This window comes from Streptomyces umbrinus, from assembly GCF_030817415.1.
Lineage (GTDB): Bacteria > Actinomycetota > Actinomycetes > Streptomycetales > Streptomycetaceae > Streptomyces > Streptomyces umbrinus_A.
This window is the reverse complement of record NZ_JAUSZI010000002.1, coordinates 7,096,345-7,154,015: the sequence shown is the minus strand read 5'-3', so window position 1 is coordinate 7,154,015 and position 57,671 is coordinate 7,096,345. Positions and strand designations below refer to the sequence as shown.

Below are 57,671 nucleotides of genomic sequence, written 5' to 3'. Positions count from 1 at the left end.
TCGGCGGCTATGCCGATGCCGATGCGGGCCCAGGTCGGGAGGCCGGACGGGGTGACGAAGCCTTCGATGGCACCCGAGACGAACAGGACCAGGGCCAGGCCTATCGCCATGCCCAGGGCGGCTCGGCCCTCCTCGGCGAGGGCGGAGCGGCGGCTTCGGGGGCCAGGGTCGATGACGGTCCACCCGAGGCGTAGTCCCGTACCGGCCGCCACGAAGACGGCGGTCAGTTCCAGGAGGCCGTGCGGGAGGATCAGGCCCAGGAAGGTGTCGAGGCGGCCCGCCGAGGACATCAGGCCGATGCCCACGCCCACGTTGAGCATGTTCTGGAAGAGGATCCAGACGACCGGCAGGCAGAGGAAGGCGCCGAGTACCAGGCACATCGCGGCGGCCTGGGCGTTGTTCGTCCACACCTGGGCGGCGAAGGACGTCGCCGGATGGCTCGAGTAGTAGGTCTCGTACTCGCCGCCGGGGCGGGTGAGCTCCCGCAGGTCGCTCGGGGCCGCGATCGAGGACTGGACCTCCGGGTGGGTGCCGATCCACCACCCCAGGAGGACGGCGACCGCCGTGGAGAGCAGCGCGGTGGGGACCCACCAGTGGCGTGAGCGGTAGACCGCGGCGGGAAAACCGTGCGTGAGGAAGCGGGTCACATCGCGCCAGGAGGCACGGCGGGTGCCTGTCACGGCACTACGCGCGCGTGCCACGAGTTGACTGAGGCGGCCGGTCAGCTGGGGGTCCGGGGCGCTCGACTGGATCAGGGAGAGGTGTGTCGCCGTGCGCTGGTAGAGGGCGACGAGTTCGTCGGCCTCCGCGCCGGTGAGGCGCCTTTGGCGTCCGAGGAGTGCGTCGAGCCGGTCCCATTCGGCTCGGTGGGCGGACACGAAGACGTCGAGGTCCATCGGGTTGGCTGCTCCTCGGCTGCTCGTCGTGTGGTCAGCTTGTCGCACTGCGGCGCGATGTGCCCTCAGCTTGGCAGACTGGCTGTCCTCGGGGCAGTTCGGGGAAGGACGGCGGGCGTGAGTGAGCTTGTGACGGGCGAGGCGGTGGCGCTGGAGCTTCGCCCCGCGAAGCTGCCGAGCCGGGTGCTGGCCGTGGTGCTCGACCTGGCGGTGGCGGTGGCCGCCTATGTCGCGGTGACCATTGCCCTGGTGGCGTCCACGGCCGCGCTCGACGAGGCGGCGCAGATGGCGGTCTCGATCGCCGCGTTCATTCTTCTGCTGGTGGGCGGGCCGATCGCCGTGGAGACGCTCAGTCATGGGCGGTCGCTGGGGAAGCTGGCGTGCGGGCTGCGGGTGGTGCGGGACGACGGCGGGCCGATCCGGTTCCGGCACGCGCTGGTGCGTGGGGCCGTCGGTGTGATCGAGATCCTGATGACGTTCGGGGTCGTGGCGTGCATCGCCTCGCTGGTGTCCGCGCGGGGACGGCGGCTCGGTGATGTGTTCGCGGGGACTCTGGTCGTACGGGAACGGATTCCCGCCGGGCGTACGGCCTTCGTGCCTCCGCCGCCGCCTTGGCTTGCGGGGCGGTTCTCCGGCCTTGATCTGTCCGGGGTTCCGGATGCGCTGTGGCTGGCTGTGCGGCAGTACCTGACGCGGATGCAGCAGTTGGATCCGCAGGTCGGCTGGGCGATGGCGGAACGGCTCGCCGCCGATGTCGCGGAGCGCACCGGGGCTCCGGCGCCGCAGGGAGTGCCGCCGGCGGCGTATCTGGCGGCCGTGGTGCAGGAGCGGCAGGCCCGGGAGGCCCGGCGGGCGTTCAGTGGCGGGGCTGCTGGTCCTGCCGCGGGTGGGCAGATGGCCGGGGCGCCAGGCACACCGAGTACGCCAGGTACGAGCAGGCCCGTGACGCCGTACGGGACGGTGCCTTCGCCGGAATCGGCGTACTCGGCTTACCCGTCCTACCCGGCCCCACCGGCTTCGCCGTCCTCCGCCCACTCGGCTCCGGCACCGGCCCCCGCCCCGGCACCGACCCCGCAGGACGCCGGCGCCGAGCGTCCCGCCACCGGGTTCGCCCCACCCGCGTAGCTCCCCGGCTTCCCCAGCACCTTCGTCAGGCAAACACCGAGGGCGGGGATTCCAGGTCCTCCAGCTCGATGCCGGGCGCGGAGAGGATCACGTCGCCGGAGAGGTGCACGGCGTGCTGCTCACCGGTGTCCAGGGCTGTGACCTGGTATTCCTCCACGGTCAGGGGACCGTTGTCAGTGGCGTGTGTTTCTCTCGTGATCAGGGCCCAGGACTGGTCCAGGGTGCGCGGGGCGAGGACCGGGTCCGTGAAGGCGACGAGGCGTACACGCGTGGCGGAGGCATCGGGGGTGAGGCGCAGCAGACGTGCGGTGGCGATGAGGAACGCGGGGGATGTGCCGGTGAAGGCGTGGGCGCGGACATTGCCTTCGGTGGCGTGGGCTCCCGTGGGGTCGGTGCGGACCCAGGTGACGCCATCCAGGGCGGCACCGCGGACCTGCCAGCCCGAGGCGTGGAGTTCGAGGCGGATGGGGCGGCCGAGGTCGTCGAGTGCGAGGTCGACGGAACCGGCAGGGTCGCCGGAGGGGGCGGTCAGTTGGGAGACGTAGCGCCAGCCGGAGGGGCCGGGCGCGCAGTGGAAGTGTTCTTCGGCGAGGGGGGTGTGGTCGTGCGGGTCATGGAGCGAATATCGGCCGCGGGGCATGGTGGCTCGGGTCCTCGTAGGGGGCAGGCCCCCGCCGGTGACGACGGGGGCCTGCTGACAACCGTTGGGTGAGCGCGCCGGGTTCGGCTGCTCAGTAGCGGTAGTGGTCCGACTTGTACGGGCCCTCGACCTCTACGCCGATGTAGCTCGCCTGCTCCGGGCGGAGCGTCGTGAGCTTCACGCCGAGCGCGTCGAGGTGGAGGCGGGCGACCTTCTCGTCGAGGTGCTTGGGCAGCACGTAGACGTCGGTCGGGTACTCCTCGGGCTTGGTGAACAGCTCGATCTGGGCCAGGGTCTGGTCCGCGAACGAGTTGGACATCACGAACGACGGGTGGCCGGTCGCGTTGCCCAGGTTCAACAGGCGGCCCTCGGAGAGGACGATGAGCACCTTGCCGTCGGGGAACTTCCAGGTGTGGACCTGCGGCTTGACCTCGTCCTTGACGATGCCCGGGATCTGCGCGAGGCCGGCCATGTCGATCTCGTTGTCGAAGTGGCCGATGTTGCCCACGATCGCCTGGTGCTTCATCTTGGCCATGTCCGAGGCCATGATGATGTCCTTGTTGCCGGTCGTGGTGATGAAGATGTCGGCCTTGTCGACGACCTCGTCGAGCGTCGTGACCTGGTAGCCGTCCATCGCCGCCTGCAGTGCGCAGATCGGGTCGATCTCGGTGACGATCACGCGGGCGCCCTGGCCGCGCAGGGACTCCGCGCAGCCCTTGCCCACGTCTCCGTAGCCGAGGACGACCGCGGTCTTGCCGCCGATGAGGACGTCGGTGGCGCGGTTGATGCCGTCGATCAGCGAGTGGCGGCAGCCGTACTTGTTGTCGAACTTCGACTTGGTGACGGCGTCGTTCACGTTGATCGCCGGGAACAGGAGGGTGCCGTCACGGTGCATCTCGTACAGGCGGTGGACGCCGGTGGTGGTCTCCTCGGTCACGCCGCGGATCTCCGAGGCGACCTGGGTCCACTTCTGCGAGCCGTTCGAGATCGTCCGGGTCAGGAGCCCCAGGACGACGCGGTGCTCGTCGGACTCGGCGGTGTCGAGGGACGGGACCTTGCCGGCCTTCTCGTACTCGACGCCCTTGTGGACGAGCATGGTGGCGTCACCGCCGTCGTCCAGGATCATGTTCGGGCCGCCGGTGGGGGTGTTCGGCCAGGTCAGCGCCTGCTCCGTGCACCACCAGTACTCCTCCAGCGTCTCGCCCTTCCAGGCGAAGACCGGGATGCCCTGAGGGTTGTCGGGCGTGCCGTTCGGGCCGACGGCGATGGCGGCTGCCGCGTGGTCCTGGGTGGAGAAGATGTTGCAGGACACCCAGCGGACCTCGGCGCCCAGGGCGACCAGGGTCTCGATCAGGACGGCGGTCTGCACGGTCATGTGCAGCGAGCCCATGATGCGGGCGCCGGCCAGCGGCTGGGAGGCGGCGAACTCCTTGCGGATCGACATCAGGCCGGGCATCTCGTGCTCGGCGAGGGTGATCTCCTTGCGACCGAAGTCGGCCAGGGAAAGGTCGGCGACCTTGAAGTCCTGTCGGTTGTCGACAGTGGTCATGCGAGCTGCTCCTCGGGTTGGGCGAGGTCGGTTGGGCTGGTCTGCGCGGCGGCGGGCAGGACGTGCGTCCACGGGGCACACGAATGCCCGGTGCCTTGCGCAGCGCAGTCCGTCGGAGGCCCTCTCTCCCTCGGTCGGCCCGTACGGGGCCGCCCGACCGCCATCAGCAGCGACGTCTGGCTCGGTTACGAATCTACACCGATCGGCTCAGCGAACCCCAGTCCGCCTCCGGACAGAAAGAAGCGGACTCCGAGCCTCCGCCGGGCCGGGATCAGGGGCCAACAAGCCTGGACAATCCGGGACTTTTGAACTTTTGGTCCTGTGCAGGGGTCTGTTGCAGGATGCCGGGGATCGGGACCATGTGCACCAGCTCGCGGATCGCGATCCCCCACAACAAAGGCGTTAGGAGATCGACGTGACCAGTCCGGCCGGCCTTCCCCCCACGGGCGGCGGCAGCAGCGGCGAGCGGCAGCGGTTGAAGCTGCTCGCGGTGACCGCCTGCCCGACCGGCATTGCCCACACCTACATGGCGGCCGAGAAGCTCTCGCAGGCGGCGGAGCAGCTCGGCGTCGACATCAAGGTGGAGACCCAGGGCTCGATCGGGGCCGAAAACGTACTCGCTGACAACGATGTCAGAACCGCGGACGGCGTGATCATCGCCGCCGACAAGGATGTGGACCTGAGCCGGTTCGCCGGGAAGCGGGTGGTGACGGTCGGCGTCGCCGAGGGAATCCACCACCCCGAGCGGCTGATCGAGCAGGTACGGACCGCGCCCGTGCACAGCGGGGTTGGAGGCGGGACCAGTACGTCCTCGTCCGCCGGCAGTGGCGGAGGCGGAGGCGGCAAGGAGCGGAGCGTCGGGTACAAGGCGCTGATGAACGGCGTCAGCTACATGATCCCGTTCGTCGTGGTCGGCGGGCTGCTGATCGCGATCTCGCTGTCGCTCGGCGGGCACACCGATCCGTCCGGTGGCCTGGTCATCCCGAAGGGCTCCTTCTGGATGGACGTCAACAACATCGGCGTCATCGGGTTCCAGCTGATGGTGCCGATCCTGTCCGGTTATATCGCGTACGCGATCGGGGACCGGCCCGCGCTGGTACCGGGCATGGTCGGCGGGTGGATCGCCAACACCGGTTCGCTGTACGACTCCGAGGCGGGCGCGGGCTTCATCGGGGCGATCGTGACCGGGTTCCTCGCCGGCTATCTGGTGCTGTGGATCAAGAAGGTCGAGGTCCCGAAGTTCGTCCGGCCGATCATGCCGATCATCGTGATCCCGATCGTGGCGACGACGGCGCTCGGGCTGTTCTTCATCTACGTGATCGGCAAGCCCATCTCCTGGGTCTTCGAGCATCTGACGGACTGGCTCGGCGGGATGACCGGGACCAGCGCGGTGCTGCTCGGCGCGATCCTGGGGCTGATGATCGCGTTCGACATGGGCGGGCCGGTCAACAAGACGGCGTTCCTGTTCGGTGCGGGGCTCATCGCGACCGGCAACCAGGAGGTCATGGGCATGTGCGCGGCCGCGATCCCGGTGATGCCGCTCGGGCAGGGGCTCGCCACGCTGATCCGGAAGCGGCTCTACACCGAGCAGGAGCGCGAGACGGGTCTCGCCTCGCTGTTCATGGGGCTGTTCGGGATATCCGAGGGCGCCATTCCGTTCGCCGCCGCACGGCCGGCGCAGGTCATCCCCGCCAACATGCTGGGCGGCGCGGTGGCCGGTGCGCTCGCGGGTCTGGCCGGGGTCGAGGACGCGGTGCCGCACGGCGGGCCGATCGTGGCGGTGCTGGGCGCCGTCAGCGGCGTACCCATGTTCTTCGTGGCCGTGGTGATCGGGACCGTGGTGACGGCCCTGACGACGGTCGCGCTCATCGATGTCAGTGAGCGCAGGCGGCGGGGCCGGTCGATGGTCGACGGGCTCGCGCCGCAGCCCGAACTCGCCCTCGCGGGCGCGGGCGTGGGCGTGGGCACCGGCGGCGGGACGGCCACCGCGCACGCTCCCGCCCAGCGGACGTCATCGGCTCCGGCATCCACCGGCTCCGCGGCCGACGCCTCCCGCGACACGTCCGCAGACCGATCCGCCGACGCGTCCGAGGATGCGTCCGCCGGTGCCTCGGAGGACGAAGTCCTCTCCGGGTATCTCACCGCCCAGACCGTCAAGGTCCGGCTCGATTCCGGTGACAAGGAGTCCGCGATCCGGGAGATGGCCGGACTGCTGGCCGCCACCGGGAAGGTCACGGACGTCGAGGAGTTGGTGGCGGCGGCTCTGCGACGCGAGGAGCAGGGCACGACCGGGCTCGGCGAGGAGATCGCCATCCCGCATGCCAAGACCGATGCCGTGACGGCGCCCGTCGTCGGGTTCGCGCGGTCCGCGGAGGGCGTCGAGTGGGGTTCGCTCGACGGTACGAAGGCGAAGCTGGTCTTCATGATCTCCGTGCCCGAGGCCGCCGCCGGGGACGAGCATCTGCGGATCCTGGCGCTGCTGTCCCGGAAGTTGATGGACACCGGGTTCCGGGAGCGGCTGACGACGGCTCCCGACGAGGCTGCGGTTCTCGACGTGCTGCGCGAGATCCGCTAGCCGCGCAAGGGACGCGGACCGGCGCTCACGGCCTGGGTGTTGGGGCCGTTGGGGCAACTTGTACGTCGAAGGGCCCGCCGAGCGATCCGGCGGGCCCTTCGACGTGCGAGGAAGGCTCCGTACGGGGAAGGGGACGCGCCCTTCCCCGTACGGGAAGTCAGTGTTCGGCGGTGGGTACCGGGCCGCCGGGGGCGGCCTCGGGGTCCGCGCCCTTCGCGGCCTCGGTCTCGCTGTAGATGTCGGGTTCGAGGTAGATGACGCGGGCGATCGGGACGGCCTCGCGGATGCGGGACTCGGCGGCGTCGATCGCGGCGGCGACCTCGGTGGCCGTCTCGTCGTGCCGGACGGCGATCTTGGCCGCGACCAGCAGTTCCTCGGGGCCGAGGTGGAGCGTACGCATGTGGATGATGGCGGGGACCGTGTCGCCGTCGACGAGCGCGGCCTCGATCTTCCTGACGTCCTCGACGCCGGCGGCCTCGCCCAGGAGCAGCGACTTGGTCTCGGCGGCCAGGACGATCGCGATGGCGATCAACAGGATGCCGATGCAGAGGGTGCCGATGCCGTCCCAGACGCCGTCGCCCGTGCCCAGGGCCAGGCCCACGCCGATGAGCGCGAGGACCAGACCGACGAGCGCGCCGAGGTCCTCAAGGAGCACGACCGGCAGCTCGGGGGCCTTGGCGTGGCGCACGAACTCCTTCCAGGACTGCTTACCGCGGATCGTGTTGGACTCCTTGATGGCGGTCCGGAAGGAGAAGGTCTCGGCGATGATGGCGAAGACGAGGACGCCCACCGGCCAGTACCAGTGGGTGATCTCGTGCGGGTGCTTGATCTTCTCGTAGCCCTCGTAGATCGCGAACATGCCGCCGACCGAGAAGAGGACGATCGAGACGAGGAAGGCGTAGATGTACCGCTCGCGGCCGTAGCCGAAGGGGTGTTGCGGGGTCGCCTCGCGCTGGGCCTTCTTGCCGCCGAGGAGCAGCAGGCCCTGGTTGCCCGAGTCGGCGAGCGAGTGCACGGATTCGGCGAGCATCGACGACGAACCGCTGAAGAGGAACGCCACGAACTTCGCTACCGCGATCGCGAGGTTCGCGGCGAGTGCCGCCACGATCGCTTTGGTGCCGCCTGACGCGCTCATGTGTTCCCGATGTCCCTTCGTCTGCCATCTCGGCCGGCCGTCTGCCCGCTCGGCTGCCGTCCCGGGCTTTGCCCGCCCTTTGCGGTGGGCCATTGTTGCAGCCCGGGCCGACATCGGTGCGCCGGGTCACCACAGTGACCGTTTCAGGCCACTGGGACGGTCGCCAGGACTCGGGCCGCGTCGCCGGGGCTCAGGCGATGACGGTGGCCCGGAAGACCGTGCCGTCGCCGGACACTTCCGCCTTTTCGCCGGCCGGTACGAAGACGGACCGGCCGGGGCCGAGCGCGTGCTCGCCCGCCTGTACGGAACCCGCGGTGCACAGCAGGATCTGCGGGGTGCCGAGGGTGAGGTCGTGGACCGGGGCGCCCGCCACGAGGGCGTAACGGGAGAGGCGGAACTCGTCGATGGGGGTCTCGTAGACCTCCTCGCCGTCGGGGGACGCCTCGGGGCGCAGTACGCCCGGGTCGCTCGCCTCGAAGCGGACGATCCGCAGGAGTTCGGGGACGTCGACGTGCTTGGGGGTGAGGCCGCAGCGCAGGACGTTGTCGGAGTTGGCCATGATCTCGACGCCGAGGCCGTTCAGATACGCGTGCGGCACGCCGGCGCCGAGGAACAGGGCCTCGCCGGGCTGCAGTCGGACGTGGTTGAGCAGCATCGCGGCGATGACACCGGGGTCGCCCGGGTAGTGGTGCGCCAGATCGGCGTACGGGGCGTGGGCGCCGCCGAGCCGGGCGCAGGCCGCGGCCGCCTCGGTGACCGTGGCGGCCATCTGCTCGCGGTCCGCGGACAGCACGGCCGTCAACACCTCGCGCAGCGCGGCCTCTTCGGGGTGGGCGTGCAGCAGGTCGACGTACGGCTTGAGGGAGTCGACCTCCAGGGCCGCGAGCAGGTCGGCGGCCTCGGACGGCGTCCGGAATCCGCACAGGCCGTCGAACTCCGTGAGCGCGCAGATCAGTTCGGGCTTGTGGTTGGCGTCCTTGTAGTTGCGGTGCGGGGCGTCGATCGGGACGCCTCGGCGCTCCTCGTCCTCGTACCCCTCCTTGGCCTGGGCGAGGTCGGGGTGCACCTGGAGGGAGAGGGGGGCGCCCGCGGCGAGAAGCTTGAGGAGGAACGGCAGGCGTGGGCCGAACTTGGCGACGGCCGCCGCGCCGAGCTCCTTCTCCGGAGCCTCGTCGATCACTTCGGTGAGCGGGCCGCGGAGGGTGCGCGAGGGCGCGCCGGGGTGGGCGCCCATCCACATCTCGGCCTGCGGCTCGCCGGTCGGCTCGACGCCCAGGAGGTGCGGGATGGCCGTGGTGGAGCCCCAGGCGTAGGGGCGGATCGTGTTGTCGAGGCGGTCCATGCTCTGTTTTCTTCTCCGTACGTACGCTGCTCAGCGGGCGCTGGTCACCAGGCGTGGCTCAAGGTCAGGCTCCCGAGGCGAGCGCCAGGTAAACGGCGGCGAAATCCGTGATGGCGATCAGCTCGGCGAGGGTCTCCAGATCGCCGCCGTCCTCCGGTTCGAGTTCGCTGATCGGTGTGTCGTGGCTGAGGGCCAGTTCACGGGCCGCGGGGGCGGCGCTGAGGCCGCCGGTCGGGCGGTCGCGGAGGAGGACCACGCGCGCGTGCATGACCTGGGCCTCCTCGACGCGGTCGCGGAAGAAGTCGTCCGGGTCCGCTCCGGCGGCCAGCGCGCCCGAGAGCAGCACGCTGTGAGCGTCGAGCGCCTCGGGCAGCTCAGCGGCGAGCGCGGGGCGGCCCGCCAGCTCGGCCAGCGCGCCGACGAAACGGCGGCCGGCCGGACCGGCGGACGTGCCCTCGGTCCAGATCACCGGGAGCGCCTCGGCCAGCTCGGCCGCGAGGGTCTTGGCGGGGTTGCTGTACGTCGCGATGGCTGGGCCGCAGCGCTCCGCGATCTGGTCGAGCCGGTCGGCGACCTTGTGCAGGGCTTCGGGCGGCGCGGTGACCAGACCGGTGCGGTCCAGGAGCGCGAGCAGCGGTGTGAGCAGGGCCCAGAGCACTCCGGGGGCGGACGCGGCGGAGGGCGCCCCCGGCTCGTACGGGGCGGTCGCCATCTGTACGAAGAGGCCGTGGGCTCCGTCCACCGCCTCGGTCAGCGGGGAGCGGGCGGGGGCCACGGCGGCGACCGTGCAGCCGCGGCGGTAGGCCTGCTCGACCAGGAGCGAGAGGCCGGGCTCGCTGCCGTCCGGGGTGGCGATCAGGAGCAGGTCGACGGGGCCCGCCCAGCCGGGCAGCTCCCAGCGGAGTGCGCCCGCGGCCGGGGCCACGCCGGTGGGGGCCAGGCGGATGACGGGGCAGCCCGCCCCGGCCAGGGTGCCGAGCAGATCCGCGGCGCTGATCGCGGCGGCGCCGGGGCCCGCGATCAGGACGGCTCGCGGGCGGCCGTCCGGCTTGAGATCTGGGATGCCCGCCTCGGCCGCGTGCCGGGCCGCCGTGCGGACTCGGGCGCCCGCTTCGGCGGCGCCGCGGAGCAGACCGCGGCGGTCCGCCTCCGCGAGGGCCTCGGGGGCGTCGAGCAGCGATTCGTCGAGCATGGGCGGCAGCCTCCGGTCGCCGGTTCTTCCTTGGGGCTCGGCCTTGCGGGTCGCCTGGGCGGCGGGCCCTGTGCGGGTCGCCTTGGCGGCGGCCTCATGCGGGGCGGCGGGCCTCGTCCACGAGGAGGACCGGGATGTCGTCCCGGACGGGGTAGGCCAGGCCGCAGTCCTGGCCGGTGCAGATCAGCTCGGTTTCCTGCTCCTTGAGGGGGGCGTGGCACGCCGGGCAGGCGAGGATCTCCAGGAGGCCGGCTTCGAGCGGCATGTCGGGTCCCTTCGGGGGCGGGGTTGTGCGGGTGATGTGGCCTGGTCAGGGTACCGCTGCGGGTGGCTGGGCGTCGGGAGAGTTCGCCCCCGCCGCCCTTACCCTTCCCATCCCGGGGGCTGCCGCCCCCGGACCCCCGCTCATCGGCCTGAACGGCCTCGTCCTCAAACGCCGGACGGGCTGAAAGTGTCGGCCCGGGCTGCGATGCCTCAGCCTCTGATGATCGCCAATGCCTCGTCCCGTACCTTCGCCATCACCGTCTCGTCCCGTGCCTCCGCGTTCAGGCGGAGGAGGGGTTCCGTGTTGGACGGGCGGACGTTGAACCACCAGTCGGCGGCGGAGACGGTGAGGCCGTCGAGTTCGTCGAGGGTGATGCCCTCGCGGCCCCCGTAGGCGGCCTTGATGGCGGCGAGGCGGCCGGCCTGGTCGTCGACCGTGGAGTTGATCTCGCCGGAGCCGGCATAGCGGTCGTACTGGTCGACGAGGGCGGAGAGCGTGCCTTTCTGGCCTCCGAGGGCGGCGAGGACGTGGAGGGCGGCGAGCATGCCCGTGTCCGCGTTCCAGAAGTCCTTGAAGTAGTAGTGCGCGGAGTGCTCGCCGCCGAAGATCGCGCCGGAGGTGGCCATCTCGGCCTTGATGAAGGAGTGGCCCACGCGCGTGCGTACCGGCGTGCCGCCGTTCTCCCGGACGACCTCCGGGACCGACCAGGACGTGATCAGGTTGTGGATGACCGTGCCCTTGCCGCCGTGCCTGGCCAGCTCGCGGGCGGCGACCAGGGCCGTGATCGCGGACGGGGAGACCGGCTCGCCCCGCTCGTCGACGACGAAGCAGCGGTCGGCGTCGCCGTCGAAGGCGATGCCGAGGTCGGCGTCCTCCTCGCGGACGCGCTTCTGGAGGTCGACGATGTTCGCCGGGTCCAGCGGGTTCGCCTCATGGTTCGGGAACGTGCCGTCCAGCTCGAAGTACATCGGGACGAGGGTCAGGGGCAGCCCGGCGAAGACGGTCGGGACCGTGTGCCCGCCCATGCCGTTGCCCGCGTCGACCACGACCTTCAGGGGGCGGATGGAGGTCAGGTCGACGAGGCCGCGCAGGTGCGCCGAGTAGTCCTCCAGCGTGTCCCGCCGGGTGATCGTGCCCGGTGTCGCGTCCGACGTGGGGGCGCCGGAGTCCATCCAGGACTCGACCAGTTCGCGGATCTCCGAGAGGCCGGTGTCCTGGCCGACCGGGGCGGCGCCCGGGCGGCACATCTTGATGCCGTTGTACTGCGCCGGGTTGTGCGAGGCGGTGAACATCGCGCCCGCGAGGCCGAACGCCCCCGACGCGTAGTACAGCTGGTCCGTCGAGCACAGCCCGATCTCGGTCACGTCGACGCCGCGCGCCGCCGCCCCGCGTGCGAAGGCCCTCGACAGACCGGGGGACGAGGGGCGCATGTCGTGCCCGGTCACGATCGCGTCGGCGCCCGTGACCTGCACGAAGGCCGCGCCGAACAGCTCGGCCAGCGTCTCGTCCCACTGGTCCGGGACCACCCCGCGTACGTCGTACGCCTTAACGAGCTGCGACAGATCAGCGGTCACGGCCAGCCTTCCTTGAGTCCTCAACGGTGGCCCCAAACTACCCGTACGCACTGACACTCGGCCGTGCGGGACCCGGGAGGGCACACACGGACATCACGCACGGACCTCGCACGGGCTTACGGAAGCATCCATTCCAGGACGGGCGAGCTCTGTCCGACGACTATCAGGCACATGACCAGCAGAAGTCCGAGGCTCCATGGGAGCACCTTGCGCAGCAGGTCTCCCTCGCGGCCGGCGAGGCCGACCGCCGCGCAGGCGATGGTGAGGTTCTGCGGCGAGATCATCTTGCCGAGGACGCCTCCGGAGCTGTTGGCGGCCGCGAGGAGCTCCGGGGAGAGCCCCGACTCGCGGGCCGCGGTCACCTGAAGGGCGCCGAAGAGCGCGTTGGCGGAGGTGTCCGATCCGGAGACCGCCACGCCGAACCAGCCCAGGACCGGTGACAGGAAGGCGAGTCCCGCGCCGGCCGCCGCCACGAAGTGGCCGATCGTGGCCGCCTGTCCGGAGAGGTTCATGACGTAGGCGAGCGCCAGGACGGACGTCACGGTGAGGATCGCGAACCTCAACTCGTGGACGGTGGCGGCCCATTCCCTGACCGCCACGCGCGCGTGCACCCCGAGTACGACGGCCGTGCACATCCCGGCGAGCAGTACGAGCGTGCCGCCGGTGGACACGATGGGCCAGGTGAAGACGTTGCCTCCGACGGGGTCGCCGTCCGCGTTCGCGACGTTCAGGAACGGCCAGTCGAAGGTGCGGGTCGCCTTCGCCAACTGGTCCTTCACCACCGGGATCTGGGCGATGGAGAAGATCACGACGATCAGCGCGTACGGCGCGTACGCCCGCAGCACCTCGGGGCGCGGGTCCTCCTCGTCCAGGTCCTCACTGCGTACGCCCGTCAGGACCGCGGCCCGTACGGGCTCGGCGGCGGGCTTGCGCGCCTGCGGCACCGCCATCAGGGCGCCCGCGCCGGCCAGGGCGGCCCCGATGTCGGCGAGTTGGGCGGAGACGTAGTTGGAGGCGGCGAACTGGGCGACGGCGAAGGCGAATCCGCACGCCACGGCCGGGATCCAGGTCTCGCGCAGACCGCGTCGCCCGTCCACCAGGAAGACGAGCACCAGGGGCACCACCAGGGCGAGCAGCGGAGTCTGACGGCCCACTACGGAGGCGACGGAATCCAGTGGCAGGCCCGTGACTTGAGCCAGTGTCACGACCGGTGTGCCCATCGCGCCGAAGGCGACGGGCGCGGTGTTGGCGACCAGCGCGACCACCGCGGCGCGCACCGGGTCGAAGCCGAGCGCGACCAGCATGACCGAGCAGATCGCGACGGGCGCGCCGAAGCCCGCGAGGGCCTCCAGGAGCGCGCCGAAGCAGAACGCGACGACGAGCGCCTGGATGCGCGGGTCGTCGGAGAGTCGCCCGAACGAGCGGCGCAGGATGTCGAAGTGCCGGGTGCGGACGGTCATCCGGTACACCCAGAGGGCGTTGACGACGATCCACAGGATGGGGAAGAGGCCGAACACGGCTCCCTGGGCGGCGCTGGAGAGCGTCTGGCCGACGGGCATGCCGTACGCGAGCCAGGCGACCAGGGCGGCGGCCGCGAGGCCGCTGAGACCCGCCAGGTGCGCCTTCATCCGGACGCCGCCGAGCAGGACGAGGACGATGACGAGGGGCAGAGTCGCGACGAGTGCGGACAGGCCGAGCGAGTCGGCCACGGGCTCGAGTTCCTGGACGTACACGAAGCCTCCCCGGATTCCGCGATGCGGAAAACGATTTCTCACGGGTGGGGGAATGGTCGTGTCCGCGACAAGCGCGCGTCAATGGTCGTGCGTCATTGAGTGAAACGTGCACCGAATGTGCACGGGGTGAAGTCCCGTTCGCGGGACGGGGGTTCGGGAAGGTGGTTCAGGAGTCCGGCGAGCGCAGCACCCGGAGGTGGCCGCGGCGGGCGACCTCCATCGGGTCCGCATCGCGGGCGTTGCCGACGCCCCCCTGCGCGGCGCGCTGCTGCGGACGGGCCGCCTCGCGCACGGCGTTGGCGAGCGCCTCCAGGTCGTCACCGCTGGGGCGGGAGGGAGCGGAGGCGTCGGCGAGCCGGACGACCTCCCAGCCGCGCGGGGCGGTGAGGCGCTCGGAGTGCTCGGCGCACAGGTCGTAACAGTGGGGTTCGGCGTAGGTGGCGAGCGGGCCGAGGACCGCGGTCGAGTCGGCGTAGACGTACGTCAGCGTCGCGACGGCGGGACGGCCGCAAGCGGTGCGCGAACAGCGACGTACAGGGCTCACGATGTTGGACGGTACCGCACTCTTGAGCGGGCCGCGACGACTCACCCCCGGGTCACTCCACCGCGTCGTGGTGTGACCCCTGACACAAGTGGTTCCTGGCGCGCCTTGTTGACCTGCGGGTACGGGTGTTGGCGAAATTTCGGACGGGTCCAGGAGTGATCCCGAGTTGGTGCGAAAGCTGTCAATTGCCGTTATTTCTGTGGTCCTAGAGGCATATGGAAACGAGCCCAACCTTGGCTGGAATGGTCATCAAGTGGCATACGCGGTTGGTGAGTCGCTGCCGGTTGTGGGCGCTGGTCGCGCGGTGCGGCGGGAGCCGTGGGACGCCCCGGCGCCGCTCCCCCGAGGGGGTGACCGTCGGTGGACACGTGCAGGCGGGAGAAGGGTCTGGGGACTACTCTTCGTCAGTGATGGACAACCCCGTACCGCCCCGTGCCGCCGAGCCCAGGCCCCGTCGTCGTGATCGACACGGGCGGGGGATGCGTGGCCCAGTGGCGCCGCCGCAGGTACCCCTCTCGGCGCCTCGGGCCGAGGTGTTCGCGGATCTGGTGCAGGACTCCGTGGAGCGGCTGGAGCGGCGCTGGCCGCAGCTCGCCGACATCGAGTTCCTGGTGCTGGAGGTGCCCCGGCTCGACCCGGCGCGTGACGAGGGCTGGGCCGACGAGACGGTTCCCCTGGGCGGCACGATCCCGGCGCACGAGGGCCGGCCCGGCCGAGTCGTCGTCTACCGCCGCCCGGTCGAGATCCGCACCAAGGGGCGCGACGAGCGGGCCGCGCTCGTGCACGAGGTCGTGGTGGAGCAGGTCGCCGAGCTGCTGGGCCTGACTCCGGAGACGGTGGATCCCCGGTACGGGGAGGACTGACCGCGCCCCCGGAGGCGTGCGGCGTCCTACTTCTGCAGCACCGAGAGGTCCTGTGCCGCGTCCGGTACCTCCACCGTTCCCCGGTCGTCCGGCAGCGTCTGCGTCGTGAACATCGGTACGCCGCCACTGGCCGCTTCGAGCATCCGCGCCGCGTAGACGGGACCGCCGGACTGCGGCTCGACAGTGAGGGCGTACGTGCCCTTGAGGCCGCTGGGGACGGGCAGCTCGACGTTCTGGGTGGTGCCGCCCTTGATCGTGTACGTCTTCGACGCGGCCGTGCCGCCGCCGCTTCCCGCAGAGGCCGTGACCTTGACCTTCGCGGCACGGCCGGGGGCCACCAGGGAGAGCGTGGAGCCCTTGGAGCGGTTGTCGGCGGCCGTCGCGCGCGTCTCCACCGGGCCGGTCGCCGGGATGAACGCCGTCTCCTGCTTGTCGCCCTTGCCGCGTGTGACCTTGAGGGCGGCGACGACCGGGGTGGGCCGTCCGGTCGGCGTCAGCATCAGGGATCCCGCCTCGCCGCGCGTGACGTCACCGAGGTCGATGGCGGCGGTCATGCCTGCCTTGACGTGCAGCGTCTCGTTTCCGGCGGGGGTGATCGGCCCGTTCGGAGAGGCGAGCCGCACCTTCAGGTCCGCGTCGGCGTCACCGGGCGCGAAGGCGACCAGCCGTACGGATGTGGCGTCCTTCGGGATGCCCGGCAGGACGAGGCTGCCCGCGGGGTCGGTGGAGGGGCCCAGCCAGTCGCCGCCGAGCTTGTCGTCGATGGCCTGGACGGCGGCGGCGACCCGGCCGCTGCGGACCGTGACGTGCACGGTGAGGTTGGTCTGCGGCTCGTCGATGAGCGTGGACAGCAGCACCGCCTCGCTGGAGTGCGGCGGGATCTGGATGCCCTCCCCCACCGTCGACTTGAGGGCGCCGTCCTTGCCGTACAGCTCGATGTCGGCGACGGCGGCCGAGTCGTCCGGGTTGGTCAGGTGCGCGTAGTCCGTGCGCTCCTTGGCGGTGCTGGCGCCCGGGAACCAGAACTCCGTGTCCGGAGCGGTGCAGTTGGTACCGAGCAGGCCGCGGCCGCTGCCCGCCGGGATCTCCGTCGTCTGCTGGACGGTCCAGCCGGGCGCGAACCTGCCCTCGGCGGTGCCGACGAGCGCGGGCGACTCGGCGCCGGAGGCCTCGCCGGTGACCGGCTTGCCCGGCTCCTTCGGCCTCAGGACGGCCTTCTCCTCGCCGCCCTTGCCGTCGTCCTTCTTGTCGCCCTTGTCCGCGTCGGTCTTGCCGTCGGCCGACTCCTCGCCCGCCGCCGTGAGTTCGGCCGCGCCGTCGTCACCGGTGACCTCCGCGACGGGGGTGAAGGACGTGTACGCGGTCTCCGCGAGGTCCGAGGTGCTGGGAGCCGGGCAGAGCAGGCTGGTGCGCTCCACGGGCAGCTGGGCGGCCGCCTTCGCCGTGTCCGAGCCGGTGGTGTCCGGCTCGGACATCGAGGCGAATCCGGTGACGGCGGCGAGCGCGGTCACGCCGGCGATCAGGGACACGGTGGTGCGGTTCACTGCTGGCTCCCGTCGGGGCGCTCACTGTCGGTGCCGTGCGGCGGCTGCTGGTGCTGGTCCGGGTCGTACGCCGGGTCGTAGCCCTGGGAGTACGTCTGCGACGGGTCGTACGCCGCGTTCCCCGTGCCGTAGGACGCGTACGGGTCGTACTGGCCCGTCTGGTACGGGTCCGCCGGATACTGCTGCTGGTCGTAGGTGCCCGCCGGGTACTGCGGGGCGCCCTGGTACTGCTGCTCGCCGCCGTAGGTGCCGTACTCGGCGCCCGCGTACGTCGTCGTGTCCCAATCGCCGTAGGTCTGCTGCTGCGGGACCTGGGCGGGGACGGGGGCCTCCTCCGAAGGAGGAGGTGGGGCGGACGGGGCGTCCGGGGTGAACTGGTCGGGCTGGTCCGCCTGTTCGGCCTCCGCCTGGGCGCGCAGCCTGCGGGCCCTGCGGCCCTCGCCGGAGACGGCCTGGGCGGGGACGACGGGCTCCTCGGGGAGGTCGTCGTCGACGTCACGGCGGCGGCCGGGCAGGGCGAGCACCACGAGGACGACGGCGAGCGCGCCCTGCGCCCACAGCCAGCCGGTGTGGCTCATCGGGGCCTCGAAGGTGACGTCCAGCCGGCCAGCGGTGGCGGGCAGTTCGAAACCCTGCGCCCAGCCGTCGACCGTGGTCCTGGTGAGCGGCTTGCCGTCGAGGGTGGCCGTCCAGCCCTCGTCGGCGGTGTCGGCGAGGCGCAGGACGCGGCCGTCAGCACCGGCGGGGATCTCGGTGTGCAGTTCGACGGGCCCTGCGGCGATGGGCTGCGGGTCGCCGGAGTCGGGGACGATGGCCGCGCGCGCGACCTGCCGGTCGACGCGCCACAGGGCGCTGCCGTCCTGCTGGCTCAGCCGGCTCAGGCCGGGGGTCGCGTCCAGGACGCGGCTGACCTCGCGGGGCGCGCCGCCGCGCACGAGGACGTACCGCACGGCGAAGCCGCCGAGCTGGTCGGCCTGGTCGGCGCCGGAGCCCGCCACGAGGTTCGCGACGACCTTGTCGAGCGGCTTGTTCTCGCCGTCCGCCGCGGCCAGTTCGGCGTCGCCGAGGCGGGCGCCGGAGCCCCGGACGAGCATGTAGCCGACCTCGGCCGGCGAGGCGCTGTTCAGGACGAGGGTGCGGGCCTGGTCGCGGGTGCCGCTCTCCTCGGCGACGAACGCGGGCACCTGGACGGGATCGCGGCGCTCCAGGGGTCCGTCCGCGCCGCGGATCATCCACCCGGCGGCGACGAGCAGGGGTCCCGCGGCCGCGGCGAACGCGATGAGCACGGCAAGCGGCTGACGCCAGCCGAAGCTCTGCTCGGCCACGCGCGAGCGGGCGCCGTCGGCACCGAGCGCGGCGGCGGCGAGGAAGGCGAGGCCGTAGACGAGGGTGGCGGGTCCGGCCCAGGTGGAGCTGTTGGACAGGACGGCGAAAACGAGCGCCACCAGGCCGGCCGCCCAGGCGGTCCAGATTCCCAACTGACGCTCCGTACGCACCAGCGCGGCCACTGCGGCGCACACGATGCCGATCAGCATCAGCCCGCTGACGGTCCCGGGGCCGCCCGGGCTGCCGCCCAGCAGGTCGAGCGCGGAGGCCGCCCCCGGCCCGTACTCCATGCCGGCCTGCTGGAAGAAGCCGAACGGCAGCAGCGTCAGCGACCAGGGGGCGAGGACGAGCAGCGGGGTGCCGAGCTGCGCCAGGAAGCGCGGCCCATAGGCGGTGATCTCGCCGCGGCGCACGACCAGCAGGGCGAGGCCCAGCACGAGCGCGATGGGCCACACGATCGGCGTGAAGGCGGTGGCGAGGGTCAGCAGCAGCGCGAACGCCCAGGTGGCGCGCCAGCTGCCACGGGCGGTCTCCGAGGCGAGGCCGCTGGCCGCGACGCCCGCGCGCGCGATGAGGGGCAGCAGCACGGCGAGTACGGCCGTGCCGATGCGGCCGCCCGCGAGCGCGCCGGTGGCGGCGGGCAGGAAGGCGTACGCCACGGACGCCCAGGCGCGCAGCAGGCGCGACTGGACGAGCGGGCGGGAGGCGAAGTAGGCGGTGAAGCCGGCCAGCGGCACCGAACCGACCAGCAGCACGGTGACGGCGAGCCCGGTGGAGCCGAACAGCAGGCTCGCGAGCATCGCGACGAGCGCGAGATACGGCGGCGCTGACTGGGTGCCGCCGGCGCCGACCGGATGCCAGGCGTCCAGATAGCGCGACCACAGCTCGGAGGAGTCGGCCGGGGCGGGCAGCAGCGCCCCGCCCGAGAGCGCACCGCCGCCGAGGAGCTCACGGCAGGCGACGAGCGAGACGAGGAGAAGGGCCACGAAGAGCATCGGTCCCGGCTTGCGGGCGACGCGCTTGAGGCGGGCGAACTGCTCGACCTCCAGGAAGTCGGCGTCGTCGCCGCCGGGTCCGGACTCGACGGCGCTGCCGTGTCGTCCTGCCGCGTTCAGCTCCGGGTCGGAGCTGCCCGCGAGGTTGCCCGCGGCCTGTTCGATGGTGGCCCGCACGGTCGCGCCGGGTGGCGGGAACAGCGGGCGCAGTTCGCCCTTGTCGACCTGGGGGCGGCCGCGCCTGCGTCGGCCCGCGAGGATGCGCTCCGGGCGCAGCAGTGTCCCCAGGAGGCCGCGGATCTCGTCGACCGCCTGTCCGGGGACCTTGCCCACGAGGTACGCGACCGTGCGCAGCAGCGTGCCGACGACGAGCCGTACGAGGATCCAGGGGAGCGCCGCGCTGCGGCTGTTGACGAGGAGGGTGTAGACGGCGCCGGCCTTGTCGACCTTGTGCGGGGAGGCGGAGGTGCGGCCCACGCAGTCGACGGTGCGCCGCTCGCGGGAGGACGCCTCGGCGTGCCGCACGACCGCTTCCGGGGCGACGAGGACACGGTGGCCCGCGGCCTGGGCGCGCCAGCACAGGTCGATGTCGTCGCGCATCAGGGGCAGCCGGCGGTCGAAACCGCCGAGCTCTTCGAAGACGTCGCGGCGGATCAGCATGCCGGCGGTGGACACGGCGAGCACGGGCCTGACGTGGTCGTGCTGGCCCTGGTCCTGCTCACGCCGGTCGAGGCCGGTCCAGCGGCGGCCGCTGTGCGCGATGGTGACGCCGACTTCCAGGAGCTGTCTGCGGTCGTACCAGCCGCGGAGCTTGGGGCCGACGATCGCGACGTCCTTGCCGAGCTCCCGTTCGTTCTCCACGACCCGCAGCAGCTGGGCCAGGGCGTCGGCTTCGGGGGCGCAGTCGTCGTGCAGGAGCCACAGCCACTGCTCGGGCTCGCCGTGGGGCAGTTCCGGCATGTCGTACGCGTCGTCGCGCCAGGTGCGGGTGACCGGGTCCCAGCCGCTGGGGCGCTTGAGGTACGGCAGGTCGTCCGGGGTCAGCACGCCGGCCGTGCGGGCGGCCTCCTCGACGGCCTGGCCGAAGCCGGTGCGCCGGGCGAGGTGCAGCACCCGGTCGGCGCCGAGGGCGTCGGTGACCAGCCGGGCGGAGTCGTCCGCGCTGCCGGTGTCGGCCGCCACGGCGTTCTGTACGGGGCGTTCCTGGCCGAGCAGCCCGGCGAGGGCGTCGGGGAGCCAGCGGGCACCGTCGTGCGAGACGATCACGGCGGTGACCACGTGCCGTGGGAACTCGGGCGTGGCAGCGTCGTACTGACCTGCCGAATGGCTGTGCGCGGACATCGAGGTACGGGCCCCGGTTCGATGGACTGCGGTGGACGCCTGTGCCCCCAGAGGACAGCGGGGCGTCTCGGACGGAGGCCCACACTAACGGCTGGGCACGAGAGCGGCCCGCCGCCTGTGGATAACCCACCAGCGACGGGCCGTTCGTTACGTATCGGAACGTAGGGGTGTGCGCCGTTCGGTCGGGCGGCGCACAGCCGGCGATCAGGGCGCGATCAAGCCACGATCAGACGGCGGCCTTCTTCAGGCGGCGCCGTTCACGCTCGGACAGGCCGCCCCAGATGCCGAATCGTTCGTCGTTGGCGAGCGCGTATTCGAGGCACTCGGAGCGGACCTCACAGGCGAGGCAGACCTTCTTGGCCTCGCGGGTGGAGCCGCCCTTCTCGGGGAAAAAGGACTCGGGGTCGGTCTGCGCGCAGAGCGCCCGCTCCTGCCAGCCGAGCTCCTCTTCGGCCTCGTCGACCAGCAGTTCCTGAAACAGCTCGGTCATGTGCGCCCCTCGTCCGTCTCGCGTCCCCGTGATGCTGCCGTTACCGATTTCGGCTGAACGACACGAGTGAAATTACAAGTGTGCCGATCCGGGCCAGTCAAGCCGAGATCTGCTATTGGGCCCCTTATTCACTCTGCGGAACCAAGGCTTTGCGGAAAGTGTTCAAATCGGCATAAACCCTGACAGCCGAATAGGGACCCGGCCGGCTCCGTCTCCGCGCAGGACCTGTACGAAGAAGGACGCTCAGAAGTTCGATCTCGTTCCTGTACGGACGGCGAAGCGAACCGGATCACATGTGGATCACACGAATGCCCCATGGATCACGGGATCGCGACGAGGTTCGTGCGCCCGATTGTGCGCCATGTGTCCTCGCAAGCTCCTGCACAAACCTTTCGCCACAGAGATGAACCGGATGAGGTGAAACATCGCCCACATACCGGACATCAAGTTGACAGTCCGAGTGTGAACCGGTGTCCTAGTGGGCATGCTCGCGAACTTGGCACTCACCTCGACCCGCACCGCCGGGTCCCTCGGTGCTGCCCACGCTCGCTGTAGCTGTTTCTGTTGCTGTCACAGCTGTTGAGCCAACCGCGCTCCGGCTGCCGCCGAGTTCCCTGACCAGGGCCCGGCCGCTGGTCCCCTCGCCCGCACCAGGGCACACCTCATGCCCGCGACCCGGGCGGACGGTACGTGACACCCAGTCCTCCAGCACTCTCTTCCGCCGAGGAACCCACCGCACCCATGAACAGCGACAGCGACCTCCAGATCGCCGGCGACATCCTCGAAGTACCGCACCTCCTCCAGGCGCCGCGCGAGCACCCGGCCACCGTGGCCGACTTCGTCGGCCTCGCCCGCTCCATCGCGGCCGACCGCTCCCAGTGGGAGCACCTCGTCGAGTACGACGCGACGTCCCGCTGGTACCACCGGCTGCGCACCGGGCCCGGCTACGAGGTGTGGCTGCTCTCCTGGGTGCCCGGGCAGGGCAGCGGGCTGCACGACCACGGCCGCTCCTCCGGCGTGCTCACCGTCCTGGAGGGCGCGCTGACCGAGCGCACCGAGCGGGGCACGCGCGCGTTGGGCGCGGGCGCTCAACGTGTGTTCGCGCCCGGGTACGTGCACGAGGTCGTCAACGACTCGCTCGATCCGGCCATAAGCCTGCACGTGTACTACCCCGGGTTGACGGAGATGCCGATGCACGCCGTCCGGTGCGCGGCGGAGTCGGGGACGGTGGCCAAGGTCTCGTAACCGGCTGACGCGTTGTCGTAGCCGCCTGCAAGACTGAATGCATGCGCATTGTGGTTCTGGCAGGCGGCATCGGTGGTGCACGGTTCCTGCGTGGTCTCAAGCAGGCCGCGCCGGACGCGGACGTCACGGTCATCGGCAACACCGGGGACGACATCCACCTCTTCGGGCTGAAGGTCTGCCCGGACCTCGACACGGTGATGTACACGCTCGGTGGCGGTATCAACGAGGAGCAGGGCTGGGGGCGGACCGACGAGACCTTCCATCTCAAGGAGGAGCTCGCGGCGTACGGGGTCGGACCCGAGTGGTTCGGGCTCGGCGACCGGGACTTCGCGACACACATCGTGCGGACACAGATGCTGAGCGCCGGGTATCCCCTCAGCGCCGTCACCGAGGCGCTCTGCGACCGGTGGAAGCCGGGCGTCCGGCTGATCCCCATGTCCGACGACCGCATCGAGACCCATGTGGCCGTCGAGATCGACGGCGAGCGCAAGGCCATCCACTTCCAGGAGTACTGGGTGCGGCTGCGGGCCTCCGTGGACGCGTACGCGGTGGTGCCCGTCGGCGCCGACCAGGCCAAGCCGGCGCCCGGAGTGCTGGAGGCGATCTCCTCGGCCGACGTGATTCTCTTCCCGCCGTCCAACCCGGTCGTCTCCGTCGGCACCATCCTCGCCGTGCCCGGCATCCGCGAGGCCATCGCCGAGGCGGGCGTCCCGGTGGTCGGCCTCTCCCCCATCGTCGGTGACGCGCCCGTGCGCGGCATGGCCGACAAGGTCCTCGCGGCCGTCGGCGTCGAGTCCACGGCCGCCGCGGTCGCCGAGCACTACGGCTCGGGGCTTCTCGACGGCTGGCTCGTCGACACCGTGGACGCCGGGACGGTGGAGCGGGTCGCCGCCGCCGGCATCCAGTGCCGGGCCGTGCCCCTGATGATGACCGACCTGGACGCGACGGCCGAGATGGCCCGTCAGGCGCTGGCGCTGGCGGAGGAGGTGCGGGGCGCTTGAGCGACGACGACTTCGGCAGTGACGGGTTCGGGGGTACGGGGCACATGAGCGACGAGGTTTCGGCGAGTCCGGCTCCGGCAGGTGACGAAGGGCTGCCGTCGGGTGTGCCCGGCTTCCGGGTCTGGGCGCTGCCCGGACTGCCCGAAGTACGGCCGGGGGACGATCTCGCCAAGCTGATCGCGAGTACCGAGCCGGGTCTTGCCGACGGGGACGTGCTGCTGGTCACCTCGAAGATCGTGTCCAAGGCCGAGGGGCGGATCGTCGAGGCGGCGGACCGGGAGGCCGCCATCGACGCCGAGACCGTGCGGGTCGTCGCGCGGCGCGGGCCGCTGCGGATCGTGGAGAACCGGCAGGGGCTCATCATGGCCGCCGCCGGCGTCGACGCCTCCAACACGCCCTCCGGGACCGTGCTGTTGCTGCCCGAGGACTCCGACGCCTCCGCGCGCGCGATCCGCGACGGGCTGCGGGACGCGCTCGGGGTCGAAGTCGGGGTCGTCGTCACGGACACGTTCGGGCGGCCCTGGCGGACCGGGCTCACCGATGTCGCCATCGGCGCCGCCGGGGTGCGCGTCCTCGACGATCTGCGGGGCGGCACGGACGCGCACGGGAATCCCCTCAGCGCCACCGTGGTCGCCACCGCCGACGAGCTCGCCTCCGCCGGTGACCTCGTCAAGGGCAAGGCCGCCGGGCTGCCCGTCGCCGTCGTGCGCGGACTGCCCCATGTGGTGGGCACGAGCGGCGAGGAAGGCAAGGACGAAGGGACACGAGGCATGGTCCGGGGCGCGCGCGACGACATGTTCCGGCTCGGCACCTCCGAGGCCGTCCGGGGGGCCGTCACCCAGCGGCGTACCGTACGGGCCTTCACCGACGAGCCCGTCGACCCCGATGCCGTACGGCGTGCGGTGGCCGCCGCCGTGACCGCGCCCGCGCCGCATCACACGACGCCCTGGAGATTCGTACTCCTTGAGTCGGCCGAGTCGCGGACGCGGCTGCTCGACGCCATGCGGGACGCCTGGATCGCCGATCTTGAGCGGGACGGGAAGAGCGCGGAGTCCATCGCCAAGCGCGTGCGGCGCGGGGACGTGCTGCGGGGCGCGCCGTATCTCGTCGTGCCGTGCCTCGTCATGGACGGGTCCCACACGTACGGCGACGACCGGCGGGACGGGGCCGAGCGCGAGATGTTCGTGGTCGCCGCGGGTGCCGGGGTGCAGAACTTCCTCGTCGCGCTCGCCGGGGAGCGGCTCGGGTCCGCGTGGGTGTCGTCGACGATGTTCTGCCGGGAGGTCGTGCGGGACGTGCTCGGGCTGCCGGAGGGATGGGATCCCATGGGTGCCGTCGCGGTCGGGCATGCGGCGGAGGAGCCGAAGGCGCGGCCGGAGCGGGATGCGGGGGCGTTCATCGAGGTGCGCTGAGCGCCGACGTTCACATCGCCCCTGGTTCGTACGGCATTCTCGTACGGCACGACCGAGCGCCCCAAGCCCTAGGACCCCATCGTGGCCGGACGTTTTGATCCTCGGCCGACGCGTACGACCGTGCGCGGCGGGCATGTCGTCGTGCCCGGGCAGGCGCGGGCGGACCGGTCGGGCGGACTCGGCGGGCGTACGCGGAGGTGGGTGCCGCCGTGGCCGCTGGATCTCGGGCTGGTGCTCGGGCCGTTGCGGCGGGGGCCCGCCGATCCGACCTTCCGTACGACGCCGGACGGGGCCGTGTGGCGGGCCAGTCTCACGCCGGTCGGGCCCGGCACCCTGCGGGTGTCCGTGCGCGCGGGTGTGGTCGAGGGGGAGGCGTGGGGGCCCGGGGCCGAGTGGTTGCTGGAGCAGTTGCCGCGGATGCTCGGGGAGTCGGACGATCCCGATGCCTTCGAGCCGCGGCATCGGCTGGTGGCGGTGGCCCGGCACCGGCGGCCCGGGTTGCGGCTGACGCGTACCGGGCTCGTGCTGGAGTCGTTGATTCCGTCGGTTCTCGAACAGAAGGTCACGACGGACGAAGCGTATCGGGCGTGGCGGTTGCTCGTGCGGAAGTACGGGGTGCCGGCGCCCGGGCCCGGGCCTCTGGTGGGGCGGGGTGGGGGGATGTTCGTGATGCCCGAGCCTCGGGTGTGGGCGTTGATTCCCTCGTGGGAGTGGCATCGGGCCGGGGTCGACAACAAGCGGGCGTCGACGATTCTGCGGGTCGTCCGGGTGGCTCGGCGGATGGAGGAGGCGGTGGGGTTCGAGGCGGGGCGGGCCCAGGAGCGGCTTGAGGTGGTGGCGGGGGTGGGGCCTTGGACCTCGGCGGAGGTTGTGCAGCGGAGTCATGGGGCGGCGGATGCGGTGACGGTCGGGGACCTTCACCTTCCCGGGATCGTGGGGTATGCGCTGGCCGGGGACCGGGATGCGGATGATGCCGTGATGTTGTCGTTGCTGGAGCCTTATGCGGGGCAGCGGCATCGGGCTGCTCGGCTCATTCTGTTGAGTGGGCGTACGCCGGCGCGGCGGCAGCCGCGGATGCCTCGCGGGGATATTGGGCGGCTGTGAGTCGGGGCTTTTTTCGCCCCCGCCGCCCCTACCCAATCCCGTCACTTACTCAGGGGCTCCGCCCCCGAACCCCCGTATCGCGCTCCGCGCTCGTCCTCAAACGCCGGACGGGCTGGGTGAGTGGGTGGGAGATCGGCCTAACGGCCTCGTCCTCAAACGCCGGACGGGCTGGGTGGTGTGAGCCTGCGCCAGTTTGTGCGCGCAGGCTCTGCTCCCCCCTTGGTGAAGCCCTTGGTTTAGTCGGTGTTACTGGTCCGATGAGAAGCGGAGTGCTGCTGGTGGGATTTGGGCGTCGCACCAGATGCGTACGCCCTCGCGGAGTTCGTTGTCCGGGCCTACCGAGGCGCCGTCGCCCACCACCACTCCTGTGAGGATCGAGCGGGCGCCTACGTGGGCGCGGGCGCCGATCAGGGAGTCGGTGATGACCGCGCCCGGGGCGATGACCGCGCCGTCGAGGATGGTGCTGCCGGAGATGCGGGCGCCCTCGCCGACCGTGGCGCCGTGGCCGACGACGGTGCCGCCGGTCAACTTGGCGTCGGAGGCGACCGTGGCCGACGGGAGGACCAGGCGGTCCCCGCAGCGGCCCGGGACGGCCGGGGACGGAGCGCGGCCGAGGACCAGGTCGGCCGAGCCGCGCACGAAGGCCCCCGGGGTGCCCAGGTCCAGCCAGTAGGTCGAGTCGACCATTCCCTGGAGGTGGGCGCCGGAGGCAAGGAGCTCCGGGAACGTTTCCCGTTCGACCGAGACCGGGCGGCCCACCGGGATCGCGTCGATCACCGAGCGGCGGAAGACGTACGCTCCCGCGTTGATCTGGTCGGTGACGATCTCCTCGGGCGTCTGGGGTTTCTCCAGGAACGCCTGGACCCGGCCCGACGAGTCCGTGGGGACCAGGCCGTACGCCCTCGGGTCCGTCACCCTCGTGAGGTGCAGGGAGACGTCCGCGCCCGAAGACCGGTGCGTACTGATCAGAGCCGGGATGTCCAGGCCCGTCAGGATGTCCCCGTTGAAGATCAGGACCGGGTCGTCGGGGGCCGATCTCAGACGGGAGGCCACGTTCCGGATGGCGCCGCCGGTGCCGAGGGGCTCCTCCTCGGTGACGTACTCGATGTGGAGCCCCAGTGACGAGCCGTCGCCGAAGTGGGGCTCGAAGACCTCGGCCAGATAGGACGTGGCGAGCACGATGTGCTCGACCCCCGCCGCTCTCGCCCGTGCCAGCTGGTGCGTGAGGAACGGTACCCCGGCCGCCGGAACCATCGGCTTCGGCGTGTGCACCGTGAGGGGGCGCAGCCGTGTGCCCTTGCCGCCGACCAGGAGGATCGCTTCTGTCACCTGTCGTCTCTGCTTCCTGATGGGGCCGGTCGAACTGTCTTTCGACCGGCCGGTGTATGCAGACCGTTTCGATGGCTGTGGGGCGCCTCTGGGGGAGGTATGGCTGTGGGGAGCCGCCGGGGCTGGGGCCCCGGCTTGCCGGGCTCACCATTCCCGCCGACCGGACCTCATCGTCCCTGGTAGCGGGCCGAAGTCGCACGGGCCGTGCCGAGCTTCGCGTAGAGTCGGCCGCCCGGGCATTCGGTGGCGAAACCATCCCGGTGACCGGAGATTACATTGAGTCGTACGTTCTTTCCCTTTCGGTAGAGATTTCCGCCCCCGGACTTGAGGTAGGTCTTGCCCTTCGGGTTCGCTCCGAAGAGGCCGAGCTTCCACGCCGTGAGCTTCGCGATCGCCTTCACCGCGGCGGCGGGCGGGTTCGAGGCACCGAAGCTCCCGAGGACCGCGATCCCCATGCTGTTGGTGTTGAAACCGAGAGTGTGTGCGCCCATGACGGGCTTGGCCACGCCTCCGGCCCGCCCCTCGTAGATGTTTCCGCACTTGTCGATGAGGAAGTTGTAGCCGATGTCCCGCCAGCCGCTGCTCTTCACGTGATAGCGGTAGATACTGCGGATGACTGAAGGGGCCTGCGCGCAGCGGTAGTTGTTGCCGGACGCGGTGTGGTGGACGAAGGCGGCCTTCACGGTCTTCGTGTAGCTGAAGTTCCGCTCGCGGAGCGTCTCGTCGGCACCCCAGCCCCGGCGGGTGACGATGCGCGGACGTGCGCCGATGTACGGCTTCACGCGCTGGCCCTCCCCCGCGCTCGCCGCGTCGGCGTTGCCGATCGTGCCGGTCTTGCCTGTCGTACCCGGCTTCTCCTTCACGACCGGCTTGTCCTTGGGCGCCGGCTTGTCCGTCCCGCTCGCCACGCCCGCCGAGTCGCCGCGGGTCGCGACCAGGTCGGCCTCCGTCTGCTTCTGGCTGAGGGCGGGGATCGAGGTCGCGCCGAGGGGGGCGAGGTCGGCGTTGACGGCCGAGGAGGCCGCGGCCTCGGGGGACAGGACGTCGCCCCGCGGGGTGTCCACTCCGGAAGTCTGGGGCGGGGGCTCGGCGGCCGGGTCGACGCCCGGGTCGATCAGTTCGATGTGCAGGCCCCTGGGGAGAGAGTCGCCTGCGACGGCCCGGCCGTGCGCTTCCGGCCTGCCGTCCGTCTCCGCCTGGACGCGGACCTCCACACCGTCCGAGTCGCCGACCCACAGGGGGGCCGTGGATCCCCGTACGCGCCCCGAGGTGCGCTCTGCCGTGTCCGGGTCAGCCGCGTGCTCGTGGTTGTGCGTGTCCACGTCCTGCCAGACGGACCACTTCGCGGTGCCGCTCGCGCGGGTACGGACCTGGACCCGGCCCTGGAGTTCCGTGTCCGGGTTGTCCCAGACGACGCCCACGAGGGAGAAGTGGCGTACGTCGCGCCTCGGGAGGCCTTGGACGGAGGCGGGGGTGGAGGCCGGGGCGGACGTGGGGGGCAGGGTGCGGTCGCTGGGGGGTGGGCTGAGGGGCGCGAGGGGGAGGGACTGGGTGCTGCCGGGGATCGAGGGGATGGATCGGCCGGTCGCGGAGTCGGCGGGGACGACGGGGGCGACGGGGGCGGCTTCCGCGGCCGTCTCGGCCGATGTCTTCGAGGTGCTCGGCGTTTCCGGTCGGGCCCTGGCCGTTCGTTCGGATGCCGGCCTGTCCGGTGTCGCCGGCTCGGTGGTCGGGCTCTCGGCCGCCGGAGGTGCGGCCGCGGCGTCGGTGGACACGGCCAGGGGGAAGGCCAGGGCGGCCGCACACGTGACGGCGATCGAGGAAGCAAGATATTCGCGCATGCCCCTGATCCTGGACATAGTCATACTTATCTGTCCATCTGGGATTTGACGGACCGTCGGCCGCACTCCGCCGAACCGGTGGCCCTCGCTCCCCCGCCCGGGCGGGTGTCCGCGTACCCTTGCGTCCCGTGAACGCCACCGACCGCACCCCTGCCGACCTGCTGCGATCCGCGCTCGCCACGGATCCCGCGCGCCCCCTGGTGACCTTCTACGACGACGCCACGGGTGAACGTGTCGAACTGTCCGTGGCCACCTTCGCCAATTGGGTGGCCAAGACCGCCAACCTGCTCCAGGGCGAGCTGGCCGCCGAGCCCGGGGAGCGGGTCGCTCTGCTGCTGCCCGCGCACTGGCAGACGGCGGTGTGGCTGCTCGCCTGTTCCTCCGTGGGGGTCGTGGCGGATGTCGGGGGCGACCCGGGTGCCGCCGACCATGTGGTGGCCGGGCCCGGGCAGTTCGAGGCCGGGCTCGCGTGTTCCGGGGAGCGGGTGGCGTTGTCGCTCGCGCCGCTCGGGCGGCGGTTCGCCCAGGTGCCCGCCGGATACGCCGACTACGCCGTCGAGGTGCCCGGTCAGGGGGACGTCTTCCAGGCGTACGGGCCTGTGGATCCGGAGGCGCCCTCGGTGGTTGTCGCCGGGGCCGAGCTGACGGGGGCGAAGGTTGTCGAGCGAGCTCGTGCGGATGCGCCCGCGCTGGGGCTGACCGGGCCTGGGGCTCGGTTGTTGTCCGCTCTTTCCTACGACACGTGGGAGGGGCTGAGCGCCGGGCTCTTCGCTCCGCTGGCTGTCGGGGGGTCCGTGGTGTTGTGCCGGAACCTTGAGCGGGTCGGTGAGGATGCGGTGGCGAAGCGGATCGAGAGTGAGCGGGTTTCGGCTACGGCTCGCTGACCGGTCCCTCTGGGGTGGCTGGGCTGAGTTTTTCGCCCCCGCCGCCCCTACCCTCCCCCACTCTCGGCTTCGCTCGAGCGGGGGGACCCCCACCATCACTAACTCAGGGGCTTCGCCCCCGAACCCCCAAAAGATTGCGCAGTTCCCCGCGCCCCTTTTAGGGGCGCGGGGAACTGCGCCATCAGCCACAGCCGGGCACGCACCCGACAAACCCCGTCCCCCGTTCGGCCCACCCCCCGAAGCCCCCCGCCCCCGTCCGGGCCATGGTCGTAGGAGTAGGTCCGTACGCCATGAGGGGTGGACTCAGACGTGAGCGACACCGGAGGGACGCGCGGGGCGGCCCCGGGCCCGGCCCCGGTCGGACCCGGGGTCGGTGCGTCTCCCACCGGGGCCGGGGTCAGGCGGCGTCGGCGGCGGTGGCTGCGGTACACCGCGCTCGGCGTCGTCGTGGTCGTGGTGGGCGCCGCGGGAGCCGGCTGGGTGCTGTACGAGAAGCTGAACGGCAACATCACGTCGGACGACGACACGGCCGCCGAACTCGCGCGGTTCGAGAAGGAGCGCCCGACCTCGCTGGTGCGCGACGCGCAGAACATCCTGCTGATCGGGTCGGACTCACGCTCGGGGAACGGGAACCAGAAGTACGGACGGGACTCCGGCACCGAGCGGTCCGACACCACGATCCTGCTCCACCTCACGGCGAACCGCCGCAGCGCGACCGCGGTCTCCCTCCCCCGCGATCTGATGGTGGACGTACCGAGCTGCCGCCGGCCCGACGGCAGCCGCACCGCACCGGTGTTCGCGATGTTCAACCACGCCTTCCAGAGCGGCGGTTCGGCCTGCACGATCCGCACGGTCGAGAAGCTGACCGACATCCGGATCGACCACCACATGGTCGTGGACTTCCACGGTTTCAAGGACATGGTCGACGCCGTCGACGGGGTCGTGGTGTGCCTGAAGGAGCCGATCGACGATCCCGCCGCCAAGCTCCGGCTGCCCGCGGGCAAGGTGAAGCTCAACGGCGAGCAGGCCCTCGGGTACGTACGCGCCCGCAAGACCATCGGCGACGGCAGCGACACCGACCGGATGGACCGCCAGCAGCGCTTCCTGGGCGCCCTCGTCAACAAGGTGCGCAGCAATGACGTACTGCTGAATCCGGTGAAGCTCTATCCGGTGCTGGACGCGGCGACCTCGTCGCTCACCACCGACCCGGGTCTCGCGAGCCTGCGGGGCCTTTACGACCTGGTCCGCGGCATGCGCAACATCCCCACCGAACGTGTGCAATTCCTTACGGTGCCGCGGGAGTCGTACGCGTACAACGCCAATCGCGACCAGCTCGTGGAACCCGAGGCGGAGAAACTCTTCGAACGGCTGCGTATGGACGCCCCGTTGGAGGTCTCGAAGGAACTTCCGGAGGATTCCGGCACAAAGAGGAGCGGCACGGAGCCGGTCGGCGACGGGGACGCGTACGGCGATTCGCACAACTACGAGTCGCATGACGGGAGTTATGACGGGAGCATCGAGGACCGCGAGGAGGGCCTCGACCAGGGATTCGGCCAGGAAGACGGCAAATCGGGCACAAAGCGGCCCGAGGACCCCTCGCTGACACCGAGCCCCGCTCCCACTTTCCGCGGAAACACAGCCGCCGAGGACACCTGCGGTTAACGCCCGAACAGGCCTCTGAGTAAAGAGCACACCAAGACGGGGAACGGACGTTCAAAGAATTGGGTGGATTGCCCGGTTGTAGGGACGTGCAATTTCTCACCGTCGTCGCTGTACGCCGAACTGGGCGGATAGTGTGAGCGATCCGGTGCACCCGGTCCTGAGGTCTGTCCTGAGGTCGCGCACTGGTTGGACCGACTGACCGAGCGTCTTTTGAGGGGGAAAGACGCCGCGTGGCCCCGACGGAGGACTCAAGCAACCGTGGACGCGCAAGGCCGTGGGCGGGCGGACGATATCGATCCCGCAGACCAGTGGGTACTCAACCCCAATACCGGTGACTACGAACTGCGACTGCAGAGTTCCGCAGAGCAGCGAGCAGTGCCGGGACCTCGTGCCCGGAGAACCGCGGGCACCACCGCCGCACCCCCGCGCGGGCGTACCGCACCGGGCCGGGAGCGCCGGGGCACGCCGGAGGAGGCACCGGAGCCAGGCATCCCGGAACCGCGCAGACGACGCGCGCCGCAGGCCCCTCCGCCCGGCCGGCGCAAGGGCCGGCCGAAGAAGTCGAAGGCCAAGAAGATCCTGGTCTGGACGGGCGGCACGATGGCCTTCCTGCTGGTCGGGGCGAGCGTCGGCGGCTACCTCTACTACCAGCACCTCAACAACAACATCACGTCCGTCTCCGACGACGGCGCGGGCACCGGCGGCTTCAGCAAGGACCGCGCGATCAACATCCTGCTGGTCGGCACGGACAAGCGCACCGGTAGCGGGAACAGCGGCTACGGCGACTCGGGCAGCGCAGGGCACGCCGACACCACCGTCGTACTGCATGTCTCCAAGGACCGTACGAACGCGACCGCGTTGAGCATTCCGCGTGACCTGATCACGGACATCCCGGACTGTCCGACCACTCAGAAGGACGGCACAACCGACGTCATCCCGGGCCGGACGAACACCCGCTTCAACAACAGCCTCGGCCAGGAAGGCCGGACGCCGAGCTGCACGATGCGGACCGTCACCGCGATGACCGGCATCAAGCTGGACCACTTCATGATCGCCGACTTCAACGCGGTCAAGACACTGACCTCGGCGGTCGAGGGTGTCGAGGTCTGTCTGTCCAAGGACATCAACGACCCGGATTCCAAGCTCAACCTGCCCAAGGGCAAGCACACCATCGAAGGCGAGGAGGCACTCTCCTTCGTCCGTACCCGCCACTCCGTGGGCTTCGGCGGCGACCTGAGCCGGATCGAGATCCAGCAGCAGTTCCTCAGCTCGCTGATGCGCAAGCTCAAGTCGAAGGGCACCCTCACCAGCCCGACGAAGCTCGTGAAGCTGGCCGAGGCGGGCACCAAGGCGCTGACCGTCGACTCGAAGATCGGCAGCATCACCAAGCTCCGCGATCTGGGCCTGGAGCTGGGCAAGTTCGACATGAAGAACCTGTCCTTCACGACGGTGCCGGTGGTCGACAACCCGGCCGAGAAGATCAAGGCGACGGTCGTCCTCAAGGAGCCCAGCGCCAAGGACCTGTTCGCCCTGATCAAGGACGACGTTTCGCTCACCGCGGTCAAGCAGAAGGAGAAGAAGGAGAAGGCCGCCGTGGCCGCCCGGCTCAAGGGCACCAAGGCCGACCCTTCGGAAGTACGCGTCAGGGTCCTCAACGGCGGCGCCCCCGGCGGGTCCGCGCAGGAGACCCTCAACTGGCTGCAGGTCGAAGAGGGCGTGACCAAGTCCGAGAACGCGGGCAACGCCGGGACGACGCTGAAGAAGACTACTCTTGAGTACGCTCCTGACCAGGCCGATCAAGCACGCAGGCTCGCCGACCTCATGGGTCTGCCCGGGTCGGCGATGAAGCCGGGCAAGAGCGTGATCAACTCCCAGGGCCTGCCTGCGATCTCGCTGACCCTGGGAGAGGACTTCAAGGGGGCCGGGGTTTCACTGACCACTCCGTCGGCGGGTTCGACGGACGTCGAGAAATCGACGGCAGACAAGGTTGAGTGCGCCGGGTAACCCAACGGGTCCGTCGTGCGTCTAACAGACGTACGACGGATTCTTTGTGTCGGGCGCAGGGGTGGGGAGGCAGGGAGATGGTGCAGAGCAGTGTGCGTGGGGAGGGGACCCGACCACATGACCAGTCGGCCACGCGGGAGGGCGGCTCGCACAGTGGTGGGGCAAAGGAGGAGGGGGGTGACGCCGGCGGTGGCCGGCACGGCAGATCGACGCGCCGCCGCGGCAAACACGGCATACTCCGGTGGTCCGCCGCGACTCTCGCGGTGCTCATACTCGGGACGGCCGGCGCCGGTTATCTCTACTACCAGCATCTGAACAGCAACATCCGCAAGGGCGAGCGCGCCAGCGGAGACTCCAAAGCGGAGAAGGCGAAGCCGAACGCGGCCGGCCAGACACCGCTGAACATTCTGCTGATCGGCTCCGACAGCCGTAACTCCACGGAGAACGTCAAGCTCGGCGGCAGCCGGGACCAGGTCGGCAGCAAACCGCTGGGCGACGTCCAGATGCTCATCCATCTGTCCGCGGACCGCAAGAGCGCCGCCGTCGTGAGCATTCCGCGCGACACCCGGGTCGACATCCCGAAGTGCACGGATCCCGAGACCGACGAGCAGTACCCCGCGACCAACAACATCATCAACGCGTCGTTGGGCCGCGGCGGAGCCGGCTGCACCCTGGCCACCTGGCAGAACCTCACCGGCGTCTATATCGACCACTGGATGACCATCGACTTCGCGGGTGTGGTGAAGATGGCGGACGCCATCGGCGGTGTCGAGGTCTGTGTGGAGCACAAGATGTGGGACCGCCCGCTGCCCGGCGTGCCCGGCGGCTCCAATCTGAGGCTGGATGCCGGCAAGCAGAAGATCACGGGCAAGAAGGCACTGCAGTGGCTGCGCACCAGGCACGCCTTCTACAGCGACCTGGGCCGGGCCAAGGCCCAGCACATGTACATGAACTCGATGATCCGCACGCTGAAGGACCAGAACGTCTTCACCGACGGCGGGCGGTTGATGGGCCTGGCCGAGGCAGCCACGAAGTCCCTGAAGGTCTCCGAGGAACTCGGCTCGGTCAAGGACCTGTACGACCTGGGCATGCAGCTCAAGACGGTGCCGACCAAACGCATCACCATGACGACCATCCCGACCGTCGTCGACCCGCTCGACCCCAACCACCTGGTCCCGGCGGGCGCCGACGCCGAGAAGCTGTGGACGATGGTCCGCGACGACATCGCGTTCGACAAGGGCGGGGACCCGACGAAGAAGAAGGCCGAGGAGCAGGTCTCCAAAGACCCCGCGGCCGCCGACGACGAGATCGGCGTGACGGTGCGGAACGGCACGCAGTCGGCCACGCTCGGCCCGGTCGGCGGCAGGGCGAGCACGATCGCCGGGCTGCTCACCCAGAAGGGCTTCACCAGGGCGACGGCCGACAGGTCGGCCGCGGTGGCCGAGGACAAGACGGTCGTCCGCTTCCCGAGCGCCGAGTTGGAGGGCGACGCCCAGGCGGTCGCCAAGTCCCTGGGGATCCCGCTGAGTTCGGTGAAGAAGTCGACCGACGTCTCCGGGGTCACCCTCGTCGTGGGCGCCGACTGGCGTACCGGCACGGCCTATCCGAAGCAGTCCGCGCCGAAGGCCGGGGAACTCCCCAAGGATGCCGACGTCGTGAGCGGTTCCGACAGCGGCGCGTGCATGCCGGTGTACAAGCCCTACCGCTTGTGACGGTCTGCCGGTCCGTGTGACGCGTCAGAGGACGGGCCCCTCCCCCGCCGGGGAGGGGCCCGCACCAGGTCCCACAGGCTCTACAGGGTCGGCGTCGGCTCAGCGGAAGCGGAAGGACGCGTTCTCGTTGTAGGTGTTCACCAGCTGCCCCTTGGAGTTCGGGGCACCGACGTCGTACGCACCGCCGTAGTTGGAGTTGAAGTACGAAACTCCGGACTTGTTCGCGGTGTTGGCCCAGGACGCGGCGTTGTTCTTCACGCTCTGTCCGACCCCGGCCGTGCCGAGGCCCCAGTCCGCGAAGTTCATCGGAAGCCCGGTGCCGTTGTAGTTGCCCCAGTTGGGGACGTTCTCCCGGGCTCCGGTGGCGCCGCCCTTCTGGCCGGAGTTGTAGTAGAGGCAGTACATCCCTTCGAGTACCCCGCCACAGATGCTGGATCTGGACGCGGCCTGGGCCGAAGTCGCCGTGGTGAAGACGCCCATGGTGCCGGCGGCGAGTACGCCACCGGCGACGAGCAGAGATCGAATACGCATGGTCACTCCTGTCTCGGGAATTTCCCTGGCCTGTTCGCTGCCCTGCTCAGCGCCAGCGGAAGGACGCGTTGTTGTTGTAGGTGTTGGAGAGATTGCCCTTGTCGCGCGGCGGGGCGACATCGGAGGCACCGGCGTAGTTCGAGTTGAAGTACGAGACACCGGTCTTGCTGTCGTGGCTGTTCGCGTAGGACGCGGCGTTGTTCTTCACGGGGGTGTTCACACCGTTGGTGCCCTGGCCGCCGTCCGAGAAGTTCCAGTTGGCCCAGTTCGGAATATTCTCGTAGGTGGCGGTCCAGCCGCCCTTCTGGTTGGAGTTGTACCAAAGGCAGTAGTCGACATCGATGACACCGCCGCACAGGCCGTCCGGGATGTCGTCAGCCTGTGCGGGCGCCGCGGTGACCAGCATGCCGAGAGCGCCGGCAGCCGCCAGGGCGGCGGTGAGGGCGGAGTTACGGATACGCATGGGAGGGTGTCCCTTCTGTCCTGCGGATGGGGGTGGTAGGGCAGCGGCGGTTCACCGGGATTCGCCCATCTCGGCAGCGGCCCGCTTGAGCTGGTCCGTCTTGTGCCGCTTGATCCGGGCGAGTTCCTCGGCCTTTTTCTCGATCTCCGTCCGCTGCCATTCGGACTCGACGTCGAACCAGGCGCGTACGAGTCCGGTCTTCTCCTTGCATTCGACGTCCGCTCGGGCCGTCGAAATCTCGGCGGGGCTGGTCTTCTCGGCCCCGAATTGAGGGTCGTCGATGGCCTCCATGGGCGAGGCATAGCGGTACCCCTTGGCCGCCATGCACGAGGACCAGGTGCGGAACACGGAGAGGACGCGTGGGTCCTTCTTGCTGCGGACGTAACTCTCCATATTGAGTTCGCGGGCCACCTTGTCCGGGCCGAACTCGGCCTCCTTGCCCGCCAGTCGTCGCTTGGCCTCGCCGATGCATCCGCCGTCGGGGTCGAACGAACCGTCCGCGAGAGGCTTGCCCGCGAGCGCGACGCGGCCCGCCTCGCCCAGCGTCCTGGTGGCCGACTCACCGGCCTTGGGGGTGGGGAAGTGATAGCCGTACCCCTCCGCCGTGCGCGAGTTGGCTATGCCGTAGCGACGGTCCATGACACCGATGTCGGGGGACTGCGTCTCGTCCGGGCGGTAGTCGAAGCCGGACCGCTTCATACAGCGCTTGGCCAGGCTGCTCATCGCGTTGGTCATCAGGCCGAGTTCGGACTCGGAGAAGATGTAGCCCTCTATGGGCAGGACCAGATCCGCTGTGAGGCTCGACGACTTGGGCGCGATGGAGCTGTCCGGCTGCTCCGGTACAGCCGCCTTGTCGCCGTCGCCGGAGCCGGAGCAGCCCGCGAGAAGCAGAGCTGTGGCAAGCAGGGCAGTCGCTGTCGTCTTTCGCACGTCTCTTCCTTGGGAGCCATGGAGGGGCTGGGACCTGAACGAACGGCAAGCGGTGTGCCTCAGCGGCGCAACGCCTCCGCGGGTTGGATGCGGCTGGCGCGCCATGCGGGGTAGAGCCCCGCGAGAACCCCGGTGACCAGGCCGATCGCCGGGGCGGCGACGACGGTCGCCGGATGGATGACCGGTGTCCAGTCACGGACGACCGCCATGACGACCACGGTCACCGTGCCGAGGCTCGTGCCGGCCAGCCCGCCGAGCGCTCCCAGGGCGCCCGACTCCGCCAGGAACTGCACGGTGATGTGGCGGCCGCGGGCGCCGAGCGCCCTGCGCAGGCCGATCTCCCCCGTGCGTTCGAGAACGGCCACGAGCGTGGTGTTGGCGATGCCGACCGCCCCGATCACCAGGCAGATCCCGGCCATCAGCATGAAGAGCTGGTTCAGGTCGGAGGTGACGTCACCGCGCAGGGACCTCGGATCCGGCGGCGGTACGACCTTGAAGTGGTCGGGGTGCGCGGGGTCGAGGGCCAGCGCCGCCTCGGAGGCGATCTGCCGGGCGGCCCCCAGGTCGGTGGAGATGAGCATCTTGGCCCGCTGCCCTGCCTCAGGACCGCCCCATATCTCCTCGGCCGTGGTCCGCGGCACCACCACCGAGAGCAGCAGGTCCGCCTTGCGCCGCACGTCGTCGACAATGCCGATCACCGTGAAGGCGCGGTCTTCCACGAAGATGGCCGGGGCCGCCTCCAGCGTGGTGATGCCCAGGCGGGAGGCGAGTCCGGCGCCGATCACGGCGACGTTCTCACCACGCCGGTCGTGGTACTCGTCGAAGATCCGCCCCTGCGCCAGGTGTGGGCCGGCCGCCGCGAGGACGCCGGGAGACGCGGCGACCACTTGCGTCTGCTCCCCCGTCCCCTCCGTACCGACGGGCGCGGCGCTCACGACGGTGCCGGGTCCGAGGCGCACGGGCCAGTACACACCGGCCTCCCGGACCCCGCCCAGCGCGCCGATACGGCGGTCCGCGTCGGCGGGGAAGGCGTTGGAGAGGAACTCGGGCTGTTCGCCCCCGGTGTCCTCGACGGTCACCTCGGTGGCGGTCAGCTCATTGAAGCGGGAATCGATCTGTGAGGACGTGGTCGCCGTCAGACCGAGCACCGCGACGAACGTGCCGACGCCCAGCACGGTACCCAGGGCGGTCAGGACGGAGCGCGCCGGACGCTGGAGGATTCCGGCGACGGACTCGGACAGCAGGTCGCGCGGACTGAACCGCGACCGGTCGGCCGCCGCTCCCCCGGTCCCCCGTCGCCGCACCCACTTCAGCTTGCGGCCCGGCATCAGACGGCCACCTGCTCGCTGAGCACGCCGTCCCGGATGGCGATCGTGCGGCGGCCACGAGCCGCGACGTCCGGGTCGTGGGTGATCACGAGCAGGGTGATGCCGTCCCGGTGGAGCTCGTCGAGGAGCCCGAGGACCGACTCGGCCGTGTGCGTGTCGAGGTTGCCGGTCGGTTCGTCGCACAGCAGGAGCGACGGCCGGGCGACCAGGGCCCGGGCGATGGCGACGCGCTGGCGCTCGCCTCCGGAGAGCCGGGTGGGCAGCGCGTCGGTCCGGTGTTCGAGACCGACTCGGTGCAGTGCCTCGCGGGCCCGCTCCCGGCGGCCGCGGCGCACCCCGCCGTTGTAGACCATCGCCAGCTCGACGTTCTCCAGCGCGGAGCGGTGCGGCAGCAGGTGGAAGCTCTGGAACACGAATCCGATGCGCCGGCCGCGCAGTCCGGTGCGGTCGGCGTCGGCCAGCGGGCCGGTGTCGATGCCGTCGAGGAGGTAGTGCCCCTCGGTGGGTGCGTCCAGCAGCCCGGCGATGTTGAGGAACGTCGACTTGCCGGAACCGGAGGGGCCGACGATGGTGACGTACTCTCCCTGCCGGATCGCCAGGTCACAGGGTCTGAGGGCCTGTACGGGCGGCGGCCCGGGATACGTGAGACCTGTGCCGCGGAACTCGATGACCGGCGGCACCGCGGGTGTGGTCACTTGGCGGCCTCGTCACCCTCCGCGGGCCTGACACCCACGACGACCTTGTCGCCCTCGGCGAGCGGGGTCCCGCCCACCGGGGTCACCTCGGTGTAGCCGTCACCGGAGGTGCCGGGCCGCACCTCGACGCGGCGCCGGTCGCCGGAGCGCTCCAGCACGGTGACCCTGGTGCGCGAGTCGGCCCCGGCGGACAGCGCGGAGACCGGGACCACCAGGACCTTCCCGCCCGATGAACCCGCCTCGACGGTGAGGCGGACGTCCTGACCCGCGAGGCGGCCGGGGAGCGCGCGGTCCGGCTTCACGGTGACCGCGTACCCCTGTCCGGCAGGCGTCGCCGCGGCCGCCCCCTCGCCTTCCGTCTCGGGAACCGTGGGGGTGTTCGCGACGGCGCTGACCGTGCCGGTCAGTTCGTCGCCGTACACCTCGGACAGCACCTGGACCTTCTGGCCCGGGCGGATGAGGTCCTTCTCCTGGGCACCGAGGTAGCCCGTGACGACGAGCTTCCCCGCGGAGACGGTGGCGAGCTTCTCGCCCGCGGCCGCTCCGACCTTGGCGGTCATGCTGTCGACGCGGGCGGGGAAGCCCGAGAGGAACACCACCTCGGAGGCGGGCACCATCGGCCCCGACACCGCCTCGGCGTCGGCCAGTTCGGACCTGGCCTCGGCCAGGTCCTCGCGTGCGTATCGGATCTCGTCGGCGTCGGCCTTGTCACGCACGAGTCCGTCGAGCGCGCGCTGGGCACCCTTCACCTCGTCGCGTGCGCCCTCCACCGGGTCGCCGCCGTCCTTACCACCGCCCGTGGTCGCCGGCTCGTAGCCGATGGACGCGTACAACGCTCCGACGGCTGCCTTGGTGCCGGGGCCGAAGGTGCCCGCGGCGTCGCCGCCCGTGGCATGACCGAGGTCGCGCAGCGCCTCCTGGAGCTGGCGCACGTCGTCTCCGTGGGAGCCGGGCTTGAGGTCCCGGTAGACGGGGAGCTTGCCGCGCAGGGCGAACACCGGGCGGCCCGACACCTCGACGAGGACCCGGCCGCTTCGGAAGGTCTGGCCCGAGCGCACCATGACCTTGGTGACCACGGGCTTGGCGGCGCCCTCCGCGGCTGTTCCGCCCGGGGCGATGTCCACCGTCTGCGACGCCGCGACCGCTCCCCGCGTGACGACCGTGTCGGCGAGCACGCGCCGTTCGACGGACGCGGTGAGCACGTCGGGGGCGGGCGGCTGCGCCTCGGCGGCGGCCTGGGCCGGTGACTTCACATAGACCGAGGTCCACAGAGCGGCACCGACGAGCACCACGGACCCCACGGCAACCGCGGTCAGCGACCGCTTGCGCCGGGTCAGGCCGGAGCTCTCCCCCTGTTTCGACACCACACACTCCCCCAACTGTGGACGACGTGTGCCGAGCCCGGCATCACGTCGTCATGGCCATGCAAAAGACGATCATTCGGCCTCCAAAACTGTCAAGCCGGTTTCACTCGGGGCCACTTGACAGTCGATCATTTACGGCCAGGAAGATCATTTTCGGTCAGATGGACACCTCAAAATGCCCACTGATGCACAAGCCATGTAAAGATCCTTCGCCGTTGGGCACTTACGGCTCACACACAACGGGAGGAAACCATGAGGGCTCGTTCTTTCTTCGCCGCGGCGGCCATCGCGCTCGGCACGATCGCGCTGAACACGGCACCGGCTCAGGCCGCCTACAACGACGGCGTTTGCGACAGCGGTGAGCTGTGCATGTACTACCACTCGACCCAGTACGGGGCTTCGTCGTACGTGGACTACTACGACGAGGAGCCGAGCCACCACGACGACGTGTTCCGCTCCAGCGGTGACGGCAAGGGCCAGGTCGTCGGCAACAACGCCTCGTCCGCCAAGTGCGCCGGCACCCGCTACAACTACGCGATCTTCTTCAACTCGAACTTCAACGGGCAGCGCCACAACCACACCTGTGACGGTGTGCGCCGCAACACGCCCGGCTGGCTGCAGAACAACAACGCGTCCAGCTACGAGCCCTTCTAGGTCGCGGACGAACACATGTCACGCAGCGCCACCGTACGACTGCTCGGGGCGGCGCTCGTCTGCGCCGCCCTCGGGCTGACCGGCTGCTCGGGGGACTCCCCCGGCGACGATCAGGCGGGCAGCCGCTCCTCGGAGGCCCCTCCGGTCGACTTCAAGAACCCGCCGGAGGTCTCGGCCACCCCGTCCATGCCCAGTTCGCGCAATTTGCAGCTGCCACTGGAAGCGTATGCGTGGACGGACGCCGAGGAGCGCACCAAGCGCCAGGGCGAGGACCAGCTCGCCGCCGCGTGCATGCGCGGATTCGGCTTCGACCTGGAGCCGCGGCCCCTCTACCGGGGCGACAAGGCGTTGCGCGACGCCAGCCGCTACGGCGTGACCGAGACGGCCACGGCCTCGCGCTTCGGCTACCACCCGGACCCCGCCGCGCGCGGCTCCAGGCCCGAGGAGAGCTACTCGCCCGCCGAGTCCCTGGTGCTCTTCGGCCCGCAGGACGGGCAGCAGGCGGAGAAGCAGAACGGCAAGACGATCCCGAAGGGCGGGTGCTGGGGCAAGTCCCTGCGCGACCTCGCCGCCAAGGGGCCCGAGGTCCAGCCGGACAAGGAGGAGTTCGCGGACCAGCTCGCCGGGTACACCTGGCAGGAGTCCCAGAAGGACTCCCGGGTGAAGAAGGCGTTCGCCGCCTGGTCCGCCTGCATGAAGAAGAGCGGCTACTCCTACGCGCAGCCCATGGCCGCCGTGGAGGACAAGCGGTTCAGTCGGGCATCCAGCGCCTCCGCGGAGGAGATCCGGGTGGCCGAGACCGATGTCGCGTGCAAACGCAAACACAACGTGATCGGCACCTGGTACGCCGTCGAACTCGCCTACCAGGACCGGGCCATCGAGAAGAACCAGCAGCTGCTGAACACGCTCAAGGACCGCAAGGTGGCGATCCTCAAGGCAGCCGCAGAGGCCGGCGCCCGCTGACACGACCACCGGAGAACGGGGAGACGCCAGTGAAGAAGATCCGTCTCATGACGGCGGCCGCATCCGCACTGCTGACGGCGGGCACCTTGACCGCCACGGTTCCCTCGGCCGCCGCGGCCGCCGAAGCCTGCGTCCGCCCCAGCTGGTCGAACAAGTCGACCGGCGTCGGGCACGCCAAGGAGGGCTTCGCGCGCGTCCGCCTCGGCCCGAGCTCGGACTGCTCGGTGAACATCGCCGTCGGAAGCAACTACGAGTTGCAGTACGACTGCTGGGTGATCAACTCGGCCGGGAACCGCTGGACGCATGTCCGGGTGCCCAGCGCCGCCACCGGCGGCTGGGTGTGGAACGGGAACCTCGACGACGGCGGTTCGGTGGCCGACAGCAGCAAGTGCTGACGCTTTGACGGGAGTTCGAGGGCGCGCACGTCAACCGCACGCCCCTGCGATGCACAACGGCGCCCGGCGGTCACCGCCGGGCGCCGTCACCCGTTTCCGCCCGTTCCGCCGTCGCGGTCAGGTCTCGCTCAGCACCGCCGGCCGCCGCGACGCGATAACCCTCTTCGCCAGGGCCTTCGGACTGGTCAGGAAGCCCCAGCCCCACGACATGTGCATCGTCGCGAGGGCCACCGGGATCTGCAGCCGCGCCTTCAGCGGCAGCCCCTTGCCCGCCGGGAGCGAACCGAGGGCGATCGCCGCGAGGTAGCCGCCGGGGACCAGGAAGCCCCAGGGGGTCAGCGCCGCACCCACCACCAGGCCCGCGGCGATCGCGCAGACCGCCGTCGGCGGGGCGAGGTAGCGCAGGTTGATCGAACCCGAGTGGTAGCGGGCGACGACATGACGCCAACGCCCGTAGTCCTTGTACTGCTTGGCCAGGGCCCCCACCGAAGGACGAGGGCGGTACGAGACCCGCAGCTCGGGCGAGAACCAGATCAGGCCGCCCGCCTCACGGATCCGGAAGTTCAGCTCCCAGTCCTGGGCGCGGATGAACTCCTCGTTGTAGCCGCCCTGTTGCTCCAGGGCCTCACGGCGAAAGACACCGAGGTACACGGTATCGGCCGGTGCGGCCTCGCCGCCCGTGTGGAAGGCCGCGTTGCCCACGCCGATCTTCGACGTCATCGCCGCGGCGACCGCGTGCTCCCAGTCGTTCTCGCCCTCGGCGTGCATGATGCCGCCGACGTTCTGCGCGCCGGTCTCCTCCAGGAGGCGGACGGCGGTCGCGATGTAGTTCGGCGAGAGCATGCCGTGCCCGTCGACGCGTACCACGATCGGGTGGCGGGACGCCTTGATCGCGGCGTTCAGCGCGGCGGGGGTGCGGCCGGTCGGATTCGGCACCGTGTGCACACGGGAGTCTTCTCGTACGAGCTCGGCGGCGATCTCGTCCGTACGGTCCGTCGAGGGACCGATGGCGATCACGACCTCCATCTCGCCCCCGTACTCCTGGGCGAGGATCGCTTGGACGGCTCCGCGCAGATGCCGTTCCTCGTTGAGGACGGGCATGATCACGGAGACGGCGGGGAGCTGCACGTCGGGCTTGGCGTTCATCGCGGATTACGTTACCGCGAATGGGGGACACGGACGCGCGCCGCCCGCTCCCTGCGCCGGGCCGCAGATCGTATGGGCCTACGGTGCTCACGGACCGTTCCTACTCAGTACGCAGGAGGGAGTCTTGAACCCACGTCCCGGTACTGCGCGCATCCCGAACGGTTTTGGATGCGCTGGTCCCCCGCGTTCCTTCATGTCTCCCTGTCCGGGCACGCGCATCGTGTGCACGCTCCGTGACCGGGCGTCGGGTTCCCTCACGCCCTCCGACACCACGATCAGCCTGAACGGTCCGATGCCCACGCCGATCACTCCGGTCATCGTGGGGCGGTGCCGTCCGTCGCCGGATCGGATGTCCGAGGGCGCGTCTGCCGATCGCCACCGAGGCGGCGTCATGGCGAGTCATCTTGCGATTCTTGCTGGTCAGGGGTTTGCGCCAGTGTTCGTCGCCCCACATGGATGTGTAGGCAGGGTCGACCGCGACGATCGCGATGCCCACCTCGGCGGCCATCGATACGAGTCGGGCCTTGAGCTTTCCGGTGGGCAAGCCAGAGATGAGTTGCCGGAACCTCCTCTTGCGCCCGTACTTCTCGCGGGTCTTCTCTTGCTCGAAGTCCAAGTCCTCGATCCCGATTGCGGTCACGCCGCACCGCCCAGCCCAATGCAGGAGGCGAGTGATTGCGTGTCGCACCTGGGCATCCCGATGAGGGGCGGCGCCGGTGAGGTCGAAGGAGAACCGGTGCGGCTCGCCTACCGGGTTGCCGTGGACATCGAGGTGGTAGGCGGCGAAGTGGTCGCTGTTCGTGTCAACAGCAACCATGCCGCCTGCGCGGGCCGCCTCCAGCGGCATCGTCTTGACCGCCGGCCGCTGCCACGAGGCAGTGAGGTACCAGCGGTCCCGGGCCACGTCGTAGTGGATGCGGTAGGCCACCGCCCGGTTGGCCTCGATCCGGTCCCGCCATTCAGTGCCCCGATGTTTGAACTCCACACGAGCGGCCAACACGTACCGGCCGCGCTTCGCGTTGGCCAAGTCCGCCAGCGGTGCCGGGAGCTTGATCGAGACCTCGCCGGCCGAGGTGACGCGAATGGTCTCGTTCCCGAACCGTTTTCCCGACTCGCCGTCCGCTTGGAGGAATCGGCGTTCGGCAGCCCACCGTTGCCGCCATTTCGCCTCGGTGAGCTGCGCAGCTTCGAGGTTGTGCCGGTTGTGGGCCAGCTTCTTCCCGCCGCGCACCACGTGCACGACCCCGGCCTCACGGTCGGCCCGCTCCTGTTCCAGCCGGTCTTCCAGCATGGCCAGCCGACGGGACTTCTGGAACCACTCGTGCTGGGAGCGGTATCCACCCGGAGCCCGCTTCGTGCCCTTCTCTCCGACCGGCAACGACAGCCGGTGCATCAAGGTGCGGACACCGGCTTCGAGGTTCTGGATGTGGGCAAGCTGGCAGCGACGCGAGAGCGCCCACTGATCATGTGTAGCCTTGGTGATCGAACCAGCCCAGCGCGAGGACGACTCTGCGGTCAGACCCTGTTTGCGGGCCGCCCACTTGTCGCTGCCGTGGTCGTTGCCGTCGCGGCAACGGGCCGCCAGATCACGAGACGCCAGAGAGCCCAGATGTTCGCCGACAAGGCGAAGCGCCCTGTCGTTTTCGGGTGTCAGGTGCTTCAGCCGGTCGCGAATCGCGACACCGGACGGGCCGAGCGCGACGAATGCAGGGACCATCTGACGGAACTTCTTCTTGGGCTCAGTCATCGTCTGCCGCCGCTTCCAGGGCCCTGCGTGCCCGGCTCTTCGCCGAGCCGCCCCCGTACAAACGGCCACAGAACGAAGTCAGCACGTCCTCGATGTCCTGTACGAGATCGTCATCGACGTCACCCTCGTCCAGCACCACCAAGCGCCGGCCGGCCGCAGACAGAGCGGCCTCAACCAGTTCGACATTCATCCGACCGAGTCTGTCTTTGCGCTCCACCACCACGGCCATCACAGCAGGATCGGCCAGCAGACGGCGGGCTTTGGTACGTCCCGCGCTCATCCCGGAGGCAATCTCGGCTTCGATCCGCACCACCCGGTGCCCGGCCTCGGCCGCCCATCGGGACAGCCGTGATATCTGGCGCTCCAGATCGTCCTTCTTGTCATGCGACGACACACGGGCATACAGGCCCACGCCACTGGCCGCGGATGGTGCGGAATTCGCTTTGACGTTCACAAGAATCGTGCGCGGCCCGACCCTCTCAGCAGGAACCGGAAGCGTGCCCTCGCGGAACCAGCGATACGCGGTATGCGGATGCACGCCGTTCGCTATCGCCCATTCCTTCAGATTCATGACACGATCCTAACACCCACTCAAAGGCACTTGTGCACACTAAAGTTGACTAAGCACGAGCAGCTCACAACCACGCCACACCCGGCCGACGCGGAGGTGTCCGCCTTGCCCACGCCGCCCCGCTCCCCCGCCCGCCCGCAGCGGCAGCGCCCAGCGCGGCCGCCCGTACGGCGCAGGCGGCCGCGCTGGGCCATGAGGGTGACGACCTCGGTGTCCATGACGGTGCTCGCGGCGGCCGGCATCGGGCACGCGCTGCTCACCGGTCTCGGCTCCGACATCGACCGGATCGACCCCTTCAAGGACATGAAGAACCGGCCCGCGCACGGCCACGGCATGAACGTCCTCCTCGTCGGCACCGACGGCCGCGACCGGATCACCCCGGAGGAGAAGGAGAAGTACCGGCTCGGCGGCGCCCCCTGCCACTGCACCGACACGATCATGATCGTGCACCTCTCCGAGGACCGCAGGCGGGCCAGCATCGTGAGCCTGCCGCGCGACTCGTACGCCGAGACGCCCGCCCACATCGACCGCACCACCGGACGACGGCACCAGCCGCACCCGGTCAAGCTGAACGCCGCGTACGCGGAGGGCGGGCCCCGGCTGACCGTGCGGACCGTAGAGAACATGACCCATGTGAAGATCGACCACTATCTGGAGGTCGACTTCACCAGCTTCATCAAGACCGTGGACGTGCTCGGCGGGGTCCGGATCTGCACGGTGAAGCCGCTCAAGGACACCTACACCGGGCTCGACCTGCCGACCGGCGTGCACGATCTGAACGGCGGGCAGGCGCTGCAGTACGTGCGCTCGCGGCACATCGACGGGGCCTCGGACCTCGGCCGGATGCAGCGCCAGCAGCGCTTCCTGGCCGCGCTGATCGAACGGGCCACCTCGTCCGGGGTGCTGCTCAACCCGATCAAGTTCCGGGACGTGACCGGTGCCGTGCTCGGCTCGGTGCGCGCCGACAAGGGCCTCGGGTCGGACGAACTCATCGACCTTGGGCGGGCGATGCGGACCTTCTCGCCGTCCTCCTCGGAGTTCACGACGGTCCCGATCGGGAAGATGGGGTACGCCGTCAAGGGCATCGGCTCGACCCTGAAGTGGGACGAGCAGAAGGCGGACCGGCTCTTCCGCACCCTGCGCGACGACAGGCCGCTCGCCCCGCACCGGGTCCGCTCCAAGGCCCTGCGCGTCGATGTCGCCCCGCAGCAGATCCGGGTCCAGGTCGAGAACGGCACCATGACCGCCGGTCTCGGCCGCCGCGTCGACAGCGGTCTGGCGGCCACCGGTTTCCGCACGACCCGGGCTCCCGTGAACGCCCCCGACCGCTCGGTCCCGCGCACGATCGTTCAGTACGACCCCCGCTGGGACCGCTCCGCGAAGTCCCTCGCCACGGCCCTGCCCGGCAGCGAACTACGCCCCGTGAACGGCCAGGGCCCCCTCATGAAGGTCATCGCCGGCTCGGACTTCAAACAGGTCCACAAGGTCCGCGCGGAGGACCCCACCCAGGGCGAATTCAAAACGGTGACGGGCGACCAGGTGGTCTGCCCGTAGCCCAGCAATCCAACGAGGGGCTCGCGCCGAATAACTGGTGACGGGCCGCGCCCCGTAAGGAGCGCGGGGAACTGCGCGACAAGCCCCCACCGGCCCGCAGCCGCCAAACCGCCTAGTCGTCGAGCCCTTCCGCGGAACGCTTTTCCCTCAACTCCACAATCGCCCGCCGCCGAGCCAACCGATGCGTACGACGAATCTGCGCCTCCTGATTGCGGCGCCGGTCCCGCTCACTCTCCGCAACCACCGGAGGTACCCGCCGAGGCTTCCCATCGGCATCCACCGCGGCAAAGACCAGGTAGGCCGAGCCGACCTGCTGAGGCGGCGTGGACTCGTTCCAACGCTCGGCGAGAACGCGGACGCCGACCTCCATCGACGTACGACCCGTCCAGTTCACCTGCGCCTTCACATGCACGAGGTCGCCTACGCGTACGGGTTCCAGGAAGGCCATCTCGTCCATGGAGGCGGTCACGGCGGGCCCGCCGGAGTGCCGCCCCGCCACCGCGCCGGCCGCGTCGTCGACCAGTTTCATGATCACACCACCGTGCACCGTGCCCAGAAGGTTGGTGTCGTTGTGGGTCATGATGTGGCTGAGGGTCGTTCGGGACGCCGAAGTCGGCTTGCCCGGAATATCGGATTCCGGGGTACGGGCCTGGTCTGTCATGCCGACCACCTTATGCCGGGCACACGCAAGGGTTGCTTTGCATCAGCTCTGCAACAGCCCTGGTGCGATTTTCCGAAGACCCTTGTATGGCACACAGTGGGACCCTGCACACTGGGCCCATGAGCGATTGGCCCCAGGGATACAACGGCGGCGACCGGCACGGCCGCGGCAGCACAGGCGCCGAGCCCGAGGGCGCCCGTGTGATGCGGCAGGTGCAGCGCGGCTCGGGGGCCGGTCCACGCCCCTCGGCGCCGTCGCGCGGAGTCCCGCCCCAGCCGACGTACACGGACGGCTACGGCGAGGACGCCTACGACGGTTACAACACCGGACAGGTGTACGGCTCGCCGGGCGGAGGCGGTCCGCAGGAGCCTCCGGGCGGCCATGGACGGGGTCCGCGGCCCGCGCCGAACTGGCGCAAGCGGATCAAGTGGACCGCGATCACGGTGGTCACCGTGCTGGTCGTGGTCTCCGTGGGTACGTACTTCTGGGCCGACTCGAAGCTCAAGCGCGAGGTCGACCTGTCGAAGGTGATCGACCGGCCCGACGGGGGCGAGGGCACCAACTACCTGATCGTCGGCTCCGACAGCCGCGAGGGCATGTCCGCCGAGGAGAAGAAGAAGCTCCACACGGGCTCCGCCGAGGGCAAGCGCACGGACTCGATGATGATCCTGCACGTCGGCGACAACGGGAACACGATGATCTCGCTGCCGCGCGACTCGAACGTGACGATCCCCACGTTCAAGGGCTCCGAGTCCGGCAAGACCTTCCCGGGCACCGGCCGTCAGGTGAAGCTCAACGCGGCGTACGCGGAGGACGGGCCCGAGCTGCTCGTGCGGACCGTCGAGGCCAACACCGGGCTGCGCATCGACCACTACGCGGAGATCGGCTTCGGCGGCTTCGCGAAGATCGTCGACGCCGTGGGCGGTGTCGAGATGGACATCCCCAAGGCGTTCAAGGACGACAAGTCCGGCGCCGACTTCACGGCGGGCAAGCAGACCCTGAACGGCGAGCAGGCCCTGGCCTTCGTCCGTACGCGCTACGCGTTCGCGGGCAGCGACCTGGACCGTACGAAGAACCAGCAGAAGTTCCTCGCGGCCCTGGCGAGCCAGACGGCGACGCCGTCCACGATCCTCAACCCCTTCAAGCTCTACCCGACCATGGGCGCCGGCCTCGACACCCTCACCGTCGACAAGGACATGTCCCTCTGGAACCTCGCCTCGATGTTCTGGGCGATGAAGGGCATCACCGGTGGCGACGGCAAGTCGATGAACATGCCCATCTCCGGCAACGCGGCCAACGGCAACCTCCAGTGGGACACCGCCAAGGTCAAGACCCTGGTGAACCAGCTGAAGAACGACGAGAAGGTGACGGTGTCGGGGAACTGATCCCCCGCCTCCACCGCCACCTCCGTACGCATCAGGGCCCGTCGGCGCGCAGTGCGCCTACGGGCCCTGAAAAGATCTTCACACCATCTCCCGAACATGTCAGGATGCGTCAGGTGTCATGACCTGATCACAACTGAAACGGGAGAAACCTGGTGCGAGTACGCAAGCCGTCCAAGTTCACCAAGTGGCTGACCACCGCCGTAGTGCTGACCTCGGTCGCCGTCGTCGCGCCGGTCGTCACAGCGGCGCCCGCCTCGGCCGGCGCCTACGGGTGCGACGGCAACCTGGTCTACTCGAAGTCCGTCAACGCCAACAGAAGCGGCCTTACAGGCAAGATCGGAACGGTGTACTCGTACTACGACGGAACGTACAACTGTTCCGTGTTCGTGAAGTCGGTGTACGTCGGGACGCCCACCAATCTGGACCTCTCCATCTACAAGGAGAACGACGGCACCTTCGACCGCGACCACGGCGCGTTCAGCAGCTACGCGGGACCGGTGGAGATCAAGGCACCCGGCTCGTGCGTGAGCGAGATGCTCATCATGGAGTCGCCCGGTGGCACTCTGATGTTCTTCGGAGAGGCCGCTCCCCCGCACAACTGCGGCTGACAGCACAGCGAGAAGCCCCCGGCGCCACGCCGGGGGCTTCTCGCTGTGCGGCGGTACCGCGCCGCTTCGACGCGGGCCCTACGGCAGGTTGCGTGCCATCACGATGCGCTGGACCTGGTTCGTGCCCTCGTAGATCTGGGTGATCTTGGCGTCGCGCATCATGCGCTCGACCGGGTAGTCGCGGGTGTAGCCGTAGCCGCCGAGGAGCTGGACGGCGTCCCGTGGTGACCTCCATGGCGACGTCGGAGGCGAAGCACTTGGCCGCCGCGCCCTGGAAGGTGAGGTCGCTGTCGCCGCGCTCCGACTTCGCCGCGGCCTGGTACGTCAGGGCGCGGGCGGCCTCGATCTTCATGGCCATGTCGGCGAGCATGAACTGGATGCCCTGGAAGTCGGCGATCGCCTTGCCGAACTGCTTGCGCTCCCGGACGTAGCCCTTGGCGTAGTCGAGGGCGCCCTGCGCGATGCCCAGAGCCTGGGCGGCGATCGTGATGCGGGTGTGGTCCAGGGTCTTCATCGCGGTGGCGAAGCCCGTGCCCTCCTCACCGATCATGCGGTCGGCCGGGATGCGAACGTTGTCGAGGTAGACCTCGCGCGTCGGGCTGCCCTTGATGCCGAGCTTCTTCTCCGGGGCACCGAAGGAGACACCCTCGTCCGACTTCTCGACGACGAAGGCCGAGATGCCCTTGGAGCGCTTCGTGGGGTCGGTCACGGCCATCACCGTGTAGTACTCCGACTCGCCCGCGTTGGTGATCCAGCGCTTCACGCCGTTCAGGACGTAGAAGTCGCCGTCGCGGACCGCCTTCGTCTTCATGCCCGCCGCGTCCGAGCCCGCGTCCGGCTCGGAGAGGCAGTACGAGAACATGCCGTCGCCCTTGGCCAGCGGGCCCAGGTACTTCTTCTTCAGGTCCTCGGAGCCGGAGAGGATCACCGGGAGCGAGCCCAGCTTGTTCACCGCGGGGATCAGGGAGGAGCTGGCACAGACCCGCGCCACCTCCTCGATCACGATGACCGTCGCCAGCGCGTCCGCGCCCGCACCGCCGTACGACTCCGGTACGTGCACCGCGTGCAGGTCGGAGGAGACCAGGGCGTCCAGGGCCTCCCGGGGGAACCGGGCCTCCTCGTCCACGGCGGCGGCGTACGGCGCGATCTTCGCCTCGGCCAGTGAGCGGATCGCGTCACGGAGCATGTCGTGCTCCTCGGACGGGCGGTACAGGTCGAAATCAGCCGATCCGGCCAAGGTCTCTCACGCTCCAAAGACGCTGTGATGCTGACGCTAATTACCGTTAAGTAACTCAAATTTTAGGGGCCCGCCCACGGGAGTGATACGTGAGCTTGGCGACAAGGGGGAAACTGCCCGGTGAAGCACTCGAACAAGCCCCGACTATGCTCGGTCAGCGCACTCGAGGCGCACTGCAGGCGCACCCCTGACGGATACCTGACGGACACCTACTGGAGCATCCATGGCCCTCAAGATCACCGTGATCGGCACCGGCTACCTCGGCGCCACGCACGCCGCGGCCATGGCCGAGCTCGGGTTCGAGGTGCTGGGACTCGACGTCGTACCCGAGAAGATCGAGATGCTCCAGCGGGGCGAGGTCCCGATGTACGAGCCGGGTCTCGAAGAGCTGCTGGCCAAGCACGTCGCCGGCATCGAGGGGTCCAGCGGGCGGCTGCGGTTCACCATGGACTGGGCCGAGGTCGCGGAGTTCGGCGACATCCACTTCGTCTGTGTGAACACCCCGCAGAAGCACGGCGAGTACGCGTGCGACATGTCGTACGTCGACGCCGCCTTCGCCTCCCTCGCTCCCCACCTCACGGGCCCCGCCCTCGTCGTCGGCAAGTCCACCGTGCCCGTGGGGTCGGCCGAGCGGCTGGGCCGCACGCTCGTCGAGCTCGCTCCCGCCGGCGAGGAGGTCGAGCTGGCCTGGAACCCCGAGTTCCTGCGCGAGGGCCTCGCCGTCCAGGACACCCTGCACCCCGACCGCATCGTGGCCGGCGTCCGCAGCGAGCGCTCCGAGAAGCTGCTGCGCGAGGTGTACGCGACGCCGATGGCCGAGGGCTCGCCCTTCGTGGTCACCGACTTCCCGACCGCCGAGCTGGTGAAGACCGCCGCGAACTCCTTCCTCGCCACCAAGATCTCCTTCATCAACGCGATGGCCGAGGTCTGCGAGGCCGCCGGCGGCGACGTCGTGAAGCTCGCCGAGGCGATCGGCTACGACGACCGGATCGGAAGGAAGTTCCTGCGCGCGGGCATCGGCTTCGGCGGCGGATGCCTCCCCAAGGACATTCGCGCCTTCATGGCACGCGCCGGTGAACTGGGCGCGGACCAGGCGCTCACCTTCCTGCGCGAGATCGACTCCATCAATATGCGGCGCCGCGGTCAGATGGTGGAAATGACCCGCGAGGCCCTGGGTGGCGGTTCCTTCCTCGGGAAGCGGATCGCGGTGCTCGGCGCGACGTTCAAGCCGGATTCGGACGACGTCCGGGATTCGCCCGCGCTGAATGTCGCCGGGCAGATTCATCTGCAGGGCGGCCAGGTCACGGTCTACGACCCCAAGGGCCTCGCCAACGCGCGACGACTCTTTCCGACACTCGGGTACGCGGACACCGCCGCGGAGGCCGTACGCGGTGCCCATGTCGTCCTGCACCTCACCGAGTGGAGCGAGTTCCGCGAGCTGGACCCGGCGGCGCTCGGCGAGGCCGTGACGGACCGCGTCGTACTGGACGGCCGCAACGCGCTCGACCCCGCCGTGTGGCGGGCGGCGGGCTGGAAGTACCGGGCGATGGGCCGACCGGCCGCCTGACCGCCGCGACGGCTTGATGGCCTGATGGCTTGACGGCCTGATGTCAGCTGGGCACGGCCCTGCACTCGTTCTCTCCAATTGGTTCGAATCGCATTCGAGCAATGTGGTGGAATTGCCGTGCCGTGCGCGCTACATCTTCACAGTCGCAATGCGCGGAATGACGTCGTTGTAGCCCGTTCTCACAGCAGGGGCACCCCTGGAGGAGAGGCAGGCAACAGGCGATTAACCAACGCGTAGCCGCGCGGAATTCGGCTCCCACTCCACTGGTCCGCATTCACCGATCTGAATGACCGGACCATGCCAGGAGTGATCATGCCCCTGTTCAACAGGGCGGATTGGCCGAGGGATCACCGCGACGAGGTGGTCGCGGGCGCGCTCGTGGGCGCCGTGCTGATCGTGCTCGGTTACGCCTCGGGGATCGGCGCCCCGCCGTCGTCGGGGCCGGCACAGGCCGCCGTGCCTCCCGCGTCACCGCCCGCGGCGACGGCACCGCCCAGTACGACTCCGGAGCCGGGCGAGGACGCGCCGGAGGGAGCCGCGCCCGTGCCCCAAGTCCCGGTCGGCAATGGTGAGTTGCCGATCGGCACCGGCGTCGTGCCGATCGGGGGCGGCGGCCATGCCGGGCACGGGACCGGCGGCGGGAGCGGGGAGTCCGGTACCGGCGGCCATGACGGTCACGGTGGGCAGGGCACGACGCCGACTCCCACCCCCACGCCCTCCCCCTCTGGCTCCGCGGGCGAGGAGCCCCCGGCCGACGACTCCTGCGACGACGGCGACGTACACCTCGTACAGCCCCTGCTCACCGGGATCGCCGGGCTCACGGGCCAGGCCCTCGGTCTCGTCGGCGGCACGGAACCCACCCCCGAACCGACCCCCTCCCTCTGCGTCGGAGTCGCCACGCCGGGCCTCCTCTCCGCCCCGGACGACGCGGAGGCCACCCCGTGACATCCCGGCCCCGCCTCCTCGCTCCCTTCCTCGTCCTCCTCACCGCCCTCCTGTACGTCCTCGCCGGCGCGGCGCCCGCCTCCGCCCACACCGAGCTGGTCCGATCGACTCCCAAGGACGGCACGGAACTCGGCAAGGCGCCCGCCCACCTCACCCTCACCTTCGACGAGCCCGTCGAGCTGTCCGACGTACGCGTGATGACGCTCGACGGCGACCGGCTCCCGGTCTCCCGAGCCCCGCGCGGAGGCGCCGACACCGTGCGGGCCGCGCTCCCGGACATAGCTCCGAAGTCCGGTGACCTCGCCCTCACCTGGTCCGTCGTCGACGAGGAGGACGGGCACGCGTCCTCCGGCCGGCTGACGTTCGGCCTCGGTACGGCGGCGGCGCCCGCCGCGGCCCAGGACCGCGGCGACGAGGCCGCCCCCGTGCCCTCCCCCTCGGTGCGGCACGGCCTCGTCGCCGCTCGCTGGGCCGGGTATCTCTCGCTGGCCCTGTTCATCGGCGGCATCGCGTTCGTCGCACTGCTCTGGCCACGCGGGGCGAGTGAGCCGCGGGCACGGGCGATGCTCGCCCTCGCCTGGACCTGCGGGCTGCTCTCGACGGTCGTAGCACTCGGACTGCAGGGCGCGTACGCCGAGTTGGGCGGCATTCGCGACGCGCTCTCGGCGTCGGCGTACACGAACGTGCTCAGCACCGGGCCGGGTCTCGCGCTCGCCGCCCGCGGGCTGCTGTGGGTGCTCGCCGCCGTGGTGCTGAGCGCGCTGCTCCAGGGCGGAGGCCGTACGGCACGCTCGCCGGGCTGGCGGGTGGGTGCCCTCGCCGTGTCGCTGGGACTGCTGCGCGCGACCGGGATGACGGGTCACAACTCCGAGGGCACCGCGCCGACTTGGGGCGCGCTGGCCGACCTGGTGCATCTGCTCGGAGCGAGTCTGTGGATCGGCGGTCTGGCCATGCTCGCGGTGGCCGTGCTGCCGCGCCGGGACCCCGACGAGCTGGCGCTGGTCGTGCCCGGCTACTCGAAGCTCGCGGGCGCGTCGGTGGCGGCGATCGCCGTGGCCGGGCTGGTGCTGGCCTGGCAGGTCGTGGGCTCGTACGACGCCCTGCTGCACACCTCGTACGGGCAGTTGCTGCTGGTCAAGACCGGTGTGCTGGCCCTCGTTCTGTTCGCCGCGTGGCGCAGCCGTCAGTGGGTGCGTACGCGTCTGGAACTCGCCGTGCTGCTGCGCGGCGAGGCCGCCACCGTGCGGCCCTTCGGTTACTCGGTCGCGGCGGAGACGGGGCTCGTCCTCGTCGTGCTCGCCGTGACGAGTCTCCTGGTCACGGCCGATCCCGGCCGCTGACCTCCCCTGAAAACCCCGAAATCCCCTCATAGACAAGGGAGTTGCGTTGATGCGCAGTAAAGACACCGGCGAACGGCGCCGCCGGGCGCCCGCCGGGAACCGCGCCCTGCTGGTCGCCGGCCTCGGCGCCGCCTTCGCGGCGGTGCTCAGCCTGGGGCTGCTTCAGGCGACGGCAGGTTCGGCGTCGACGACCGACACGGCTGCGGGCGCGGCTCAGGCGCCCGCAGCCGCGGCGGCCGAGGCCCAGCCCGCGGCAGCCGCCGCTGCCGACCACCAGGTCGACATCATGGGCAACAAGTTCGGCGACGGGAAGCAGCTGGTCGTCAAGGTCGGCGAGACCGTCCAGTGGACCAACCACGACACGGCCCCGCACACCGTCACCACCACCAAGGGCCCGAAGAAGTTCGACTCGGGCACCCTGGAGAAGGGCGACTCCTGGTCGTACACCTTCACCACGGCGGGGACGTACGAGTACTACTGCGCGGTGCACCCGGACATGGTGGCGTCCGTGAAGGTCGTCGCGGACGACAGCGGGTCCACCGGTGGGTCCACCGGCGGCTCCGGGAGCGGCGGTACGTCCGGCGGCTCCACGGGCGGCTCCTCCGGCGGTACGTCGGGGGGCTCGACCGGGGGCTCCGGCTCGGGCGGTACGAGCGGGGGTGACACCGGCGGCACGTCCGGAGGCAGCTCCGGCGGAACCAGCGGTGGCAGCACCGGTGGCGGCACGGGCGGTGGGGACGGCGGCGACGAGCAGTGCGCCAGCGTCCAGGACGTACTGCTGCCGATCCTGCAGCACCTCAACGCCGCGCACCTGGAGCGTTCGCCGGGTGAGCAGGTGCAGGACGCGCTGGCCCTCGACTCGTACATCAAGATGCACACCGTCTGGGTCGAGAGCATCCTCACGCCCGCCACGGAAGGCGGGGGCGCGGTCGTCGACGACACCCTCGGTGTGCTGCTCCAGCACGTCAACTCGGCGCACCTGGAGGAGTCGCTCGGCCAGCAGGTCACCGATCTGCTCAACCCCGACAGCTACGTGAAGATGCACACGGTCTGGGCCGAGCACATGCTCGCCCCCACGACGGGCTATCTGACCAGCAGCTGCTGACACCGGCGGCACCGCCGATCCGGGCGGACCGCTGATTCACGCGGTACCGCCGCCACAGGAGGACGCCGGGCCGGCCGAGGCTCAGTCGGCCGGCCCGGCGTCCGGCGTTCATTCTCCCCCGCTCTGTTTCTCCTCGGAAGGAGAACCAGGATGACGACCGTCACCCTGCCCACCGTCTCCCCACCGCCCGGCCGGTACGCCGTCGCACCCGGCCGCTCCTTCGCCGAACTCACGGCGTACTACGGCCCGTTGGCGACCCTGCGACGCCGCGTCACCCTGACCGGGGCGTCGCTCACGGTCCCGGAATCCGAGTCCGAGTCCGTGTCCGAGTCGGGATCCCTGTCCGAGGCGGAGTCCATTTCCGATTCCGAGGGCGCGCGGCCGGTGTTCCGCTTCGACCTCGCCGGCACGATGAAGGCCTCGCTGGTCTCCGAGCACGTGGAACCCCTGGCCGACGGGCGGCACCTGCAACTGCTCGCCGACCTCGACGTACGGGGGGTCGCGTTCCCTGTGCTGCTGCGCCTGCGCGTGGTGAGGTGCGCCGAGGACCGGCTGCTGGTGGTGGGCTCGACCCGGGTCTCGTACCGGCTGCTCCGGCGCGCCACCGGCTTCCGGCTGCCGTGGTCCCGCCCGGCGACCCGGATGCGGCTGCTGCTCGCCGCGGAGTTCGCGTGAGCGCGGGATGGCGGGGGCGGCGCGTGCCGCCGGGGCCCGCCGCGTTCGCCGCACTCTCCCCACTACTCTCGGCGCTCTCCGTACTCTCCGTACTCGTCCTGCTGGTACCGCTGTTGCTGCTGTGGGCGGCACCCGGGTCCGCGTCGGCGGCCACCTACCGGGTGGCGATGAAGGGGTACGCGTTCAGCCCCGCGGCTCTCACCGTCCCGGTGGGCTCCACGGTGACCTGGACCAACCAGGACACGGCCCCGCACGACGTGAAGACCACCTCCGGCCCGGCCTCCATCCACTCTCCGATGCTGCAGAAGGGGCAGAGCTGGAGCTTCACGTTCACGACGGCCGGGTCGTACGGGTACTACTGCACCGTGCACCCGGACATGACGGCCCGGATCGTGGTCCGGGCGGCACCGACGCCCGCGGCGCCGACCCATACGCACACGGGGTCGGACGATCACGGGTCCGGGACGGGAGCTGGGACCGGGGC

48 protein-coding genes and 1 pseudogene (2 of these 49 only partly in view) are annotated in these 57,671 nt (G+C 70.3%); 23 read left to right on the top strand and 26 right to left on the bottom strand.

Annotated features, from left to right (window positions below; all coding sequences use genetic code 11):
• Window positions 1–896, bottom strand: the 5' portion of a protein-coding gene (locus tag QF035_RS31730; RefSeq protein WP_307523863.1) for a stage II sporulation protein M. It extends 112 nt beyond the left edge of the window; the window shows 896 of its 1,008 coding nt (coding positions 1–896); its start codon is at window positions 894–896; the stop codon falls past the left edge of the window.
• Window positions 897–1,013: 117 nt separating this feature from the next.
• Here QF035_RS31730 and QF035_RS31725 point away from each other — a divergent pair, with 117 nt between their 5' ends.
• Window positions 1,014–2,021 carry an RDD family protein gene (locus tag QF035_RS31725; protein ID WP_307523862.1) on the top strand — a complete coding sequence of 336 codons (1,008 nt, stop codon included), beginning with the start codon at window positions 1,014–1,016 and terminating at the stop codon, window positions 2,019–2,021.
• 25 nt (window positions 2,022–2,046) lie between these two features.
• Here the strand turns inward: QF035_RS31725 and QF035_RS31720 are convergent, their stop codons facing one another.
• On the bottom strand, window positions 2,047–2,661 hold the full coding sequence (locus tag QF035_RS31720) for a hypothetical protein (protein ID WP_055618236.1): 615 nt from the start codon (window positions 2,659–2,661) through the stop codon (window positions 2,047–2,049).
• Window positions 2,662–2,752: 91 nt separating this feature from the next.
• The gene (ahcY, locus tag QF035_RS31715; protein WP_143642772.1) at window positions 2,753–4,210 is read right to left on the bottom strand and encodes an adenosylhomocysteinase; all 1,458 of its coding nucleotides are present in this window, start codon (window positions 4,208–4,210) and stop codon (window positions 2,753–2,755) included.
• Between the two features lie 415 nt (window positions 4,211–4,625).
• Here ahcY and QF035_RS31710 point away from each other — a divergent pair, with 415 nt between their 5' ends.
• Window positions 4,626–6,785 carry a fructose-specific PTS transporter subunit EIIC gene (locus tag QF035_RS31710; RefSeq protein WP_307523861.1) on the top strand — a complete coding sequence of 720 codons (2,160 nt, stop codon included), beginning with the start codon at window positions 4,626–4,628 and terminating at the stop codon, window positions 6,783–6,785.
• Between the two features lie 157 nt (window positions 6,786–6,942).
• Here the strand turns inward: QF035_RS31710 and QF035_RS31705 are convergent, their stop codons facing one another.
• From QF035_RS31705 to QF035_RS31675, 7 genes are all read right to left on the bottom strand, one after another.
• Window positions 6,943–7,920 carry a cation diffusion facilitator family transporter gene (locus tag QF035_RS31705; RefSeq protein ID WP_307523860.1) on the bottom strand — a complete coding sequence of 326 codons (978 nt, stop codon included), beginning with the start codon at window positions 7,918–7,920 and terminating at the stop codon, window positions 6,943–6,945.
• Between the two features lie 190 nt (window positions 7,921–8,110).
• Window positions 8,111–9,262, bottom strand: a complete 1,152-nt coding sequence (gene manA, locus QF035_RS31700; protein ID WP_307523859.1) for a mannose-6-phosphate isomerase, class I — start codon at window positions 9,260–9,262, stop codon at window positions 8,111–8,113.
• Window positions 9,263–9,326: 64 nt separating this feature from the next.
• Entirely contained in the window at window positions 9,327–10,454 is a 1,128-nt protein-coding gene (locus tag QF035_RS31695; protein WP_307523858.1) for an SIS domain-containing protein, read from the bottom strand.
• A 94-nt stretch (window positions 10,455–10,548) separates the two neighbouring features.
• Complete coding sequence (locus QF035_RS31690; RefSeq protein WP_079053628.1) at window positions 10,549–10,719, bottom strand: Trm112 family protein; 171 nt, start codon at window positions 10,717–10,719, stop codon at window positions 10,549–10,551.
• 209 nt (window positions 10,720–10,928) lie between these two features.
• Window positions 10,929–12,293, bottom strand: coding sequence for a phosphomannomutase/phosphoglucomutase (locus QF035_RS31685; RefSeq protein ID WP_307523857.1), 1,365 nt, complete (start codon window positions 12,291–12,293; stop codon window positions 10,929–10,931).
• Between the two features lie 116 nt (window positions 12,294–12,409).
• Window positions 12,410–14,026: an L-lactate permease gene (locus QF035_RS31680; protein WP_307523856.1), complete on the bottom strand. Its 1,617-nt coding sequence runs from the start codon at window positions 14,024–14,026 to the stop codon at window positions 12,410–12,412.
• A gap of 166 nt (window positions 14,027–14,192) precedes the next feature.
• Window positions 14,193–14,615, bottom strand: coding sequence for a DUF3499 domain-containing protein (locus QF035_RS31675; protein ID WP_307523855.1), 423 nt, complete (start codon window positions 14,613–14,615; stop codon window positions 14,193–14,195).
• A 365-nt stretch (window positions 14,616–14,980) separates the two neighbouring features.
• On the opposite strand from QF035_RS31675, the gene QF035_RS31670 reads away from it, so the two are divergent.
• Complete coding sequence (locus tag QF035_RS31670; protein ID WP_307531585.1) at window positions 14,981–15,433, top strand: metallopeptidase family protein; 453 nt, start codon at window positions 14,981–14,983, stop codon at window positions 15,431–15,433.
• Window positions 15,434–15,459: 26 nt separating this feature from the next.
• Here the strand turns inward: QF035_RS31670 and QF035_RS31665 are convergent, their stop codons facing one another.
• The 3 genes from QF035_RS31665 to QF035_RS31655 all read right to left on the bottom strand — a co-directional run bounded on the left by QF035_RS31665 (window position 15,460) and on the right by QF035_RS31655 (window position 21,129).
• Complete coding sequence (locus QF035_RS31665) at window positions 15,460–16,977, bottom strand: DUF5719 family protein (protein ID WP_307523854.1); 1,518 nt, start codon at window positions 16,975–16,977, stop codon at window positions 15,460–15,462.
• A complete protein-coding gene (locus QF035_RS31660; protein WP_307523853.1) occupies window positions 16,974–20,639 on the bottom strand; it encodes a glycosyltransferase family 2 protein in 3,666 nt (1,221 codons plus the stop codon). The genes QF035_RS31665 and QF035_RS31660 overlap by 4 nt, the downstream gene beginning before the upstream one ends.
• A gap of 226 nt (window positions 20,640–20,865) precedes the next feature.
• Window positions 20,866–21,129, bottom strand: a complete 264-nt coding sequence (locus QF035_RS31655) for a WhiB family transcriptional regulator (RefSeq protein ID WP_053723761.1) — start codon at window positions 21,127–21,129, stop codon at window positions 20,866–20,868.
• A gap of 741 nt (window positions 21,130–21,870) precedes the next feature.
• Here QF035_RS31655 and QF035_RS31650 point away from each other — a divergent pair.
• The 4 genes from QF035_RS31650 (at window position 21,871) to QF035_RS31635 (ending at window position 25,891) form a co-directional block, all read left to right on the top strand.
• A complete protein-coding gene (locus tag QF035_RS31650; protein ID WP_307523852.1) occupies window positions 21,871–22,374 on the top strand; it encodes a cysteine dioxygenase in 504 nt (167 codons plus the stop codon).
• A 41-nt stretch (window positions 22,375–22,415) separates the two neighbouring features.
• Window positions 22,416–23,375 (top strand): 2-phospho-L-lactate transferase, encoded by a 960-nt coding sequence (gene cofD, locus QF035_RS31645; protein ID WP_307523851.1) that lies wholly within the window; start codon window positions 22,416–22,418, stop codon window positions 23,373–23,375.
• Between the two features lie 44 nt (window positions 23,376–23,419).
• Complete coding sequence (locus QF035_RS31640; RefSeq protein WP_307531583.1) at window positions 23,420–24,787, top strand: coenzyme F420-0:L-glutamate ligase; 1,368 nt, start codon at window positions 23,420–23,422, stop codon at window positions 24,785–24,787.
• 81 nt (window positions 24,788–24,868) lie between these two features.
• Complete coding sequence (locus QF035_RS31635; protein ID WP_307523850.1) at window positions 24,869–25,891, top strand: DNA-3-methyladenine glycosylase family protein; 1,023 nt, start codon at window positions 24,869–24,871, stop codon at window positions 25,889–25,891.
• Between the two features lie 246 nt (window positions 25,892–26,137).
• On the opposite strand, the gene QF035_RS31630 is transcribed toward QF035_RS31635, so the two are convergent.
• Together QF035_RS31630 and QF035_RS31625 are read right to left on the bottom strand one after the other, a co-directional pair.
• Entirely contained in the window at window positions 26,138–27,220 is a 1,083-nt protein-coding gene (locus QF035_RS31630) for an NDP-sugar synthase (RefSeq protein WP_307523849.1), read from the bottom strand.
• Window positions 27,221–27,387: 167 nt separating this feature from the next.
• The gene (locus tag QF035_RS31625) at window positions 27,388–29,061 is read right to left on the bottom strand and encodes a peptidoglycan recognition protein family protein (RefSeq protein WP_373466760.1); all 1,674 of its coding nucleotides are present in this window, start codon (window positions 29,059–29,061) and stop codon (window positions 27,388–27,390) included.
• Between the two features lie 128 nt (window positions 29,062–29,189).
• On the opposite strand from QF035_RS31625, the gene QF035_RS31620 reads away from it, so the two are divergent.
• From QF035_RS31620 to QF035_RS31605, 4 genes are all read left to right on the top strand, one after another.
• Complete coding sequence (locus tag QF035_RS31620) at window positions 29,190–29,945, top strand: TIGR03089 family protein (protein WP_307523847.1); 756 nt, start codon at window positions 29,190–29,192, stop codon at window positions 29,943–29,945.
• A 309-nt stretch (window positions 29,946–30,254) separates the two neighbouring features.
• Window positions 30,255–31,607 carry an LCP family protein gene (locus QF035_RS31615; protein WP_307523846.1) on the top strand — a complete coding sequence of 451 codons (1,353 nt, stop codon included), beginning with the start codon at window positions 30,255–30,257 and terminating at the stop codon, window positions 31,605–31,607.
• A 258-nt stretch (window positions 31,608–31,865) separates the two neighbouring features.
• Window positions 31,866–33,611: an LCP family protein gene (locus QF035_RS31610; protein WP_307523845.1), complete on the top strand. Its 1,746-nt coding sequence runs from the start codon at window positions 31,866–31,868 to the stop codon at window positions 33,609–33,611.
• Window positions 33,612–33,688: 77 nt separating this feature from the next.
• On the top strand, window positions 33,689–35,323 hold the full coding sequence (locus tag QF035_RS31605) for an LCP family protein (protein WP_307523844.1): 1,635 nt from the start codon (window positions 33,689–33,691) through the stop codon (window positions 35,321–35,323).
• Window positions 35,324–35,422: 99 nt separating this feature from the next.
• Here QF035_RS31605 and QF035_RS31600 read toward each other — a convergent pair whose 3' ends face one another.
• The 6 genes from QF035_RS31600 to QF035_RS31575 are packed head-to-tail and all read right to left on the bottom strand — an operon-like array spanning window position 35,423 to window position 40,634.
• Complete coding sequence (locus QF035_RS31600; protein ID WP_143642790.1) at window positions 35,423–35,854, bottom strand: hypothetical protein; 432 nt, start codon at window positions 35,852–35,854, stop codon at window positions 35,423–35,425.
• Window positions 35,855–35,900: 46 nt separating this feature from the next.
• Window positions 35,901–36,317, bottom strand: a complete 417-nt coding sequence (locus QF035_RS31595) for a hypothetical protein (RefSeq protein ID WP_307523843.1) — start codon at window positions 36,315–36,317, stop codon at window positions 35,901–35,903.
• Window positions 36,318–36,368: 51 nt separating this feature from the next.
• Complete coding sequence (locus tag QF035_RS31590; RefSeq protein WP_307523842.1) at window positions 36,369–37,247, bottom strand: hypothetical protein; 879 nt, start codon at window positions 37,245–37,247, stop codon at window positions 36,369–36,371.
• Window positions 37,248–37,306: 59 nt separating this feature from the next.
• Window positions 37,307–38,575 (bottom strand): ABC transporter permease, encoded by a 1,269-nt coding sequence (locus QF035_RS31585; RefSeq protein WP_307523841.1) that lies wholly within the window; start codon window positions 38,573–38,575, stop codon window positions 37,307–37,309.
• Window positions 38,575–39,270 (bottom strand): ABC transporter ATP-binding protein, encoded by a 696-nt coding sequence (locus QF035_RS31580; protein ID WP_307523840.1) that lies wholly within the window; start codon window positions 39,268–39,270, stop codon window positions 38,575–38,577. Before QF035_RS31580 ends, QF035_RS31585 begins: the two co-directional genes overlap by 1 nt.
• Window positions 39,267–40,634: a peptidoglycan-binding protein gene (locus QF035_RS31575; RefSeq protein WP_307523839.1), complete on the bottom strand. Its 1,368-nt coding sequence runs from the start codon at window positions 40,632–40,634 to the stop codon at window positions 39,267–39,269. Before QF035_RS31575 ends, QF035_RS31580 begins: the two co-directional genes overlap by 4 nt.
• A 252-nt stretch (window positions 40,635–40,886) precedes the next feature.
• Between QF035_RS31575 and QF035_RS31570 the strand changes: the two genes are divergently transcribed.
• Genes QF035_RS31570 through QF035_RS31560 form a run of 3 tightly spaced genes read left to right on the top strand, consistent with a single transcriptional unit; the run spans window position 40,887 to window position 42,646 of the window.
• Window positions 40,887–41,288, top strand: a complete 402-nt coding sequence (locus QF035_RS31570) for a hypothetical protein (RefSeq protein ID WP_307523838.1) — start codon at window positions 40,887–40,889, stop codon at window positions 41,286–41,288.
• Between the two features lie 15 nt (window positions 41,289–41,303).
• The gene (locus QF035_RS31565) at window positions 41,304–42,251 is read left to right on the top strand and encodes a hypothetical protein (RefSeq protein WP_307523837.1); all 948 of its coding nucleotides are present in this window, start codon (window positions 41,304–41,306) and stop codon (window positions 42,249–42,251) included.
• A 29-nt stretch (window positions 42,252–42,280) separates the two neighbouring features.
• Entirely contained in the window at window positions 42,281–42,646 is a 366-nt protein-coding gene (locus QF035_RS31560; protein WP_307523836.1) for an SH3 domain-containing protein, read from the top strand.
• Between the two features lie 117 nt (window positions 42,647–42,763).
• On the opposite strand, the gene QF035_RS31555 is transcribed toward QF035_RS31560, so the two are convergent.
• The 3 genes from QF035_RS31555 to QF035_RS31545 all read right to left on the bottom strand — a co-directional run bounded on the left by QF035_RS31555 (window position 42,764) and on the right by QF035_RS31545 (window position 46,110).
• Entirely contained in the window at window positions 42,764–43,792 is a 1,029-nt protein-coding gene (locus QF035_RS31555; RefSeq protein WP_307523835.1) for a glycosyltransferase family 2 protein, read from the bottom strand.
• Between the two features lie 100 nt (window positions 43,793–43,892).
• Window positions 43,893–45,539: a transposase gene (locus QF035_RS31550; RefSeq protein ID WP_307523834.1), complete on the bottom strand. Its 1,647-nt coding sequence runs from the start codon at window positions 45,537–45,539 to the stop codon at window positions 43,893–43,895.
• On the bottom strand, window positions 45,532–46,110 hold the full coding sequence (locus QF035_RS31545; protein ID WP_307523833.1) for an IS607 family transposase: 579 nt from the start codon (window positions 46,108–46,110) through the stop codon (window positions 45,532–45,534). The genes QF035_RS31550 and QF035_RS31545 overlap by 8 nt, the downstream gene beginning before the upstream one ends.
• Window positions 46,111–46,215: 105 nt before the next feature.
• On the opposite strand from QF035_RS31545, the gene QF035_RS31540 reads away from it, so the two are divergent.
• Window positions 46,216–47,664, top strand: a complete 1,449-nt coding sequence (locus QF035_RS31540; RefSeq protein ID WP_444968438.1) for an LCP family protein — start codon at window positions 46,216–46,218, stop codon at window positions 47,662–47,664.
• 112 nt (window positions 47,665–47,776) lie between these two features.
• On the opposite strand, the gene QF035_RS31535 is transcribed toward QF035_RS31540, so the two are convergent.
• Window positions 47,777–48,325, bottom strand: coding sequence for an acyl-CoA thioesterase (locus tag QF035_RS31535; RefSeq protein WP_307523832.1), 549 nt, complete (start codon window positions 48,323–48,325; stop codon window positions 47,777–47,779).
• Between the two features lie 119 nt (window positions 48,326–48,444).
• Between QF035_RS31535 and QF035_RS31530 the strand changes: the two genes are divergently transcribed.
• Window positions 48,445–49,710, top strand: a complete 1,266-nt coding sequence (locus QF035_RS31530; protein ID WP_307523831.1) for an LCP family protein — start codon at window positions 48,445–48,447, stop codon at window positions 49,708–49,710.
• A 152-nt stretch (window positions 49,711–49,862) separates the two neighbouring features.
• A complete protein-coding gene (locus QF035_RS31525; protein WP_307523830.1) occupies window positions 49,863–50,318 on the top strand; it encodes a hypothetical protein in 456 nt (151 codons plus the stop codon).
• 78 nt (window positions 50,319–50,396) lie between these two features.
• Here the strand turns inward: QF035_RS31525 and QF035_RS31520 are convergent.
• Window positions 50,397–51,555, bottom strand: a pseudogene (locus QF035_RS31520) (acyl-CoA dehydrogenase).
• A gap of 223 nt (window positions 51,556–51,778) precedes the next feature.
• Between QF035_RS31520 and QF035_RS31515 the strand changes: the two are divergent.
• The 6 genes from QF035_RS31515 to QF035_RS31490 form a co-directional block, all read left to right on the top strand.
• A complete protein-coding gene (locus QF035_RS31515) occupies window positions 51,779–53,122 on the top strand; it encodes a UDP-glucose dehydrogenase family protein (protein WP_307523829.1) in 1,344 nt (447 codons plus the stop codon).
• A 312-nt stretch (window positions 53,123–53,434) separates the two neighbouring features.
• Window positions 53,435–54,067 carry a hypothetical protein gene (locus tag QF035_RS31510; protein WP_307523828.1) on the top strand — a complete coding sequence of 211 codons (633 nt, stop codon included), beginning with the start codon at window positions 53,435–53,437 and terminating at the stop codon, window positions 54,065–54,067.
• Complete coding sequence (locus tag QF035_RS31505) at window positions 54,064–55,407, top strand: copper resistance CopC/CopD family protein (protein WP_307523827.1); 1,344 nt, start codon at window positions 54,064–54,066, stop codon at window positions 55,405–55,407. The genes QF035_RS31510 and QF035_RS31505 overlap by 4 nt, the downstream gene beginning before the upstream one ends.
• Window positions 55,408–55,456: 49 nt before the next feature.
• On the top strand, window positions 55,457–56,512 hold the full coding sequence (locus QF035_RS31500) for a cupredoxin domain-containing protein (RefSeq protein WP_307523826.1): 1,056 nt from the start codon (window positions 55,457–55,459) through the stop codon (window positions 56,510–56,512).
• A 150-nt stretch (window positions 56,513–56,662) separates the two neighbouring features.
• Window positions 56,663–57,187, top strand: a complete 525-nt coding sequence (locus tag QF035_RS31495; RefSeq protein ID WP_307523825.1) for a hypothetical protein — start codon at window positions 56,663–56,665, stop codon at window positions 57,185–57,187.
• Window positions 57,184–57,671: the 5' portion of a cupredoxin domain-containing protein gene (locus QF035_RS31490; RefSeq protein WP_307523824.1), read on the top strand. Its footprint extends 313 nt past the window's final position; the window shows 488 of its 801 coding nt (coding positions 1–488); the start codon lies at window positions 57,184–57,186; the stop codon falls past the right edge of the window. The genes QF035_RS31495 and QF035_RS31490 overlap by 4 nt, the downstream gene beginning before the upstream one ends.

Bases quoted from the DNA above. Each gene is read 5' to 3' on its own strand.
- QF035_RS31585 (WP_307523841.1), bottom strand. From the start codon at position 38,575: ATGCCGGGCCGCAAGCTGAAGTGGGTGCGGCGACGGGGGACCGGGGGA.
- QF035_RS31720 (WP_055618236.1), bottom strand. From the start codon at position 2,661: ATGCCCCGCGGCCGATATTCGCTCCATGACCCGCACGACCACACCCCC.
- cofD (WP_307523851.1), top strand. From the start codon at position 22,416: ATGCGCATTGTGGTTCTGGCAGGCGGCATCGGTGGTGCACGGTTCCTG.
- QF035_RS31555 (WP_307523835.1), bottom strand. From the start codon at position 43,792: ATGAACGCCAAGCCCGACGTGCAGCTCCCCGCCGTCTCCGTGATCATG.
- manA (WP_307523859.1), bottom strand. From the start codon at position 9,262: ATGGACCGCCTCGACAACACGATCCGCCCCTACGCCTGGGGCTCCACC.
- QF035_RS31565 (WP_307523837.1), top strand. From the start codon at position 41,304: ATGTCACGCAGCGCCACCGTACGACTGCTCGGGGCGGCGCTCGTCTGC.
- QF035_RS31670 (WP_307531585.1), top strand. From the start codon at position 14,981: ATGGACAACCCCGTACCGCCCCGTGCCGCCGAGCCCAGGCCCCGTCGT.
- QF035_RS31570 (WP_307523838.1), top strand. From the start codon at position 40,887: ATGAGGGCTCGTTCTTTCTTCGCCGCGGCGGCCATCGCGCTCGGCACG.
- QF035_RS31695 (WP_307523858.1), bottom strand. From the start codon at position 10,454: ATGCTCGACGAATCGCTGCTCGACGCCCCCGAGGCCCTCGCGGAGGCG.
- QF035_RS31495 (WP_307523825.1), top strand. From the start codon at position 56,663: ATGACGACCGTCACCCTGCCCACCGTCTCCCCACCGCCCGGCCGGTAC.
- QF035_RS31530 (WP_307523831.1), top strand. From the start codon at position 48,445: ATGAGCGATTGGCCCCAGGGATACAACGGCGGCGACCGGCACGGCCGC.
- QF035_RS31600 (WP_143642790.1), bottom strand. From the start codon at position 35,854: ATGCGTATTCGATCTCTGCTCGTCGCCGGTGGCGTACTCGCCGCCGGC.
- QF035_RS31605 (WP_307523844.1), top strand. From the start codon at position 33,689: ATGGTGCAGAGCAGTGTGCGTGGGGAGGGGACCCGACCACATGACCAG.
- QF035_RS31650 (WP_307523852.1), top strand. From the start codon at position 21,871: ATGAACAGCGACAGCGACCTCCAGATCGCCGGCGACATCCTCGAAGTA.
- QF035_RS31690 (WP_079053628.1), bottom strand. From the start codon at position 10,719: ATGCCGCTCGAAGCCGGCCTCCTGGAGATCCTCGCCTGCCCGGCGTGC.
- QF035_RS31625 (WP_373466760.1), bottom strand. From the start codon at position 29,061: ATGCGCGAATATCTTGCTTCCTCGATCGCCGTCACGTGTGCGGCCGCC.
- QF035_RS31515 (WP_307523829.1), top strand. From the start codon at position 51,779: ATGGCCCTCAAGATCACCGTGATCGGCACCGGCTACCTCGGCGCCACG.
- QF035_RS31545 (WP_307523833.1), bottom strand. From the start codon at position 46,110: ATGAATCTGAAGGAATGGGCGATAGCGAACGGCGTGCATCCGCATACC.
- QF035_RS31655 (WP_053723761.1), bottom strand. From the start codon at position 21,129: ATGACCGAGCTGTTTCAGGAACTGCTGGTCGACGAGGCCGAAGAGGAG.
- QF035_RS31595 (WP_307523843.1), bottom strand. From the start codon at position 36,317: ATGCGTATCCGTAACTCCGCCCTCACCGCCGCCCTGGCGGCTGCCGGC.
- QF035_RS31510 (WP_307523828.1), top strand. From the start codon at position 53,435: ATGCCCCTGTTCAACAGGGCGGATTGGCCGAGGGATCACCGCGACGAG.
- QF035_RS31660 (WP_307523853.1), bottom strand. From the start codon at position 20,639: ATGTCCGCGCACAGCCATTCGGCAGGTCAGTACGACGCTGCCACGCCC.
- QF035_RS31640 (WP_307531583.1), top strand. From the start codon at position 23,420: ATGAGCGACGAGGTTTCGGCGAGTCCGGCTCCGGCAGGTGACGAAGGG.
- QF035_RS31550 (WP_307523834.1), bottom strand. From the start codon at position 45,539: ATGACTGAGCCCAAGAAGAAGTTCCGTCAGATGGTCCCTGCATTCGTC.
- QF035_RS31705 (WP_307523860.1), bottom strand. From the start codon at position 7,920: ATGAGCGCGTCAGGCGGCACCAAAGCGATCGTGGCGGCACTCGCCGCG.
- QF035_RS31500 (WP_307523826.1), top strand. From the start codon at position 55,457: ATGCGCAGTAAAGACACCGGCGAACGGCGCCGCCGGGCGCCCGCCGGG.
- ahcY (WP_143642772.1), bottom strand. From the start codon at position 4,210: ATGACCACTGTCGACAACCGACAGGACTTCAAGGTCGCCGACCTTTCC.
- QF035_RS31535 (WP_307523832.1), bottom strand. From the start codon at position 48,325: ATGACAGACCAGGCCCGTACCCCGGAATCCGATATTCCGGGCAAGCCG.